The following is a 48,372-nucleotide window of genomic DNA, read 5'->3' on the forward strand; positions in this document are numbered from 1 at the left end:
CAGGTCAACCATTTCACGGATAGTGAAATTCATAATATACCTCCTTTTAAATTTTAACAGTACAATTTTAATATGCTCTGTTGGGCAGTTATTATACAATGTTTGCCCGGACTAATTTAAAAGGAAAATGGAAATTTTTGTGGTATATAGATAAATATATGAGGGGGTGCGTTGGTTGAATTTTCTAAAAATAATCAGAGAAGAACTTAAATATGAGATAATGGGAATTATTCTTTTAGCGCTGGCCCTCTTGGGATTAACCAGTTTTTATAACTCCTCCTTGGGAGCGGTGGGTAATTTTATTGGACGGGTATTAAAGGGTGTATGTGGTGAAGGACGGGTTATTTTTCCAATACTATTGGGAGTGCTGGGCATCAGGCTCATTTTACAGCGCGGCCGTTCCCAAGTAACTTCCAAAGTTTACGGAGGCATTTTATTATTTATAATTATTTTAACGATACTGCACATACAGCTGCCTGTTGAACAGGCCTTTGCCCTTGGCTACAAGGGGGTGGGAGGCGGTTTAATAGGCGCGTTATTAAGCTATTTACTGCTGCTGGCCTTTGGGCGTATCGGTGCGTATATAATTTTAACCGCTTTATCACTGGTAGCACTGCTGCTGTTAACCAATAAATCTTTAGCCGGCATTATTGGCGGGATATTAACCAGTGTTCAGAAAAGCCTGTATAATTTTAAAGAGCTTTTAGTTAACTTTTTATTTACAGAAGCCGGCGAAGATGACAGCGGTAAAAAACAAAAAAGTTTAGAATTTGAACAGGGAACCATTTCCCGGGATGATATTTTTATCAGCGAAGGCAGCCAACCGGAGGAGGATAACGAAAACGAGATATTACGTAATGCTGATATAAATCCACCTGCCGGTTCTCTACCGGTGATTGAAGTGACTCCGGAAAAAGAGGAAGAAATTTATCATGACAGTAATGAAGTTAAGGCAGTTGAAGAGTCCTGGAACGAAAGCAAAAAAACAGTTAATTATACACCGCTTTCTATTGAAGACGTGCCCAGTTTTCAATTACCTCCCCTTACACTGCTGGCCCGCCCCAACCGGGGTAAGGGGAACAAAAACACTAAAGATGTCTCCGGGCAGGTAAAAATTCTGGAAGAAACCCTGGCCAGTTTTGGCATTAAGGCTAAAGTAACCCAGGTATCCCGGGGGCCGGCTATTACACGCTTTGAGGTGCAGCCTCCTATCGGGGTAAAGGTCAGCCGCATTCTTAGTTTGGCCGATGACATTGCCCTTTCCATGGCGGCCCAAGATGTGAGGATAGAGGCACCGGTACCGGGAAAATCAGTTATCGGCATTGAAGTGCCGAACAAAGAAGTATCAATGGTTCACTTCCGGGAACTGCTGGAAAGTAGAGAATTTGTACAATCTCCGTCCCGTTTAACCATTGCCCTGGGCAAAGATATTGCCGGTAATTCAATTGTGGCTGATTTAAGCAAGATGCCGCACCTGTTGATAGCTGGTGCCACCGGGGCGGGAAAAAGTGTGTGTTTAAACACGCTGATAGCCAGCATATTATTTAAGGCCACCCCCGATGAAGTGAAATTATTGATGATTGACCCTAAAATGGTAGAATTGGCTACTTACAATGGTATTCCTCACCTGGTGTCCCCGGTGGTTACCAATGCTAAAAAAGCTGCCACTTCGCTGCGCTGGGCAGTTAAGGAAATGGAAAAACGCTACAATTTATTTGCCGAAGCGGGAGTGCGGGATATCACCAGGTACAATAATATTGTAAAGACTCAATCATCACCCGGTGGTGAGGAAAAGAAACTGCCGTATATAGTAGTAATCATTGACGAGCTGGCAGATTTAATGATGGTGGCTCCCTCCGATGTGGAGGATGCTGTTTGCCGCCTGGCTCAAATGGCCCGGGCGGCAGGTATACATTTGGTGATTGCTACCCAGCGGCCGTCGGTGGATGTTATCACCGGTTTAATCAAGGCCAATATTCCCTCCCGGATATCCTTTGCGGTGTCATCACAGGTGGATTCCCGTACTATTTTGGATATGGCCGGTGCCGAGAAACTGCTGGGTAAAGGTGATATGCTGTTCTACCCGGTGGGGGCATCAAAACCCGTCCGGGTACAGGGAGCGTACCTGTCTGACAAAGAAGTGGACGAACTGGTTAAATTTCTTAAAAAGCAGGCCAAACCGGTTTATAATGAAAAAGTAACCAAAGAAGAGCCCAAAGAAAGTGAACAACCTGTCATGGAAGATGAACTGCTTCCTAAAGCAGCGTTAATTTTAATAGAACAGGGGCAGGCTTCCATTTCCATGCTGCAGCGCAGGCTGCACATTGGATATGCCCGGGCGGCACGATTAATTGATATAATGGAACAAAGGGGTATAGTAGGTGGCTACGAGGGCAGTAAACCCCGGGCTGTGCTGATGACAATGGAACAATATAACGAGGTATTTAAGAAGGAGGCACCCCGGGGTTAACCGGTTTTAACTTGTTGTTTAAGCGTGATTTCAAAAAATTAAAGCAATAATTTTAGGACTGAAGAAGGATAGTTAATTGTAATATAGAATAGCTTTCAGGGAAGGATTAGTATGTATAGAGATATTACCATTGATGAAGCAATGAGTACCAACAACGCCTGTTATATAGACCTGCGGTCAGAAAATGAATACGCCGAAGACAGAATACCGGGGGCGATAAATGTACCGTTATTTAATAACGAAGAACGGGCCCGAATAGGTACGGTATATAAGCAGGTGAGCGTGGAAGAAGCTAAAAAGTTGGGTTTGGAAATAGCAGGCTCTAAATTGAGCAAACTTTATCAACAAATAAAAGAATATTCTAAAGGCAAAATTCTAATTGTTTACTGCTGGCGTGGAGGTATGCGCAGCCAATTTGTGGCCTCTGTTTTATCCAGCATGGGTTTGCCGGTCAGGCGGATTGTGGGAGGGTATAAAGCTTATCGCAAACAGGTTTATTCCTATCTGTACAATGTGGAATTGCCCCACAATGCTGTGGTGCTCCATGGGTTAACTGGCGTGGGTAAGACGCACATACTGGAGCGGCTGGAAGCAATGGGTGCACCGGTGCTGGACTTGGAAAACCTGGCAGCAAACAGGGGCTCTGTTTATGGGAAGATTAATATGCCCCCGTCACCGTCTCAAAAATTGTTTGAAACAAAACTGGCGGAAAAATTGAAGTCTTTTGAAAAAGTGAACTATTTTTTTGTGGAATGTGAGAGCAGGCGCTTGGGAAGACTATATGTTCCACCGGCAGTGTATAAAAAAATAAACACCGGCTGCAGGGTGCTGCTGTATGCAAGCTTAAGTACCAGGGTGAAAAGAATAATAGCGGATTATACCGGTGGTGAAAACAAGAATATAAGGGAACTGCAGGAATCTACCGCCAAATTAGCTAAATACTTGGGAAAAAATAAAGTGGAAGAACTAAATCAAATGCTGGAACAGCAGGAATTTGAAGCGGTATTTACATATCTGCTTACAAAATACTACGATCCTTTGTATAAATATCCGCAGCAGCCAGATAATAATTACGATTGTAATGTGGATTGTGAAAATTTGGATCTGGCGGCGGAAAAGATTTTTCAGCACTTTAAGGCTAAATGGGGGTGTGATGTAAGTGGGAGGTGAACTGGTTGGAAATTGGCAGTACCCTTAGAGAGGCCAGGTTATCCAAGGGTTATTCATTTCAGGATGTAGAAGAGGCTACAAAAATTCGGGCCAGGTATTTAGAGGCGCTGGAGGAAGAAAACTTTGACATACTGCCGGGCCGGGTGTATGCCATAGCTTTTTTAAGAAGCTATGCTAAGTTTCTCGGTCTTAACGATGAAGAACTGGTTGTTCAATATAAAGAACAGTACAGGGAACAGCAGAACGGTAATAAAGCGGAGAAGGAATTGACGGCAGATAATGATGCCGGCGAAAGGGAGGCAGGAAAACCCCGTTACATCACCTATTTAGTACTGGCTCTGTTGATAATAGGGGTGGTTTTTGCGGCAGTAACGGCGTTAAATAATACGAAACCCGATCAAACCGGCGAGCCGGAGATTGTAAATAATGATAACCGGCGGCAGGAAATATCGGCCAGACCGGAAAAACCGCAAAGGGTGGAAACTCCGGCCCCCGGTGTAATTGAAAATAATAATGTGGAGTTAGTGCTTAATGTGGTTGATGATCGGTGCTGGATGAAAATTGACGTGGATGGTAAAACGGAATTTATGGGTATTGTTCAAGCCGGTGAGAGAAAAGAGTTTACCGGTCAGGAGAGCATTTATGTTGTATTGGGAAATGCCGGCGTGGTAGAAGTGCTGTATAATGGTGAGAACTTGGGTGCGCTGGGAAAAAAAGGGCAGACGCTGAGAAGGGAATTTACTACTAAACAAAGCTGATAAAAAATTTGCCTGGCTGATTTTGTGCGGAAATAACGGCCATAATTAAGAGCAACCTCGGATAGGTTACTTTTAATTATTGGCCGTTTTTAGTCAGCTTTTAAACTTGTTCCGCAGTGAGGACAGTGAGAAGGGTTTCCGCTGTAAAAATTACCGCAGTTGGGACAGGCCAGGGATATTTCATCGGTAATATCTATGGGATTATTTTGCTGATACCGCTGCTGTTCGTATCCTTGCCGGAAGCCGCTGTTTGTTTTCATTTTCGGGCGTGTTAACAAGTGCAACGGGAAGAAAATGATGAACAACAGTGTGACGCCCAATCCCCAGAATACGGCGGAAAGAAAGGAACGCCCGCGGCGAAGGGAATCCCACAGGGTGTATAATCCGGCCGATATTACCAGCAGCATGCTTAAATAATGCACTTACTACCACTCCCAAATCTTTTCTTAAGCACTATTATGCCATAAAAGAACAGCAGGCAACAGATGTAAAAATCAGTTTGTTTTGACAGCATACGGACACTGCAGTATACTTTATATGCGATTGTACATGCGGATGGTTTAAGCGGAGGGTTTAAGATGACGACAAAGAAAAAAATTAGTGTAGTTAGTTTAGGCTGCTCTAAAAACCTGGTAGATACGGAAAACATGATGGGTCTGTTAAATGAGCATGGTTTTGAGATAACCGCCGATGAACGGGAAGCGGATGTGCTGCTGGTAAATACCTGCGGTTTTATCGAATCAGCTAAAGAAGAATCGATTCAAACAATACTGCAGCTGGCTAAAAATAAAGAAAACAGGGATTGCAAACTGGTGGTAGCAGGTTGTTTAGCCCAGCGGTACAAGGATGAATTAATGAAAGAGATGCCGGAAATAGATGCTCTTATCGGTACCGGTGAAATTACCAGGATAGTAGAGGTGGTACAGCAGGCGCTGTCCGGTAAGCGGGTTAATTCAGTAGGTCGGCCGGAATGGGAAGTAAAAGAACATCTGCCCCGTATAATTTCTAATCCCGGAGAAAGTGTATATGTTAAAATTGCCGATGGATGCAATAATCGCTGTTCCTACTGTGCAATACCCTATATCAGAGGGTCTTACCGCAGCAAACCAATGGAAATAATTGAGCAGGAGGTTCAAAAATTGGTACGGGAAGGGGCCAAAGAAGTGGTTCTGGTGGCCCAGGATACAACCCGTTATGGCTATGATTTATATGGAGAGTATTTACTGGCAAAACTATTACGGAGGTTAACTAAAATACCGGCTCTGAAGTGGCTGCGTGTTATGTACTGTTATCCTGTTTATTTCACTGATGAATTAATTAACACCATGGCCCGGGAGTCTAAAATATGCAAGTATGTAGATTTGCCGTTACAGCATGCGGCAGATAAAATATTAAAGAAAATGCATCGCCGGGGCAGCGTTTTGGAAATTAAAAATTTGATTGCCAAATTAAGGGCTGCCATTCCCAATATTACTTTGAGGACATCCTTTATAGTGGGGTTTCCCGGTGAAACGGAGGAAGATTTTCAGCAGTTATTGAATTTTATGGAAGAAATTAAATTTGACCGGGTGGGAATTTTTAAATATTCCGCAGAAGAAGGAACACCGGCTGCCGGTATGGAAGATCAAATTGATGAAGCAATAAAAGAGGAGCGCTATCACCGGGCGATGAAATTACAGCAGCGGATATCATTGGAAAAGAATGAACAAAAAATTGGACAAATAATAGAAGTTTTAACTGAGGGAGAGCTGGCTGAAGAGCCGGGAACTTATGTCGGGCGCAGTCAGGCTGATGCGCCTGAAGTTGATGGTTTAATTTATTTTAAAGCAGGAAAATTAGTCCATCCTGGCGAAATAGTGGAAGTGAAAGTAACGAAGGCATCTGAATATGATTTGATGGGAGTCCTGAAGTGATGAATTTACCAAATAGGTTAACTTTGGCCAGAATATTTTTAGTGCCGGTATTTTTACTAATTGCATCAATTAAAATGCCATATGGTGATTTTTTAGCTGCTTTAGTATTTATTTTGGCTGCCAGTACCGACGGTCTTGACGGTTATATTGCCAGAAAGAATAAAATGGTCACCCGTTTTGGTAAAATAATGGATCCCTTGGCCGATAAACTTTTGGTAACGGCAGCATTAATCAGCTTGGTAGAGCTGCAGCGCCTGGCCGCGTGGGTGGCTGTAATTATAATCGGCCGGGAGTTTGCCGTTACGGGGCTGAGGGCTATGGCAGCGTCAGAGGGGAATATAATCGCGGCCAGTAAGCTGGGGAAATATAAGACGATGAGTCAGATCGTGGCCATAGTAATCATGTTTCTACCGCGGCTGCCCTATTATTCTTACCTGGGACAGGCAGCGATGGCAGTGGCAGTAATATTTACCATTTGGTCCGGGGTGGATTATTTTGCTAAGAACTGGCATGCAGTTAAAAAGGGCGGCATTTAAGATTTAAAATAGTATCCAGGGGCGTGTTGGCCGTGTTTTGCGGTTGGCACGCCTTTTTGTTAATTTTATGAACATTTATGCTCCATGGCGGTAAAAAGAATCTTTGGCAGCTGTTTCATAATGATATTTTGAGATTATACTGGTATAATTATTGCGGCTAACTTTTTAATTAACTGCTGATTAAATTAGAAAGGTGGATGCCCATGGAATGGCACGGCCTGCGGGTTAAAATAATTATAGCAGCATTTATCGGCGGCCTGGTTCTCTTTTTTGGCGGGCATTTTTTATATCATAAATATAATGTGGAACAACCCCTTAAAGATGATATAGTGAAAAATAATAGTGCGGTGCAGGATTTAGTAATTGAGAAGGATGCCGGGGTTGTGCACATAACGGTTGATGTAAAGAAGGGTAATTTTGATATTATGGCCCTTTATAAGAATATATCTCAGAAAGCGAAAATGGTTTTGGATGGGCAGCCTTTTGTAATCGAGTTTAAAGATAATCCTGATGCTCACTTGGAAGATATTTGGCGTCAAAGCCAGTATGTTGTGCATCAAGCCATAATGCAGGGTAATTTTCCGGAAATGGTTGCCGTGATAGAAAGGATTGCCGGTCAGCATAAAGTGAAGGCTAAAGTTTACGTGGATCATGATAATGTTTATATTCAACTGGTAAAAGAAGACGGGCATAATCTTTTAAAAGTTGTCTCCCGGCAAAACTTTATGGTAACGGGAAAAATTGCCCGGGCTGGAGGTGATGCCGGTGTTAAAGGAAATTAGTTTAGGTTTAGCGACAGCTTTAATGATTTTTGCTTTTGTGGCCGGTTATGATATTTTACCCCTCGTTGTGCTGGGTTTGGCCGGTGGAGCATTATATTTTATTGCTGATACGAAGGGGTTATTAAAAAATTTTGATATCGGAACAAGTAATTCTTCGGCTGCCAAAATTACTTTTGAGGATATAGGCGGCCAGGATACGGCAGTAAAAGAGCTGCGTGAGTGTTTAGATTTTATCAATTACGAAGACCGGGTAAAAAAACTGGGAATCAGGCCTTTGAAAGGAATTTTGCTTACCGGTCCCCCCGGAACCGGCAAAACGCTGCTGGCTAAAGCGGCGGCTAGTTATACAGATAGTGTGTTTCTGGCCTGTTCCGGATCTGAGTTTGTGCAGATTTATGCCGGTGCCGGGGCCCAGCGGGTTAGAAAACTGTTTAGTTCGGCCAGAGAAAAAGCAAAGAAGAAAAACAAATCCAGTGCGATAATTTTTGTGGACGAGGTGGAAGTGCTGGGGGCAAGGCGCGGGCAAAACAGCAATCACATGGAGTACGACCAGACATTAAATGAGCTTCTGGTGCAGATGGATGGTTTAAAAGTTGATGACTCGGTACGAATTCTGGTTATTGCGGCCACCAACCGTGCGGATATGCTCGACCCGGCATTAATGCGCCCGGGGCGTTTTGACCGCCAGGTTAAAGTAGATCTGCCGGATCGCCAGGGCCGTTATGAAATCCTTAAGATACATGCCAGAAATAAACCGCTGGCCGGTGAAGTGGATTTAAATGTTATTGCCAAAGAGACCTTTGGATTTTCCGGTGCGCACCTGGAGAGTTTAACCAATGAGGCTGCCATTTTGGCGATGCGTGAGAACTGTGACCAAATTTATTATCGTCATTTGCATGAAGCAATAGATAAAGTAATAATGGGAGAAAAAATGGAGAAACGACCGGGCAAAGAAGAGCTGTACCGGGTGGCGGTACACGAAACGGGGCATGCGCTGGCCAGTGAAATGGTGCGCCCCGGATCGGTGTCAGCGTTAACAGTGACTCCCAGGGGCGGGGCGCTGGGATATATGCGCCAGCACCACGAGGAAGACCATTATCTATACACCAGGGAACATCTTGAAAATCAAATTGCCGTTATGCTGGCCGGGGCGGTGGCAGAGGAAATGGTGATGGGTAATCGCAGTACCGGTGCAGCCAACGACTTTGAAAAAGCATTTCAAACGGCAGAAAAAATTATTAGATCCGGTCTTAGTGATTTGGGGATTGTATCTTGGGACAGTTTATCTCAAGAACAAAAATACAATGAAATTAAAAACATTCTTGACAACCAGGAAAAGAAAGCAGCTGAGCATCTTAACAAAATGCGTTTAGTTATTGACGACACAGTAAATAAATTATTGGAACAAGAAAAAGTAACCGGTGAAGAATTTAGAATGATTATTAAAAAAAATATAGCATAAATTTTTATAACATGTTACCATATAAAGGCTGATAATTCTTCTGTATCAGTTTTTTTGTATAAAGCTAATAACAAAGCGGGGATGAGAAATTTTTTATCCGCCGGCAGCAAGTAATATTTTTCACATGCTTGCAGGAATATAACGGCAAACGGAGAAATAATAAACTGGATATAGAAAGTTTTAAACTTTTAAAATAATTTTAAAATAATAGAAAAAATGGTGATTTTTATGAAAGCAGAAATGATTTTTACCGGAACCGAGCTTTTATTGGGTCAAACATTAAATACCCATGCCCAGTATTTGGGACGCAATTTATCAAATTTAGGTATTGATGTTACTCTTCATACCACTGTAGGTGATGATTGGGATAGAATGGCGCTGATTTTCCGCCAGGCGCTGGAGCGCTCCGACATTATTATTACCACCGGCGGCTTAGGTCCCACCTCTGATGACCTGACCAAGGAAACCGTAGCAGAGGTTTTGGGCCTGCCAATGGTTCTGCATGAAGAGTCCCTGGCTTCAATAAAACAGTACTTCTTGGTACGCAATAATAAAATGCCTGACAGTAATATTAAACAGGCTTACTTCCCCCGGGGGGCAGAAGTTTTACCAAATCCCTGCGGAACTGCACCGGGAGCGATTATTAAAACGGAAAACAATAAAATAGTAATCATTTTACCCGGTCCGCCATGGGAATTGGAAGCAATATATGAAAACTCGGTGGCGCCATACCTGGCATCATTACCGGTGCGTGGAGATGTAACCCGCTTTACAATCTTTAAATTGACCGGGATTCGGGAGGATAATGTACAGGATTTACTCAGTGATCTTGACGGGGTAAGCAACCCGGAAATAGCCTATATTGCCCGTCCCGGCGAGGTGCACGTGCGCGTTAGTGCCCATGCCAAAACAAGTGCGGAAGCGGATAAACTGGTCAAACCTTTGGCCGAAGAAATTAAAAAACGTCTAAGTCCCTATATTTTTGCCACCGATGATGAAAAAATAGAACTTGTGGTGGGGGACTTGTTAAAGAAAAAAGGAATGACCATTGCGGTGGCGGAATCCTGCACCGCCGGTTTGGTTGAGTCCCGGCTTTGTGATATAGCTGGGTGTTCAAATTATTTAAAGGGCGGTGTGGTTTGCTACAGCAGGATGGCCAAAGAAAAAATACTGGGCATTGATCACCAGGGGTTGGAAAAATATGGTGCTGTAAGTGAGTGGGCAGCAGTGGCAATGGCGGAAAGCGTTCGCAAACTGCTCGATGCAGACCTCGGTTTAGCGGTTACCGGTGTGGCAGGCCCGGCCAGCAGTGAAAATAAGCCCATAGGGTTGGTATATATAGCTTTAGCCACCCCGGAGGGAACCCAGTGCAGGAAATATAAAATGCCTGGGCGGCGTACTGCTATACGCCAAGGGGGGGTAAATGCTTCATTAAAAATGGTTCGCCATTATTTGCAGGGTAAGTAAAAAGCCAGGACGCGTAACTTCGCACAATGCGATTAGCGCGTCCTTTATAATTAAAATTATATTTTTTAATTGACAAGCAGCGGAAATTAAAGCTATAATTTCAATAAGTCCCGAACATGCGTTTTCTTATGGTGTCCGGATCAATTGCCGGCGTAGTGGTGATTATAAAAGTAATTATTTCTGGAAAGGAGGGGCTTTTTTGTCTGACAAACAAAAAGCCTTAGAAGCCGCTCTAAGTAATATAGAGCGGCAGTTTGGTAAGGGTTCGGTGATGAGGTTAGGTGAAGCTAATGCGAAGATGGAAGTGGCCACCATTCCCACCGGATGTTTGGCCCTGGACATAGCCCTTGGTGTAGGTGGAGTACCCCGGGGTAGAGTGGTGGAAATATTTGGTGCAGAATCCTCCGGGAAAACCACAATTGCCTTACATATAGTGGCTCAAGCACAAAAAGCGGGGGGGATAGCGGCAATCATTGATGCCGAGCATGCCTTGGATCCTAATTACGCCAAGGCCCTGGGGGTAGATATAGATAATTTATTAATTTCACAGCCGGATACAGGGGAGCAGGCCCTGGAAATTTGCGAAGCCCTGGTGAGAAGCGGTGCTGTGGATGTTGTAGTGGTTGACTCGGTTGCCGCGCTGGTGCCCAGGGCGGAAATAGAAGGAGAGATGGGGGATGCGCATGTGGGCCTGCAGGCCCGCCTGATGTCTCAAGCGCTGCGAAAACTTACCGGCGTAATCAGCAAATCCAGGACCACGGCTATCTTTATTAACCAGTTAAGAGAAAAGGTTGGTGTAATGTTTGGCAACCCGGAAACCACCCCCGGCGGGCGGGCCTTGAAATTTTATTCTTCCATACGCATGGAAGTTCGCAAATCCGAGCAGCTAAAGCAGGGTGCGGATGTAATAGGAAACCGGACTAAAGTAAAAATTGTTAAAAACAAAGTTGCCCCACCCTTTAAGCAGGTGGAATTCGATATCATGTATGGTGAAGGTATTTCCCGGGAGGGAAGCGTTTTAGATGTGGCTGTTCAGCACGGCATTATTCAAAAAAGCGGTGCATGGTACTCTTATAATCAAGAACGACTGGGTCAGGGTCGTGAAAATGTTAAAGAATTTTTAAAGCAGCACCCGGATCTGACGGCGGAAATTGAACAAAAGGTATATGAGAAAGTCAACCTGCGGGCTAAAAACAATACTGAAAAGGCAGGTAACGATAACGAACAGCCGGAAGCGGAGTAAACATACAGCCGGGGACCGTACAGCGGCCCCGGTTTTTCAAATGCACCCGGAAAGTAAGTTGTTTACCGCTGGAGGAGACAAGGAGTGATAACATCAACGATAAAAAAGATTATAACCGGGCTAAAAACTACGCCATGCGCCTGCTGACTTTTCGCCGGCGCAGCGAGAAAGAAATTAAAGATAAATTACTTCAAAAGGGCTACCGGGATGATATTATTGATAAAGTGCTGGATTTTCTGAAAGAGTATCAATTAATCGATGACTATGTCTTTGCCCGTCAATGGGTGGAGCACCGGCTGGCCGCACGTCCCATGGGAGTGGTGGGGCTAAAATACGAGTTAAAGAAATATGGCATAGATAAACAAAAGGCTGAAGCAGTGTTGGCAGAAATAGATGCAGAAATGGAATTAGAATTGGCCCAAAAACTGATTCAAAAAAAAATAAACAATAGCAGTAAACCCCTTACAAAGCAAAGGGCAGCAGGGCTTTTACAGCGCCGGGGTTTTTCCTATGATACTATATTTAAAGTTTTATCTGAATGGGATTAGGTTATGACTGGTTTTCTTGACACCTATCAAGAAAAATTGTAAAATGAAGAATGGCAGAATTTAGGATCTGATAATAACGATATAGAGGTTTAAATATATATTTTAATTTATTAAATATGTTTAAATATATACAAGTAAATACTTAAATCTTATCATACAGTATAATTTGCAGTACAGCCGGTTTTATTCATATACTGTATGCATAAGAATAGGTATGTCTATATCGTTAGGATCAAGTTACTATTTTCTGCCGGGAATTGTCTCGGTTTTTTTATTTGGAAACAACCAGATAACACATTAATTTGATAGATAGGAGGTGAAATGAGCAATGGATCCGCAGGTGATTTTATTTGTAATCATATCAGTTATATTGGGCTTAGTAGTGGGCTATTTAATACGCAAGCACCTGGCAGAGGCTAAAATAGCCACTGCTGAAGCTGAAGCAGATAAAATTTTAGAAGAAGCAAGGAAACAGGCTGAATCTAAAAAGAGAGAAGCGATACTGGAAGCGAAAGAAGAAGTTCTTAAGTTTCGCAATGAAGTAGAGAGGGAATATAAAGAAAGGCGCAGCGAGCTGCAGCGCCTGGAGCGGCGCTTGATGCAAAAAGAAGAATCCTTAGATCGTAAAATTGAAGCTAATGAAAAGAAAGAAGAAATCCTGCAGCAGAAAGAAATAGAAATAGAAAATACCAAAGTAAAAATAGAAGAAGTGTTAAAGCGGCAATTGGCTGAGCTGGAGCGTGTTTCCGGCTTAACCTCTGAAGAAGCCAGGCAGATACTGATGGCTGATATAGAAAAAGAAATAGAACATGATGTTGCAGTGATGATAAAGGAAAGGGAACAAAGCGCCAGAGAAGAAGCGGAAAAAAGGGCCAGGGATATTATTTCCCAGGCTATACAGCGCTGTGCCGCTGACCATGTTGCCGAAGCAACGGTATCAGTGGTACCACTGCCTAATGACGAAATGAAAGGCCGCATTATTGGACGCGAAGGACGTAATATTAGAGCCTTCGAAACACTAACCGGTATAGACTTAATAATTGATGATACGCCGGAGGCGGTGATTTTATCCGGTTTTGATCCCATTCGTCGTGAAGTTGCCCGCATTGCTTTAGAACGACTTATTTCCGATGGCCGTATTCACCCGGCCAGAATAGAAGAAATGGTGGAAAAGGCTCAAAAGGAAGTGGAAGTACAAATTCGCGAAGCCGGTGAACAAGCTACCTTTGAAACGGGTGTGCACGGTTTGCATCCGGAACTGGTTAAGCTGTTGGGTAGGTTGAAGTTTCGTACCAGTTACGGGCAGAACGTACTGAAGCACTCCATTGAGGTCTGCCACCTGGCCGGTTTGATGGCTGCGGAGCTGGGTATTGACGTAAAAATAGCTAAGCGTGCGGGTTTGCTGCATGACATTGGTAAAGCGGTAGACCACGAGGTGGAAGGTCCTCACGTGGCCATTGGGGTTAACCTTTGTCAGAAATACAAAGAAAACCCGGAGGTTATTCACGCCGTGGCTGCTCACCATGGTGATGAAGAACCGAAAACCATTGAAGCAGTGCTGGTACAGGCCGCTGATGCGGTTTCTGCTGCCAGACCGGGGGCCCGGAGAGAGACGCTGGAATCTTATATTAAGAGATTGCAAAAGCTGGAGGAAATAGCTAACTCCTTTGATGGTGTAGAAAAGTCTTATGCCATTCAGGCAGGGCGGGAAATCCGCATTATGGTTAAGCCGGAAAAAGTTGATGACCTGGCTGCTGTGAGAATGGCCAGGGAAATCACGAAAAAAATTGAAAACGAACTGGATTACCCGGGACAAATTAAAGCGACAATAATTAGGGAAACCAGAGTGGTTGAATACGCAAAGTAATTGCTTTGGAAAAAGAGCGACCCCGCAATGGGGTCGTTTTCTGCTTTTATTTAAAAATATCTGGAATATTTTTTATATAACAACTAACTCGAAATTAGCAGGAAATTAATGATAAAAACAAGAATACCTTAAAAATTACACTTATTTATGAAATGATTGCAGGTGGTGACATCATTGAGTTCAGTTTACAAAAGCAGCGAAGATGTGACTGAAACGGTAAATTTACTTACCTCTATTTTGGTAAGATACCCGGAGATTTCCACTATCAATTTTAATCCCGAAAAGAAAACTTTAAAATTAAACTTTATATTTGCTGATGTATTAGAAGAATCGGAGTTAAAAAGCTTACAGGAATTTATCCGGGATAGTATTGAAGCATACAACATGCTGGAAAGAAAAAAGGCCAATATACTTAAAATTAGCAGTCAAATTATAGAGAGCCTAACTATAATACAAATAGAGAGGGATATAGATACACTGGTACAAGGAGAAATAGCACTAATAATACAAAGTTTGCATCAAGCAGGGAAAACAAATATAATAACAGAAAATCCCGAGACTTTTTATGAAGATGATTTAAAATTTCAGGAAGAGATGATAGAAGCCATGTTAGAAAATGTAAAGAGCTGTAATAAAGGTAAGCCGTTATTTGCCTTTCGTGCAGATGGACGGGTACTGGTATTCAACAAATAACTAGGGGGATCAATATTGCGGGTTTTAATGATTGGTGACATTGTAGGGAAGGCCGGTCGCCGTGCTGTTAAAGAATGTTTACCCAGTCTTAAAGGTGATTTGGGCCTTGATTTTGTTATCGCTAACGGTGAAAATGCAGCAGGGGGAAAGGGAATAACAAAAGCTATTGCCAAAGAGCTTTTTTCATTTGGTGTAGACATGCTTACCATGGGCAACCACGTGTGGAATCAAAAAGAAATATTTGCTTACCTGCCCAAGGAGCCCCGGATAATTAGACCGGCTAATTATCCACCCGGTACTCCCGGGAACGGTTACAATATATATGGGGTTAATGATCTTAAAATTGCGGTGATAAATCTTGCGGGAAGGGTATATATGCCCGAGGTTGATTGTCCCTTTCGTAAAGTTGATGAGTTAATTAAGGAAATTGAACACCGGGCGGATATAATATTAGTAGATTTTCACGCCGAAGCAACATCAGAAAAGGTGGCCATGGGGTGGCACTTGGACGGGCGGGTTACTGCCGTTGTTGGTACCCATACCCATGTGCAGACCGCTGACGAAAGAATACTGCCGGAGGGTACCGCATATATTACTGACCTGGGCATGAGCGGCCCCCGTAATTCTGTAATTGGTGTGAAAACAGATGTTATTTTACGTAAGTTTAAAACCGGCCTGCCCCAGAAATTTGAAGTTGCCAATACAGATTACCAGTTTAATGCCGTGGTGATAAGTATTGACGAAACCACCGGAAAGGCCGTTGAAATACAGCGTATTTTTAACCTGGAATAAATTACATATAGATGTGTTAATTTTATTCGCATAAGAAGGAATTTTTTAAATATACATAGAATACATATTCTTATTAAATAAGTCGTGGGAGAGGCAAATTATCAGTATCCTTAGAGGAGGTTTACAAGAATGGAAGTATTAAAAGTTTCAGCAAAGTCCAACCCAAACTCTGTAGCGGGAGCCCTGGCCGGTGTGTTGAGAGAAAATGGTTGCGCGGAACTTCAGGCTATTGGTGCCGGGGCACTAAACCAGGCAGTAAAGGCGGTAGCAATTGCTCGAGGGTTTGTTGCTCCCAGTGGGATAGACCTGATTTGCATCCCTGCTTTTACTGATATTTTAATTGATGGTGAAGAAAGAACTGCTATTAAGTTGATTGTTGAACCCCGTTAGTTTGATAACTAGTTTGTGAAAATATTAACCTGTTCATGTACAGATGCACATGGACAGGTTATTTTCTTAGAGGGAGGTATGGTATGCTGCCGCAGGGACTGGTGGTTGATGCCCACTGCGATACTTTAACCAAGTTAAAGGAAGAAAATAGAACTTTGGGTGAAAAATCAGAATCAGGTCACGTTGATCTGCCGCGGTTAAAGGTTGGCGGTGTTAATGTTCAATTTTTTGCCGTATTTATTCACCCCAGTTACGGTGAAGTAAAAGGTATCGAAAGGGCCATGGAAATAATAGATACATTTTATAAACAGTGTGATCAATATAAAGATCAAATGTGCCTGGCTGCCTGTCAAAGGGATATTGTAGAAACAGTTCAATCCGGCAGGGTGGCAGCGGTGCTGGCCATTGAAGGAGGAGAAGCGCTGGGAGGCAGGTTATATATGCTGCCCGTATATCACCGTTTAGGGGTACGTTGTATGACCCTGACCTGGAATGGCCGCAACAGTATTGCTGACGGTGTAGGGGAAGGACGGACAAGGGGTGGTTTGACAAATTTCGGAGTGGAAGTGGTACGAGAGATGAATAAACTGGGCATGCTGATTGATGTTTCTCATCTTTCGGAAGCCGGTTTTTGGGACGTACTTGATATTTCCAGTCAACCGGTGATAGCAACGCATTCCAATTGTGCAGCTCTTTGTCCCCACCCGCGCAATTTAACTGACCGGCAGATTAAAGCCCTTGCCCAGGTGGGAGGGGTAATAGGGTTAACCCTGGTGCCGGATTTTATCTCGGAAAAATATGCCAATCTGGAAAGGTATCTGGATCATGTTGATCATATAGCTGATTTGGTGGGAACCGACCATATTGGCATAGGAACAGATTTTGACGGTGTAGAAAGAACCATTGATGAAGTCAGTGATTGTACCATGCTGCCCCGGGTTGCTGAAGGTTTGATAAAAAGAGGGTATAATAAAAATGAAATTAATAATATCTTGGGAGGTAATTTCCTGCGCATCTTGAGCAAAGTAGTAGGGTAGTGCGGCACCGGCATATAAATACTTTATTTTTAGATAAGATAGGGGTGGTTTAATGCCCGCTGATTTACATATTCACACCACCGTATCAGATGGTACCGATACTCCGGCTCAAGTGGTTGAGCGTGCGCTGTCGCTGGCACTGCAGGCCATTGCCATTACCGATCACGATACCATTGATGGAGTGGCTGCTGCCCGGCAGGCGGCCGAGGGGAAAAGTATTGACGTTTTGGCCGGTGTGGAAATAAGCTGTTATTATAATAATAGCGAAGTTCATATCCTCGGTTATTTTAAAGAACCGAACCACCCGCAGCTGGTATCAGCCTTACAAGAAATGAGAGATTACCGCTTGATTAGAGCCCAAAAAATGGTTGATAAGCTTAATGCCATGGGCTGCGATATAAAATGGAGTAGGGTGCAGGAAATTGCCGGCGAGGGTACTGTGGGACGTCCTCATATTGCTGATGCACTGGTGGAAAGAAATATAGTTCCCAATCGTGAAGCGGCTTTTAAAGAGTATATTGGCCGGGGCTGTCCCGCTTATGTACCGCGGAAAAAAATTGCGCCCACCGAAGCAATAAAGTTAATATCCCAATCAGGAGGCATACCCGTACTGGCCCACCCGGGAACTGTCACCAGTATTGATATGCTGCCCTGGTTAATAAACTGCGGTTTGAAGGGCATTGAAGTGTGGCATCCCCATCATTCCCCCTTACAGTGCCAGTATTATTTAAAGCAGGCAGAAAAATGGAATTTGATACCTACCGGTGGTTCTGATTATCACGGGAAAAAACACGATTTATGCAACCGTTTGGGTGCCGTCACCGCACCAATGGAGTCTTTTAAGCGGATAAGAGATTTACTTAAATGACTGGAGACTGGAGGTAGCTATGCAAAAATCTCAACGGATGAAGGAATTAAGCTCTGCCATTTTTAGTGAAATGAATGTAAGAAAACAACAGGTAGAGGCAAGGAACATTAAAGTAATAAACTTGGGTATTGGCAGTCCCGACCGCAGCCCTGCTCCGCATATCATAGAGGCCATGCACAGAGCCCTTGATAAAGCCGGCAATTATACATATCCTATTACCGGAAAACCTGAACTGCATCAAGCGCTGGCGGATTGGTATTTAAAAAGATTCGGGGTGTACTTAGATCCCCGAAACGAAGTGCTGGTGCTGATGGGTTCCCAAGACGGCCTGGGGCATATCGCGCTGGCATATATTGATCCCGGTGATATTGCCCTGGTTCCTGATCCGGGATATCCCATTTACTCGGCCAGCATCCTGTTGGCCCAGGGTAAAGTATACCCCATGCCGCTGCTGGCGGAAAATAAGTTTCTGCCCGATTTAAGCGCTATTCCTGCTGATGTGGCCCAGAGGGCTAAATTAATGTGGTTAAACTATCCCAACAACCCGGTGGCTGCAGTGGCAGACCGTTCTTTTTTTGAACAGGTGGTTGATTTTGCTAAGAAAAACAATATATTGGTTTGTCATGATGTTGCTTATTCGGAATTGGCGTATGATGGGTACAAGCCCATCAGCTTTTTGGAGGTACCGGGAGCCAAAGAGGTGGGAATCGAGTTTTATTCAGTATCTAAAACATATAGCATGGCCGGGTGTCGCTGTGGTTTTGCCGTTGGTAATGCGGAGGTATTAAGCAGCCTGGCCACAATTAAGTCCAATATTGATTACGGTGTGTTCAGCGTGGTACAGGAGGGCGCTGTGGCCGCACTAACGGGCTCTCAGGATTGTGTAGTGGAAAACGCCCGTATTTATCAGCAGCGCAGGGATGTTTTGGTTGATGGTTTGGCATCCCTTGGTTGGAAGATGCCCAAACCCCGGGCCTCAATGTTCGTGTGGGCTCCCATACCCAAGGGATACACGTCTTCTTATCAATTTGCCATTGAATTATTGGAGAAAACCGGCGTGCTGGTAATTCCCGGCGTAGCCTTTGGTGAACAGGGTGAGGGATATGTTCGCATAGCGTTGGTGCAGCCGGAGGAACAGTTGAAAGAGGCTTTGGAACGCATTAAAAATAATTTTGTTTTTAACTAAATGAATACTAGTCAGCTAATGTCTATTTCGCCCCTTTTCAGCATATACTATGGCTAGATGCTGGTTAAAGGCGGTGATTCATTGAGCGACAAAGAATATGTACGTTATCTTCAAAGCAGGGTGCAGGAATTAGAAGATAAAGTTGAACAGCTGAGATTAAGTCGTCGTGTTTTAATGAATTTAATAGAAAAAATAGAAAGAGAAAAAAATGAGATATTGTCAAAACTGGAAAGGGAAAATAAAAAATTACACAAAAATAATTATAGATATGCCAAGTGGTTGATAAATAAAAACAAAATAATTGTTGAGCTGGAATCTAAACTTACAAATGAATCTTCATTAAAAAATACTTAATATTAACAGTTTTATACACAATAAGTAAAAAACTGTTAATATTAAGAAAATATGACAAAACCTGCGGTGACAATCACCGGAGGTTTTATTTAATTTGCGTTGTCTGACATTTGCAGCAGTTTCAATTCTATGGAATCGTTTTCATATTTATCATGGTGATGGCGGATTAAAGAGATTACCTCCGGGTCTAACCGGGCCCTTTGAGCAAACACGCATCCCCTTTGAGCATGAATTGAATGAATATAAAAGGCCCTGGCCAGCGAGCCGCTTTTTTTATATTTCCCCCGGCGCTGCAGGTACCTAGCGGCGGGGGGAAACAAAAAATAAGTTAAAACAATTGCCACCCGGTGCCAGGTTGCCACCTCACCCGCTTTTTTACCGCAGTCATGTAATAAGGCTGCCTTTATTAATGTGTTTTTATTTGCCCCGGGATAATTTTTTAACAGCTCAAGACAGGTGTAGGCAACATTTAAACAATGCCTTTGGGTGGGAATATCCATCTGCTCAAAAAGTTTTTGCTCCTTACAATTAAGATGTTCCTTTATGAAATGATGATCTTTTACCGATAACCTGCTGGTAACGGCAGAAAAAAGCTGCTTAAATCTTACTAAGGCCATGTCTTCACCCGTCCTTTTGTTAATTATAACTTATTAATCATGAACATAAAAATTTAATTCTTACTTAAAAAGCAGGATTTTGTTATTTAATTATTGAAGTAGCTTTTCCTAGGGAATGTGGGGGGGAGGATTATTTAGGAAGGTGGAGATTATGGACAAAGGGAAGTTAATATTGGTTCTCGGTGGTGCCAAAAGCGGTAAAAGCCGTTTTGCAGAGAAGTTGGCAGTGAATATCAGCAGTGATGTTACCTATGTAGCCACCGCCGCAGTTTTGGATGATGAAATGGCCAGAAAAGTTGCCCTGCATCGTGCGTCCCGTCCCCAGCACTGGCAAACCATAGAAGAAACCACCAATCTGGTTGATGTTATAAAAGAACATGGCAGCAGAACAGATGTTATTTTAATAGATTGTTTAACATTATGGTTGTCAAACCTGCTGCTGGATGCTAACAACACTGCTTCAGGCATTTCCTGGGCGGATAAGGAAAGTTTTATTCTTAGCGAAGTGAAAAAATTAGCTTCTGCAACCGTTGAAACCAGGGCGGCAATAATTGTGGTGGCCAATGAGGTAAGCCTGGGATTAATACCCGACAATCGTTTGGGAAGAGCTTTTCGGGAAGTAGCGGGTCTTGCCAATCAGGTGATTGCCGACTATGCGGATGAAGTTTATCTCATTGTGGCCGGGATTCCTATGGAGATTAAATCACTGGCATTCCAAAATTTAAGCTGAAATACAGGAGGACTGTAGATTGGGTACCAGACTTTATTTTGTCCGGCATGGGGAAACCCAGTGGAATGCTGTAAAAAAGTTTCAAGGGCACAGCGATATAACATTGTCCCCGGTGGGCAGGGAACAGGCGGAACGGTTGGCTCAATACATGCAAAAATTTGATATTAATGCCGCCTATGCCAGTGACCTCAGCAGAGCAAAAGAAACCGCGGAAATTATCGCCGGGAAATTTAATATTCCGGTTATTTGCAAACAGCAGCTAAGAGAGATTAATTTTGGTAACTGGGAAGGGTTAACCATAGAAGAAATAACGGACCGGTATAAAGAAACGGTTGAACAATGGTGGAAGAATCCTTCCGCTACCCCGATACCCGGCGGAGAAGTGCTTTCTGATTTGGTAAAACGAGTAATGGCTGCCATAAGCGATATTATTGCCGAACATCCGGGCCAAAATGTTTTAGTGGTTTCTCACGGGGGGGTAATTCGTTCCATTATTTGCCATATCATGGGTATTGATTTAAACGAATACTGGCGGCTGCAAATGAATAATTGTTCACTGAGCATTCTTTACTTTCCCGATGGAGAAATAAAAAAAGGAATTTTGGAATTATTTAATTTCAGTTATTGAGAAGAAGTGAATATTTATTTTGCCGGTGAATTTAGCTGCTGCTGAAGTGGTAAGAGAGTTAAAAAAATGGTATAATTAAATATATGTGTATATAAGTATTTCCTCTAAAATCGCTGAGTTCTTTTTGACAAGAAGCGGGGGAACCAAATTTTTGGGGTGAATCCCATTTAACATTTAATGGGTAGGGTACTTTCAACCCGAATCCGTCAGCTAACTTCGCAAGCGTTGAAAGAGGGGGGAAAGCAGTATTCTTAACTAGGATACGCGTAGTTGAGTATTCCTGTAAGCCCCATGCTTAAATGGGGTTTTTATTTGTCAAAAACACAAAAAATATAGCACAGAATATGATAAAAACGTAGAAGGAGGGAATATAATGGCCGATAAAAAGTTAACAAGTGAAGAAAAACGCCGAATAGCCCTTGACAGGGCTGCGGAACTGCGCAGCAGAATTGATGATTATTTAAAAGTGAAAGATAAAATATACACAGGTTTTGACCTGCAGGAACAAATCCGGCAGCGTAAAAAGCGCATACTTGAGGTTTTGGGAGGCACCGAAGAAAACTGGAACGATTGGAAATGGCAGATAGCCAACCGCATTAAAGATACAAAAACCCTAAGGAAGATTTTTGACTTCAGCGATGAACAGGCTAAAGTAATTGATCAGGTTGGAGAAAAGTTCCGCTGGGCCATTTCACCTTATTATGCCAGCTTAATGGAGCCCGCTGAAAATGACCCCATTTGGCTGCAGTCCATACCCAGCGGTGCAGAACTGACGGATACATGTGGTGTGGATGACCCCATGGGAGAAGAATTCACCTCTCCGGCCCCAGCTATTACCCGGCGTTACCCGGACAGGTTAATTATTAACGTTACCAATCAATGTGCCATGTACTGCCGTCACTGCCAGCGCCGTCGTAATATTGGGGAAGTAGACACCCATAAACCCAAGCAGGTGCTGGAAGAAGCATTGGATTACATTCGGGCCAATCCGGAAATCAGAGACGTGCTGGTTACCGGCGGTGATGCCCTGATGCTTTCAGATAAACTGCTGGATTGGCTGTTGGGTGAGCTGAATAAAATAGAACATGTAGAAATAAAGCGTTTAGGAACCAGAACTCTGGTGACACTGCCCCAGCGCATTACACCGGAATTATGTGCGGTGATAGAAAAATATCCTCCCATCTATATCAATACTCAATTTAATCATCCGAGGGAGGTTACACCTGAGGTTGCCAAAGCATGTGATATGCTGATTAAAGCCGGTGCGGTATTGGGCAACCAGGCAGTGCTTCTGAAGAATGTCAATAATGATCCCCACGTGATGAAAAAGCTGAATCACGAGCTGTTAAAGGTCAGAATAAGGCCCTATTATATTTTCCATGCCAAACAAGTAACTGGTACAAGTCATTTTATTACATCGGTAGATGAAGGTATGGAGATTATGGAAAAATTACGCGGCTACACCTCCGGGCTGGCAATACCGACTTATATAATCAATGCTCCCAACGGTTACGGCAAAACACCGGTTTTGCCCCAGTATATACTGGAAAACAAAGGTAACGAGGTAAAAATGCGTACCTGGGAAAAGCGGGTAATGGATTATAAAGTTAAGCATTAAAGTCGAGAGAATAATCTCTCGACTTTTTTCTGTGTTTGCCCGGCATGGGTGCTGTTTCTGAAGTTAAAGAAATGGAGCGGTAATTTTAGGCTGCCGGGGGAACAGCAGGGGGGCAAGCGCTTTTATGAATCACGGTACCTGCTGGATTTTCATAATATATACTTCTGTACCACTGCTGCGGGTTTTATTCCATTTTAGCAGATCAGCCCACCAACCGGTAACGATATAACCGCCATCGCCGGCCTGCTGGATAGAAAACTGCCTGTCAAACCGGGTTCCTTTTAAAGTTTTCTCCCATATTTTTTTACCGTTGGGATCTGTTTTTATTAAGTAGAAGTTAAATCCACCACTGTCTTTGGAGACAGTCCACCCTGCTGCCATGCAGCCCCGGTCATCGGTCTGCCGTACCGTTCTGCCAACTGCCCAGCCCTTACCGTTAAATGTTTTCTCCCATAATTTGCTGCCTTTACTGTCAGTTTTTATCAGCCAGGCACTGGAACCACCCGGGCTGCCGGTGGATGTTTCGCCGGTCAAAATATAGCCGCCGTCTTTTGTTTGTGTTACTGAATGTAATGCATCCCATCCCCTGCCGCCGAAGGTTTTTTCCCATTCCTTTTCTCCCCGGGCATTAGTTTTAATCATGTATCCATCGAAGTTTCCCGCACCGAAGGAATAGGTTTGACCAACCACGATATAGCCGCCGTCATTTGTCTGCTCAACATAGTTGGCCAGGTCAGCCTTATGGCCACCAAAGGTTTTTTCCCACTCCAGGCGGCCTGAGGAACTGGTTTTGATAAGGTAGACATCTGTATCACCGGTCTTGGAGGCGGTTGTTTTACCGGCAATAATATACCCCCCGTCGCCGGTTTGCTGTACACATGAACCATAATCATCGCCGCTGTTTCCATAGGTTTTATGCCACTGTTTCCAACCGGAAGTGTTGGTTTTAACCAGGTATACGTCCTTGTTAGTGCTGCCGTAATCGGAATAGGATTCTGTTATTCCGGCAATGATGTACCCGCCGTCTTTTGTCTGCCGGATGTGTACACCGTAATCATCTCGAATGCCGCCGCAGCTTCGCTTCCACTGCAAAAGCCCCGATTTGTCAATTTTAATCAGGTAGACATCACGGCCCCCGGAGCCGTGTTGATAGCCGGAGACAGTTTCTCCCACTATGATATAACCGCCGTCATCAACTGGGCAGGCAGACAGGCCTCGGTCATCATTTTCACTGCCAAAAGTTTTTTCAAACTCCACGTCAATACCCGCTGCCTGGGCCCGGTTAATACCCAGATAACCTGAACATAAGAATACCAGTGCTGCTGCTGTTAGAGTCAGCAGCTTTAACAGACTGCCCGTCAATAACCGGCCGCTGACCGACCCGTGTGCAATTCTAAAAAACACTACCCTTTACACTCCCTTCCAATGGATTATTTATATGCTTAATTATACAAGAAATACTTCCATCAGCATCGGGCTGATTAATATTTTAACATTTTTTTACCGGCACCAATTGTTTAACAGGAAATGAAAACAGGCTGTAGAAAATAATAAATTAAGGATACTTTAGTAAGGTGCCGCTTTCCAGGGTAAAACAGTGGTGCTGCAGATAATAAAAAAATCAGCATATTAGCGGTTTGTTTGACATCGTTTGCCTTCTAATTAGTATATACAAATAATTTTTTAATTTTTTGTGGTAAAAACTTACCAATACACTTGACAATGATAATTATTTTCAATTAGAATAATGACAAAGAATTTTTATGAATGCGGGGGCGTTTCCTATGACAGAAGCGTCTTCGGCCTGGGGGGGATGGATCGTTTTGGGAAAATCTGCCGGCGGGTGCTGGGGAGGGGGCGGGTATGACACAAGACAATGAGAAAGTATTGATGAAAATCCGTCAATTATACGAATCTCTCTTCAGCCATAACGGTTACGGCGAAATGAAAATTGAGATGAGGATTCTAAAAAAGGGCCAGAAGGAGGTCATTATCCACTGCGGTAAGCAGTACCGCTACGTGGTGGACTTCTACCGGCGTCCGGAAAAGGATGCCAAGGGCGTCGGCTAGGCTTGATAGGCGTGGGGCATTTAAGATAGCTGAAATGTCCCGGGAGGTTTCCCCGGGGTGGGGGAATCTGGGAGAAAAGGGGGTGGTGCGGCAAAAGAAGGCAAATGCTGCCCGGGCGGTTTTACCCGGCCGAAGGAAGGCGGGCGCGGGGTCCGTAAGAAGGTATTTTAATTAACTAACTGAAGAAGGTGGTTCTGTGGGTGAACCCTTCTGAGAAAAGATATTTTCTTGGAAAGGGGTTTTTATTTTTATGGGACAAAAATTTAAGAACAAGATTAAAAGTCGGTTGAAAGGCCAGAACGGTTTCACCCTGATCGAGCTGATCATCGTCGTCGCCATTATGGGCTTTCTGGTAGCCATGCTTGCTCCCCGCCTGGCCAATGTGGCCACCGGAGCGTCGGACACCATATGCGATACAAACCAGCAGCGGCTGCGTCAGGTTTTGGGTGCTTATACCGAAAATTACGGACAGCTGCCCAACAAACTGACGAACCTGGTTATCAACACAGGTGCCGACCCTTATACTGCTGCTGATTATGCTGATACAGATGCCGCTGGGTATATCGATGACAATAAAAAAGATTATAAAGAAGTATTATCCAGAGATATGGACGCTATGGTGCACTTGAAGCGGCACGTACTGAATGCGGCAGAGGCGCAGGAGCTTATAGATTTGGGGATTAGCCAAGTGTATAACCTCAACCCTTCTTCAACGGTTGACGAAAAATATAGCAGTACTTATCCTCAAGCAGCTCACCCCTATATGGAACTTGTAGATGTCAAAGAAGGTCTTTCGGTGCTGATGGTGGGTGCCGGCTGCCCGGATGCAGCCACTGACAACTTTAGCGATATTACTGATTCTACAGATCCGGATTGGGGCAATCCTGATCTGATTTACCGCATCATTCTTGGCGTTGGTCCGGACAGCGACTTGGTTACAGAGGGCCAGATCCAGGATGCCGCCCTTTGCCCGAACGGTATGCGGCGGGGTGATCACTTCATTTACAACAACTACAACGTTATTGTTCCTAGGCTGCAGGCCACGGTTGATAGAATTGCCACAGGCGATGCCGAGAAAGTTGATGTAGAGTATCCAAGCGGAGAGGTTAAGACTTTCGATTTGACAGAAGCCCAGGAAGTTTGGCAGTTTACCACATTTTGCCCTGAAGGTTGCCAGTTGATGGGCGTCGGCGAGCCGGAGCTTAAAATTACCGTAACTACCAAGTCGTAATTAACAAGAGCTAACTATTAACAATCTGACCGAATTGTTTGAAACAGGGGTGTGGGCGGCAGCGCCCGCCCTTGTTTCAGCTCGGGAAGCCCTCCGCCGGATGGCGGCGGGCTGAGGATTTTGTATGTAAACGGAGGTGCCGCCTTGGCTGCAGATGTAAGAACCCGGCTTGGCAAGTGGCGACAGGCCGATGCAAAATACCGGCTTCTTTTTTTGATGACGGCCCTATACCCCCTGCTGGTGGTGCCCGGCCAGTGGAAATTATCCTTTTGGGGAAATTACCAGTGGGATTACTTTTACGCCCCGCGTTATCTGGTTCTGGCGGCTGTATCCCTGTGGGCCCTGGCTGTCCTGTTTAAGGAAAGGGCCAGGTTCAGCCATCGCGCCTTCATCCCCCTGGGGGTGTTTCTCTTTTGCGCTCTGGTGGCCGTCTCCCTGGCGGCCTACCCCCTGACCGCCTGGGTGGGCGCGCCCCTGCGCTACACCGGCCTGTGCACTTATCTTTTTTGTATCATCCTGTTCATTCTCGCTTCCTGCACAGCCGATGGCACCAGGCTTCTGCCGTACATGGCCGCCAGTGCCGCCGTGGTTTCCTTTTTGGCGGTGCTCCAGGCCTGCGGATTTAACCCGGTGCCCCATGAGGCCTTCCGCGAAGGTTTGACTGCCTACGGCACTTTGGGCAACCCCGACTATTTGGGCACCTATGCTGCCTTTGTCCTGCCTGCCGCCCTGCAGATTTACCTGGGCCGCCGCCGGCCGGTTTGGCTGGCTGCCGCCGCCGTCATTTACGCTGGGCTGCTGGTGAGCTTTAACTGGGGCGCTTGGCTGGGTGCATTTTGGGGGCTGGCCGTTATCGTCCGCTACAACTTTTCCAGCGGGAGTAAAAAGGCCTGGCTGGCGCCGGCCGGGGCGCTGCTGGCCGTGACCTTGGTTTTTGCGGCCGGAGTGGTATTTTGGGGACTGGCGGGTAAGGTGGGGGTGGTCAGCCTCAGGGAGCAGGCGGCGGTTTGGGAGAACACCCTGCAGCTGCTGTCCGGCTGCTGGGCCTTTGGCCTGGGGCCCGACCACCTGGTGCATGTCGTCCGGATGCTGCCCTTTGCTTTTCTGCTGGATAAAACCCCCAGCCTTTATATTGAAACGGCCGTTGCCATGGGTGCTTTTGCCTTGCTGGCCTATCTGACGTTTTTCGGGTTCGTTTTAAGGGAAATGGGACGCCAGCTGCCGGCCCGCTGCGAATTATTGGCCATGATTGTGGTTTACCTGGTCCAGGGGCTTTTCCACTTTGAGACTATCCTGGTTATGCCTCTGTTCTGGATCGTGTTGGGGTTGGTTATGGCCGGCGCCGACGGGGCGCTGCCGGGAGAAGCGGCGGCAAAAGAAGGTGCTTTAACCACGGAGAACGCGCGAGGGGGGAGTAAAAATGGGCCGGCGGTTTCGGCGGGCGGGCGGCTTTACCCTGCTGGAAGTGATTATCATAGTGGCCGTCCTGGGCTTTTTGGCCGCCATGGTGATGCCTTTCATCGGCCACCTGGACAATAAGCAGCGGATCAAGGCCACCCGGGAGCGGCTGGAAGCCGTCCGCACCGCCCTGGTCGGCCCGCAGAACACTTACGACGAGCGGGGGCTGCGGGTGGTTCGGGGTTATGCCGGGGACATGGATGCTCTGCCTAAACTGTATAGGTTTAACTGGGATGATGTGAATAACCGCTGGAATGCGGTGGCTGAGGAAGTTTATCACGGCGGCGACCCGGAAGCCGCTCCTCCATATATCGGCCAACCCTGCGGCCTGTGGGAAAAACAGCCCGCCGCAGGGGAAGATCTGGGAGCCAACTGGAAGGGACCTTACCTGAACTACCCTGAGGCTGTTTTCGCCAACCAGGATAAAAAAGACGTCGTTCCTCTGCGCAGGACCGAAGGGATCCTGGCCGACGCTTGGGGCCGGGCGCTGTTTTTTATCAAGGAGCAGGGTGATCCCGGCGATCCCAACAGCATCTACCTGCTGGTGGTAAGCGCCGGCCCGGACGGCAGGGTGGAACTGCCGTCGGAAAACGACACGTGGCCGGGAGTGAGCCCGCCGGCGCCGTTGATGAGGAATTCCTATCAAAACGCAGCTGATCCGGACAACAAAAACAATGACAATATTGTCCTGGAAATCACCCCGGAAGAGTGGTTTAAGCCCAACGAGAGCGTCCAGAGAAAACAAACCGTCCGTATCTTGGAGGAAATCCGCGCCGCTCTGCTGGGCCCGGCGGATGCCTTCGACCCTTCGGGCCGGTGCATCGTGGGGGGGTATATCGGAGATATGGGCCAGTGGCCCACGCTGTGGCAGTGGGATGCTGATCATTGGGATCCTGGCTGGTATGAAGGCCAGCCCCGGGGATTGTGGACCTGGGACACCGCTGAGGGTTACAGCGATCATGATCAAGGCGGCGCATCCGACCCCACGGGGTTTTGCTGGCGGGGACCTTATCTGCAAAAGCCCTGGGGGGTCGGAGAAGACGAGGTCTTGAGGGACACCTGGGGTACCCCGTTGCGGTTTAGATTGAGCGAAGACGAAACAACGCTTAGAATTACCAGCGCCGGTGGGGATAAAAATTTTGATACTGCAGATGACATCTGGGAAGGCAACGAGGATAAAATCAAGGATGACCTGCAAGTTGTCATCAGGGATACAGAATGGAAAGCAGTGGGTATGACCGTGGAAGGAAAGATAGTCAACAACACTCAGAAAAAGTATGTCCGAGTCTATGAGTATGATGAGCAGGGTAATATTATCGGGTACCACGATGAGGAAGCGCCGCCGGCCCAGCAGCCGGATCCGGCCGAAGTGGAGATTACCTTTCACCATCAACCTGAAAAATCTCTAACGGAAACATTTACTGTCGATCCCGGCCAAACTATATTGTTTCAGCTGTGCGGGGGCGATGTTTTTGGAGGGGTGCGGCGGCTTGATATAGCCGCAGGCCCGGGACAGTTAAAGAGCCCCGAAAACGTTAAGGTATTCGTGGGTGCCGGTGGGACACAGTCGCCGGTGGTGGAAAAGCTGGTAATTATTGTTGAAAGCCCGTCAGGCCCGTAAGCTGGCGCGCCGGGCGAACAGAAGCTCGTGAACCGTATTTTCCAGGGGAACGCTGGTGGTGGAAAAAATTATTGTGTCTAAATATAACATAGGCGGGTGCTGACATATGCCGGAGATTACAGATTGCAAATGCCCCGTGTGTGACGGCCGGAACCCGGCGGGCCGGGAAACGTGCCTGTATTGCGGGCAGCCGCTGCACGATGATTTGCAGCCCGCGGCACCAGTTTATGCCCGGCGGGCCGGGAGAAAGACCGCCGGGGCCAGATCTCCCCTGTCTGTTCTGGTGCTGGAAACAGACGGGAAGGAGCTGCGGGCGGCGGTAGTGCGGCGGGGGCTGCGGGGTTTTTCACTGGAACACTGCCTGAAGTTGGAACGCCTTGCGGAAGACGGCCCGGTCACCGGGGAGGAGCTGGAAGCGGTGGCATCCCGCATTACCCGGTGCCCCAAAAACGTGGTGCTGGTCACTCCTTTGGTATCTATGGTGGAACTTTCCCTGGAAGCCGGGCTGGTAAAAAAAGTGCGCTCCTACCAGTTGAAGGAGATGCTGCGCTGGGAGGCCGAGCCTTACATGACCATTCCCGCCGGCGAAAGCCTGGTGGGCTACCAGCTGGGCCTCGAGTCCGGGGACGGACAGGTGGAAGTGTGGGTGACCATGCTGCCCGCCGAAGACTTTGCTGCCATAAAAAAAACCTTTGCCGATACCGGCTTCCGGCTGAAAAGGGTATACCCTCCGGATTTGTGCTTCCCGGTGGGCGCTCTGCTGGCGGAAAAGGAGAAGAAGAAGGAAAACGTGGCGGTGGTGGACCTGGGGTTTCAGACGATGAAGGTGGCTCTGGTGGAGGAACGCGAAATAAGCAGTCTCCGAACCATGCCGACGGGTCTGGCGGCGGCGGAGGTTGGGCTGGCCGATCTGCCCGCGTCGGAGTTGGAATCGGACCTGGCAAGGGTTTTTGAAGACCCCACGGTGTTGAGCTGCAGGATGCTGCTGACGGGGCCGGGAGCCCTGGATGAAAAAATACTGGAATTTTTTCAAAGGGAGACGCAGGGGCGGGCTTCGGCTCTGTCCATTCGCTCCGGCGGTTTCTCTCCGGAGTATGCCGCGGTGTTCGGTGCCGGCCTGCGGGAGCTGTTTTTTCGGGGCGGCTGGAAAACCGCCGGCATCGACGACAGCGTGGACCCGGTCAGGCGGTTCCGGGAGCGGGTGCACGTGTTTCCCATCCTGGCGGTGACCGTCATCGCTGTGTTTTTTATGGCCCACTACCTGGTTTTGAATTTCCAGATGAAGCGGGCCGAGGTGCAGCTGGCGGTGCTGACGCAGCAGCGGGACGAGCTGAAGGGGAAAGCGGGGCGGTACGACAGCCTGAAAAAAGAGGCAGAGGAGCTGGAGCAAAAGCGGCTGCTGACTGCTGAGAAAATCAGGTTTCTGGAGGCGGGGGCGGTCAACCAGGAGGTGGAAAAAGTCCTGGCGGCCCTGTTGCGGCACGGGCCGCCGGATCTGCTTTTCGCTCAAATGGTGCCGGCCGGGGCGGATCGCTGGCTGGTGAGGGGCATCAGCCGCAGCGCCGTCTCTCCCAGCACCCTGGCCCTGAAAATGCAGGGCGAGGAGTGGTGCGAATACGCCAGAGTAATGGAGGTCACCTGGAAAGAGAAAGCCATTAAGCAAACAACGCTGTCCGTGGATGGCTTGGAAGAGTCTGAGGTTGTAGAGGAAGCTGACGGGTACGGGTTTACTATGGAAATCGCGAAAAAGATTGAGCAGATTGCCGGGCCGGGAGAAGGGGATGCGGTGTATTGAAGCGCAAGCTGACTAAAATGGAAAAGTTCCTGCTGGCGGCGGTGGTCCTGGCGGGATGTTTTTACCTCTACCTGAACAAGGTGTATGACCCCAAGATGGAGTTGTATAAAAGCACCCTGGATAAAATCCAGGGGGTGCAGCAGGAAATAGCCGGTATCGGCGAGATCGCCGACCTGGGGAAAATGACCGAAAAGGTGGCGGAGGAAAAGAAACAGCTTCGGGAATTGGAAGCCCGGGCGGCGGAACTCGACTCCAGGAAGGTCCGGGCCGCGGCGGAGGGCAGCGCGGTGGTAAAGAAAATCAAGGAATTGGCGCTGCGGAACGGCCTGAAGATCATGAAGCTGAAAATCGTCCTGCCGGGTGAAGAGGAAGAAAAGGCCGAAGCCCGGAAAAAATCCGCCGCCAAGAAAAAAACACCCACTGTCAATGATCAGGCGGGCGGTGGAGAGGATGGTGTAACCAAGGGGAATGTGCCGCTTCCCGAGGCGGTGACCATGATGGAGTGGACGGAGTACACCCTGTCCCTGGAGGGCGACCACCGCGGTCTGGTGGGTTACGTCCATGATTTGGATGAAAAAATGACCAGCTGCGTGGTGATCAAGAGCATCGGTGTGCTGATGGACGAAAATACGGGGCGGCTGAAGATAGCCATGACCCTGCTGATTTAGCGGCGCGCCAAAAAATGAAAGGAGGATTCGCATGAGCGAGTCAGCCGTGCTGTTTAAGAACAGGGCTGCCTCCAGCATGGAGGAACTGCTGGAGGAAACAAAGCGCCACGAGGGATCGGACCTGCACATTACGGCCAACATGCCCCCGGTGCTCCGGGTGTCGGGGGAACTGGTGCCACTGGAAAAATATGATCCCCTGTCGCCTGAGGATATTAAAAGATTGTTGTACAGCATTCTCACCCCCCGGCAGGTGGAGATTCTGGAAAAGCACTTTGCCGTGGACCTGGCCATTGGCCTAGGCGGCATCGGTCGTTTCCGCCTCAACGCTTATTTCCAGCGGGGGTGCATCACCTGTGCTTTCCGCCGGCTGGCGGACGAAATCCCCCAGCTGGAGACCCTGGGACTGCCCCGGTCTGTATACGGCCTACCGGATTTGGTGAACGGGCTGGTGCTGGTGACCGGGCCCACCGGCAGCGGTAAGTCCACCACCCTGGCCGCCATCATCGACCGGATCAACAGCCTCTACCGGCGCAACATCATCACCGTGGAGGACCCGGTGGAATACGTCCACCTGCACCGGAACTGCATCATCAACCAGCGGGAGCTGTACGCCGACGTGGAGTCCTTTGCCGATGCCCTGCGCTCGGCCCTGCGGGCGGACCCCGACGTGATCATGGTGGGGGAGATGCGGGACCTGGAGACAATCCGCACGGCTTTGAGGGCGGCGGAAACTGGGCACCTGGTGTTTTCCACCCTGCACTCCCGGGACGCTGTTTCATCCATCAACCGGGTTATCGGTGTATTCCCCGCCGAGGAGCAGGGCCAGATCCGGCAGCAGCTGTCCACTACTTTGAAAGCGGTGGTCTCCCAGCAGCTCCTGCCCCGGGCAGGCGGCCGGGGGCGGGTGCTGGCCTCGGAGGTGATGATGGTGACGCCGGCCATCGGCAACCTGATCCGCCTGGGCAAACTGGAACATATTTACCTGGCCATCGAGACCGGGATGAAACTGGGTATGCAGACCATGGAACAGTCCCTGGAAGCCCTGGCTAGGGCCGGGCAGATTGACCGGGAAACAGCGGTGAAGAAGGCCCGGGTTCCCAGGCGGATGAGGGAGAAGTTGGGCCTTAAATAAACTAAGAAGACGGAGTGGCAATGGCAAAACAGAGGTTGGGAGAATTTCTTATAAGCAGGGGCATCCTCAGCCAGGAGAAACTGGCCGAGGCGTTAAGGCTCCACCGGGTGCTGAAAAAACGGCTGGGCGAGGTTCTGGTGGATCAGGGGTACCTGCGGGAAGAGCAGTTGACCGCGCTTTTGGGTGAATTTTTCGGCATGGAGGTCTTTTCGGAGAAAGATGTAGAGTTAACCCCGGAACTGGCAGCCCTGGTGCCCGGGCCGGTGGCCCGGCGGAATAACATCGTCCCCGTGGCCCAGCGGGGCAATGAGCTGCTGGTGGCCTGCGCCGAACCGGTGCCCAGAGCCGTCCTGGAAAACCTGGGCCGGATCAGCGGCAGACAGGTGCGCCCCGTCCTCATGGGCTTTTCGGCACTGGCGGCGCTGCTGTACCGGGCCTACGGCCAGGGAAATGAACAGCTCTCCGCAGCGGCGAGGGACGTTGTGCCGGAGTCCCCGGACTACGCTGTCAAGATTTTAGAGAGAATCATTGTAACAGCTGTGGCTCAGCGGGCTTCGGACCTACACCTGGAGCCGGACAGCGGCGGCCTGCGGGTGCGCATGCGGGTGGACGGCAAACTGCGAACGCTGGAAGTATTGCCCGCTGCGGTGATGCCCCTGGTGATATCCCGGATTAAAATCCTGGGCAACATGAACATAGCCGAAAAGCGGGCTCCCCAGGACGGGGGTTTTTTGTTCAAGCAGGAAGACGGCCCCGGCACCAATATCAGGATTTCCACCATGCCCTGTGCTGGTGGGGAGAAGGCGGTGCTGCGGCTCTTTTCCCCCTATGACCGATCCTTGGAGCTGGAGAACCTGGGCATGGAAAAGGACCTGCTGGCACAATTCAAGAAAACCATCCAGCTGCCCCATGGGCTGATCCTGGTTACCGGACCCACCGGCAGCGGCAAAACCTTCACCCTTTATTCGGCATTAAAGAGCCTGCGCAGCGACAGTGTGAATATCATCACCATCGAGGATCCCATCGAATTTCAGATGGACGGCATTACCCAGGTGCAGGTGGACGAAACATCCAAGAAAATGACTTTCAGCAGCGCCCTGCGGTCGGTATTGCGGCAGGATCCCGATGTGATCATGGTGGGGGAGATGCGGGATGGCGAAACGGCTAGGCTGGCCCTGCAGGCCGCCTTGACCGGCCATATCGTCCTTTCCACCCTGCACACCAATGATGCGGTGAGTGCTGTGGATCGTCTCATCGACATGGGTTGCGAGCCCTACTTGGTCAGTTCGGCTTTGAGGGGGGTCCTGGCCCAGCGGTTGGTTCGGGTGATCTGCCCCAGGTGCCGGGTGGAGTACGTTCCTTCTCCGGCAGAGCTGGAGCTTTTGGGGCTCCCCCCCCACCGGAAAGAGGTCTTTTACACCGGCCGGGGATGCAGCTACTGCCGGGATGAAGGGTACCGGGGCCGGACGGGGATATACGAATTTCTGGAGATTAATCGTGATATTCAGAAGCTCATCGCCAAGGGCAGGGACTCCACCGCCATCCGGGAAAGTGTTAGGGGCACCATGCGCACCCTGCGGGAAGACGGGATCATCAAGCTGCGCCGGGGCGTGGCCGGGATCACCGATATTTACAGGGTCACCATGGAAATATAAGCTTTTGAAAGGAGCGTGTGCGGTGAAGCGCGGGGATTGGCATATATTTATAACAGGGTATATAGCGGTTTTTGGGGTCATGGTGGCGTTCTTGACGGTGTTTTTGCTGCCGGCCCCGGCGGGTGCCCACTCGGCACCGGAAAAGCCGGTGGATTTACCGCCGCTGTTCTTTTATGAAGGAGAACGAATGGTACGGGTAAGTTTCAAGGATGTGCAGGAGCACTACCGGCACGAGACGGGACATCCGGAAGAGTTTGATATGGTCTTTTCTTACCGGGGTTTTCTGGAAGCTAAAAAAGAAATCTGGGGCGGCGAAATACCCAGGCGGGAAGATATCCAGGTAATCAGCCGGCTTCCCTCTCCTTCGTCGGTTCTGGCGCTGCGATTCATCACCGGCGGCGAGGAGCCGGCCGGGGACGGTTTCCGGCTGGTACTGCCCAACGGCACGCTGGTGCAGGATTTTTCATACCCCAACCTGCATAAGCTGGCGGGGTCGATCACAACGGAGAACTACGCCTTTACCGTTATCCGCAGGTCCACGGGAGAGTCCGTTACGATGAAGGTGAAGGAGGGAGTTTTAACGGAAGAGTACTTCAACCTGCGGTCAATGGTGCACACCTATAACCCCAGGAAAGCCACTGAGGAGGAAGTGAATAAATATGTGTCTGTATTGGGTTCCCTGAAGCAATTTTTTATTGATTCCCAGCCTTGGCAGCTATTCGAGGGCGTCAAAAGGCCATTTCCCTTCCTGCAGGTGCTCTTTGCCGCTATTGGTATCATTTTACTTATTGGTGTAGTAGACGTCTGGAGGGAGATCACCGGGAAGAAAAACAGGCAGGTGGCCTAAATAAGGAAAGGAAGGTGTGAAGGTTTGTGCCTGAGTATGTATACGAGGGGATCAACACCAGCGGGAAAAGGCTTAGGGGCCGGGTGTCCGGCGTCAGTCTGTCCGAGGTCGGCAGCAGCCTGAGGCGCCAGGGGCTGAGGATTACCAGTTTGCGGGAAGTAGATGAAGACCCCGTTCAGAAGGAGGACGCCCTGGATCTGAACAGTGTTTTAACCAGGGTGAGCCGAGTCAAAAGCTACGATGTGGTGTTGCTGCTCAGGCAGCTGGGGGCTCTGATTAAGGCCGGAGTTTCCATCGTACTCTCCCTATCCATCCTGGAAAACCAGTCCACCAACCGGAAAATAAAGCAAATCCTGGCCGATGTGCGCCGGAAAGTAGAGGCCGGAAACTCTTTGAGCGAGGCCATGCAGCAGTTCCCGCGGGTCTTTTCCCCCACGATCACCTATATCATTAAAACAGGGGAAACCAGCGGTTTGCTGGACACGGCTATCCTGCAGGTCACCGACTACTGGGAGGAAAAGCTGGCCTTAAGGCAGCAGATCGTCACCAGTATGATCTATCCGGTGATCGTCCTGCTGATCTCCATTGGGGTGGTGGGTTTTATCATCGGTTACGTTATTCCCAGAATGATGGTTTTTCTTGAGATGATGGGCGGTGATCTTCCCTGGACCACCCAGTTGCTGGTTGACATCGGGGGAAACATATCTACCAAGCTGCCCCAAATCGGCATGGGCCTAGGGGCTGCGGTGTTGGCCGGAGTGCTGTTTTACCTCTGGCCGCCGGGCAAATTTTTTGTTGACCGTCATATCTTCAAAGTACCTATCATCGGCGTGATTTTTCAATACTCCAGTATTATTTTCTTTGCCCGGACCCTGGCCATGCTGATCGGCAGCGGCATTTCCATTGTGGATGGGCTGAGGGCCACTCGGGATTCCATAAGCAACAGGGCGGTAAAAAAAGTCGTCCACGGGATGGAAGAAAAAGTTCTGGCCGGAGGGAACCTTTCCGACCCGCTGTTAAAAGGGGTGAAGATATTTCCTCCCATGGTGGGCAACATGGTCAAGGTGGGGGAAGAAACCGGAGGGATGGACACGTCCCTGGCTCTGGTGGCGGAAATTTATACCCAGCTCCTGGAATTCAGGATCAGGAAGATGATCAGCCTTATCGAGCCCGTCATGCTCGTAGTGCTGGGAGGTATTGTTGGCTTCATCGCCGTCGCGCTGGTCGGTGCCATTCTGGCCGGTTACGGCAATGTTACCGGGTAAAAAAACATATATCTTCAAAAAGGAAAACACGCTGTTACTTTTAAATTCTTATGTACTTGTATTTTTTTGTTTGTAACTATTGCCGGATATTGGTTGCGGTAAACGTGCAGCGGATTAGTCTGCCCTTTTTAGGGGTGCTGAATAGTTACACATTTTTTTACCGGCACTAATTGTTTGACAGGAAATGAAAACAGACTGTAGAAAATAATAAATTAGTAAAGTACCATTTTCCAAGATAGAACAGATGTGCTGCAGATATGATGAAAAGCAGCTGAGCCGGGAGGTAATAATGTTTGATGAGTTAATTGCTGCCATACTGGGTGCCTGTATCGGTAGTTTTCTCAATGTTTGTATTTGCCGTATACCAAAGAAGCAATCGGTAATATACACCCCATCCCACTGTCCATGCTGCGGCCGTAAGCTGGGGGCGGCAGATTTGGTGCCTGTTTTTAGTTATCTGCTGCTGAAGGGCCGCTGTCGGTACTGTAAAGCTAAAATATCTCCCCGGTACCCGCTGGTGGAACTGCTTACGGCAGTACTTTTTCTTGCTGCCTACTCCTTTTGGGGGTGGCACTGGCAGACCGTTTCCATGGTGGTGTTTTTTTCTCTGCTTGTATCGGTGTCTGTAATTGATATTTATTATCAGATTATTCCCGACAGAATACTGCTGGCCGGTTCAATTATTGGATTGCCCTTTATCATGCTTTCTTCTTTTGATAAGTTGATAAACGGTGCAGTTGGTTTTTTTGCCGCCGGGCTGCTGATGCTGGCCATTGCCCTGGCATCCAAGGGAGGCATGGGTGGCGGTGATATCAAGTTAAGTGCGGTAATGGGCCTGTTTTTGGGCTGGCAGAATGTTTTGGTAGCCCTGTTCATTGCTTTTTTAACCGGTGGTTTGAGCGGTGCTTTTCTGCTGGCTGCCGGGCTAAAGGAAAGAAGGGATGCTGTACCTTTTGGCCCTTACCTGGCTCTGGGCGGTTTAATTGCCGCTTTTGGAGGCAGTGAAATAATTAACTGGTATGTAAGTGTTTGCGGCTTGTAATGAAGGGGTTAAGGTAAATGTTTAATACCGGTTATATAAAGAAGCTGGGTCAGCTGCTGGTGGAAAATAAGTTTATTACTGCCGCACAATTAAACCGGGCTCTGCAGGAACAAAAACGAACCGGGGAAAGGCTGGACATTGTACTGGAAAAGTGGGGGTTGGTGTCGGAACAGGATATTGTTAATCTGCTGGAAAAGCAGCTGAATATACCCCGGGTGGTCATTCCCAACAAGGTGTCTGCTGCGGTGCTGCGGCTGATACCAGAAATGGTCATACGCCGTTATAAAGTGTTTCCTGTTAAAAAGGACGATGTTTTTCTAACGGTGGCCATGGCAGACCCACTGAACGCGCTGGTGATTGATGAGCTGCAGCAGATAACCAAATTTAAAATTACACCTGCTTTGGCTGCCCGGCAGCAGATTGACGCCGCCATTGCCCGTCACTTTGAATTGGTGCAGTTGGAACAGGAGTTAAAATTTCATGAAGATGAAATTGATTACAGCCGCTTGGCTGCGTACGGCAGTGAAGGGAACGAGTCTGCCGTTGTACGACTGGTCAACTCAATAATAGATCAGGGCATAGCGGATGGGGCCAGTGATATTCATGTAGAACCACAGGAAGACTGTGTGCTGGTGCGGGAAAGGGTAGACGGTATATTAAGAGAAATGATGACCCTGCCCTACAGTGCCCGGCATTCCGTTGTTTCCCGCATTAAAATTCTGGCCCAACTGGATATTGCGGAAAAAAGATTACCCCAGGATGGCCGGTTAATATATAAGAGCAGCATAGATCTTAGGATATCCACCATGCCCACTGTGTTCGGCGAAAAGGTGGTTATACGCATACTGCCGAGAAACCGTGAGCTGATGGACATTAATAAATTAGGCTTTAGTGATGGTAACCTGAAGACTTTTCGCAAATTAATTATCAGCAGCCATGGGATGATATTAATCACCGGGCCCACAGGCAGTGGGAAAACAACTACTTTGTACGCGGTGCTGAATGAGTTGAACTCACCGGAAAAAAATATAATTACTATCGAAGATCCGGTTGAATACACCATAAAAGGGGTTAATCAAATCCCGGTTAATACCAAAACCGGGTTGAACTTTGCCACCGGTCTAAGGTCAATTCTTAGGCAGGACCCGGATGTGATTATGGTGGGTGAAATCCGGGATCCGGAAACGGCAGAAATTGCAGTACGGGCTGCCACTACCGGTCATTTGGTTTTGTGTACCATGCATACCGGTGATGCCGCGGATGCCATTACCAGATTAACAGACATGGGCGTGCCTTCTTATTTGGTTGCCTCCACTGTAATTGGGGTGGTGGCCCAGAGACTGGTGCGAAAAATCTGCCCCAACTGCCGGGAAGTTTATTACCCTGAGCCCAATGATCCGGAACTGGTTTATGCCGGCATAGATAACCACCGTGCCCTGTACCGGGCCAAAGGGTGTGTGCACTGTGCCTATACGGGCTATTCCGGGCGTCTGGGTATTCATGAGATACTGGTGGCCAATAAGAGGGTTAAGGAATTGATAAATCAAAAAGCACCGGCGGGGGAGATAAAAAAGGTAAGTCTGGAAAGCGGCATGATTTCTATAAAACAGGATGGTGTTCAAAAGGCGCTGAATGCTTTAACCACACTGCAAGAAGTAATGAGAGTAACCTATTCGGTGGTGGATTAACCCGTCGTTATTCTGTTTGAGGAATAACGGCGGGTTTGTTTATTTACCGCTTAGATTAAGATACCATTTTTCGGAGCAGTGCTAAAATTTTGTACATTTTTTACCAGAAATAGAAGGATTTTAGTTATATTTATAGAATATTAGCAAAATTACTAATTATCTGCAAAGCGGTGTTGACTGTGCTCCAGGAATTTTTATATCGGGCCAGGGATGTCAATGGTCAAGAAGTGACGGGAATAATTAGGGCGGAAGAAATAATGGCCGCTGCCAATCGGCTGCGAAAGCAAAATTTATATATAACAAAATTGGAACCGGCATGGGGTGATACAAAAAACAAATACAACAACAGCGGCTTCTTTGACCGGTTTAATGCTAAAGTGAGGGTTAAAGAACTGGCAGTATTCTGCCGCCAGCTGTCCACACTGCTTGCTGCTGGTGTGCCGGTATTAAGTGCATTAAATGTTTTAGCTGGGCAAACCGGCAACAAGTATTTCCAAAAAGCGTTGGCCGAAGTAATCAATAAGTTGCAGTCGGGACATGACATGGCTGAAGCATTAAAATCCTTTCCCAGTGTATTTCCGGCCATCTTTATCAGCATGGTAGAAGTGGGGGAAATGAACGGTGAGATGGACAGAACTTTTGCCCTGCTGGCCGGTTATTTTGAAAAAGAGGATGCAGTAAAGGAAAGCATAAAAACGGCACTAATTTACCCCGTAATAATTTTGTTTTTTTCCGTAGTTATGATAGTTACTTTAATGCTTTTTATACTACCCATATTTGTGGAGATATTAAAAGAATTTAACATGGAATTACCGGCTGTAACGAAAATGGTGATATCTTTCAGCAGGTACATCGTTCACTATTGGTACCTGTTTCTGCTGGTACCGGTGGGTATAATTTGGGGCTGGTCGGTATTAATAAAAAATTATCATTTTAAAAAGATGGTAGACGGGTTAGTACTGCGCCTGCCGATACTGGGCCCGCTGTTAATCAGAATAATTATTGCCCGCTTCAGTCGTTCTCTGGCAGATTTAATCCGTACCGGGGTGCCGCTGCTGCAGGCCCTTGATGTATCCCGGAAGATAATTAGCAATACTGTTATTAGCAGAGTGATAGAAAATGTCCGAAACAATGTCCGGCAGGGCGGTACTATGGCAGAGGAGCTGAAAAAAAGTACAGTTTTTCCACTTATGGTGACGCAGATGATAGTAATAGGAGAAAAAAGTGGGGCGGTTTACCAAATGCTTGATAAAATTGCAGATTTTTATGAACGGGAATTGGATGTAAGTTTAGCCCGGTTACCTGCCATATTAGAACCGGTTCTAATAACTGTAACCGGGGGTATAGTCAGTTTAATTGTTTTGGCAATGGTGCTGCCTATGTTTAATATGCTGGGATCAGTTAACTATTAACTAATTTTTGGGGAAGGTGTACCTTCTATGTTAAGTAGTATCTTTAAACCGCTGTCATCCCGTAGAGGTTTTACCATGTTAGAGCTGATGGTGGTGGTGCTGATCATTTGCTTATTGGCGGGCATGGCTATCCCCAGTTTTTCTCAACAGTATCAAAAGGCTAAAATAAGCAGGGCAACGGCAGAGTTAAAAACCATCAAAAATCTGGTGGAGCTTTACAAAATAGAAAATGAAAAATACCCTTCAACCGATAAGTTTGAAGAAATAGTTAAAGAAAACGGTTTTACTCACTGGGGAAACGATATGACAGATCCCTGGGACGGGTGCTATTGTTATCAAGTAAATAACCAAAAAAATAAATTTGTATTATGGTCTGCCGGTCCCAGCGGGGAAAGCGGCGATGACATCATTTTTACCGAGGAAGATGATAAACCGGTCAAAAAGGATTTAACCCAGTGGGATAATATGGATAAGTCCGTGTCTAAAAAGGTGAATGACGGTGAAAATTCATAAATTATTAAAAAACAGCCGTGGTTTTACATTGATTGAATTAATAATGGTCACTGTTATTTTAGGTATTGTTATTTCCGTAACAGTGCCCAATTTTTATGGCTATCTTAACGAACGCCGTTTGGAAACTGCTGCGCTGCAAATGGCCAGTGACATTCGTTATCTGCAGCAGCGGGCCTTGGCCGAAGAATCCGCTTCTTACGGCATTGCCTTTTATCCCCGGCAGGGAAAATATAACCTATATAAAAGTATCAAGATACTTAAATCAGTAAAACTGCCCCCCGGGGTTGATGTGGATAGAACCAGTTTTCGTGAAAACAGGCTGCAGATTAACGTAAAGGGGCTGCCCAGGGGCTGTGTTGGAGGCAGTGTATGTCTGGTCAGTAAAAACATACCTAAGGTTAAGTATGTGGTGGTGGCCAGCATCACCGGGAGAGTGCGTACCAGTGATATAAAACCGGAGCGCACAGGGGGATGCGTGCAATGAAAATATTAATTAACCCAAAGGGTTTTACTTTGCTGGAAGTGATGACTGCACTGGCAATTATTACACTGGTTGTGGTGCCTTTAAGCGAAATGTTTTTGCACAGCAAACGGGGTGCTGTTTCCAACTGGCGGACCATCCAAGCCATAAACATGGCTCAAGGTATATTAGAAACTGTCAAAGCTAAAGATTACAGCCGGGTAAATTCCACCGTTTGGCAGGATATTGCCAACGCTCCTTCCGCTGAAAATTGGAGTTATCGTTTAGAAGTGACAAACGAAAGCTATAATTTAAAAAAGGTCACAGTGATACTGCGCTACCCTGAAAATGGAAAGCAAAAAGAGCTTTCCTTGACGATGCTTAAAGGGCTGAGGTGATTATTAGTGGGGATAAAAACCGGCGGGGATTTACTTTAATAGAACTGATGCTGGCTTTGATGCTCACCGGATTGATTGTAACTGCGGCGTTATTCTTTATGCTGCATAGTCATAATATTTGGCGGCAGGGGCAAAAAGAAATTGAACTGCAGGAAAACGTGCAAATTGCTATGGACAAAATGTGCCGGGATGTTAGAACCTGCAGTCAATTGATGTTTGAAAGTCAGAACGGTTTTCAACTTCATAGTGACAGCAAAGTGCTGAACTTTAAGAATGGTCACAAGCGTGTACGGTATTATGTGGATGATGAAAACGAGTTAACCAGAGAATTTAGCGGCATGGGACTGCCTGTATCCAGTCACATTAAAAAATTACGGTTGGAGTATTACCGGCCCGATGGCAGCACCATTGCCGCCGGGGAGCCTGCCGGTGAGGTGGCAGTGGTGAAGATAATTCTAACCGGAGGCATGCCGGGGCTTAAAGACATCACATTAATCACTTCCGTGGCCATTCGCACGTTTCAGGGCAGTTCCGTGCTGCAAACGACACTACCAAATGAGAAAAAGCCCCGGCAGCCATCTGCAGCAGCGAACATTTTCAGTGAGCAGCTGCCGGGCTTAGAAAGATACCATTTTGCAAATTAGAACCGGGGTGGGTGAATTAATGCAGTTAAATAACCGGCATGGCCATGTGATGCTGCTGGTAATGGTTGTATTAGCTGTGGTGCTGATGCTGGGCAGCAATTTTCTTTTGTTAACTAACCGCACAAAGGCCAGAACTATTTTAAATCACCACCAGGTTCAGGTTTACTACATTGCTGATGCCGGTGTGGAAATGGTTCTGGCCAGGTTGAAAGAAAATTTTGACTGGCAGGCATGGGCTCAGGAATTTAACACCCCGGTAGATTTTAACGGCGGCAGGATAAAAATTAAAGTACAAACGGTATCAAAAACCAAAGACCAAGTAAATGTAAAAATTACTTCGGAGGGGTATTACAAACAGGGCAAAAAAACACTGGTGGTTAAAGCACAGCTGCAAAAATTACCGCCAAGTGATAGTGTAACTATTACCATTCTCAGTTGGAAGGAAAAATACGGAGTATTCTAAACTAAGGTTGTGACTGTTTTGAAGTTACCCAGGATATTAAAAAAGGACGCATTTGTCGGGGTGGATGTGGGGTATAAAACAGTAAAAATAGCCCAGGTAAAAATACAAAATAATAAACCGGTCATTACCGGGCTGGGCTGCAGCGCCTTAGAGAATAATATAAACAATTTGGGAACGGAAGAATTTGCTGGTGTCTTAAAGCACCTGCTTAACCAGATAAACTACCGGGAAGAAGCTGTTTTCACCGTCATGCCCTGCGACCAAATGCTGCTTAAAACAACCGTTGTGCCCAATATGAAAGCGGAAGAAATGGAAACAGCAATGTATTTCGAGATCCGAAGCTTACTGCCGCCGGAGGCCCAGGATTGGGTGACCAGGCATGTGCCCCTGAAACCGGGTGATGGTGAATTGGGTGAAGTGCCGGTTTTACTAGCTGCTGCCCCACGCCAGCGGGCGGTTCTGTTTTACGAGGCGTTCAAACTGGCCGGTGCCCGTTTAAATGCCATTGATATACAGCCCTTTGCCCTGTGGCGCTTATCAAATCACTGGTGTGCTGATAGTAAAACCAGCTGTGCGATAATGAATGTGGATGCCAATAATACACAAATGATAATAGTAAGAAACGGGTATATTCAGTACACACGGGTACTGGCAGCCGGCAGTGACCATACGGCAGAGAACCATAACCCATTGATTGATGAAACCGCCAGGTCGCTGGAACTGTACAGCTTTCAATTTCCGCACCCGGTACAGCAAATAATTGTTACGGGTGAGGTGTCAAAAATGAAAGATTTTCCCCTCTGCCTTGCTGAAAAGCTGGATCTGCCGGTTGAAGTGGGAACTGCCCAGTTGGAAGTAACCAACCGGTTAAAACAGCAAAATACCGCTTGTTATACAGTGGCAGTGGGATTGGCACTGGGAGGAGTATGGGGTTGAGATATAAAATTAACCTGCTGCCCAAAGAGCTGCAGCCCAAACCGTTAATCGATTTTGCTAAGCTGGCCCCTTTGATTTGTACGGCCCTGCTTATTTGTGCAATTACCGGCGGTTATTTAACCTTCATATTTAAGCTGCAGGCCAAGAAAGAAACATTAAATGCACTGCAGGCGGAACTGGCATCAGCGGCTCCGGTGGTTAACATGCTCAATGATACAAGAAGCCAAAAAGCAAAAAATAAACAAAAGATCGATCAGCTGCAGGATCTGCTGCAGGAAAATATTAATTGGTATACCCTGCTGGAGGATATTAACTATAATATTCCCCAAGACACCTGGTTAAATCAAATTAAATATACTGAAATAGAGATAGAAACTAAGAAAAAAAACAAAGTACCTCTGCAGGAACAGCAGGACCTAAACATAGAAGAACTAATAGAATACCAATCAGACCCGGAAAAGAACAGGCCGGGCGAGCACGATAAAACAGTTATGTGTAAAAAAGCACTGATTATAAAGGGCAGCAGTGCTTCACTGTCTTCCACCGGGATGTTCATTTATAAACTGCAGCAGCTGCCCTATTTTGAAGATGTGATTTTGAAAAATGCTTGGAAAGTAAAAAAAGAGCAGCCTGTAATTTCTTTTACCATCAATGCCATTTTTCCTGAAGGTGAAGGTAATGAGTAAACTTACCATTAGGGAACGGGTACTGCTGCTGATACTGCTCGGCTTAGTTATAAGCTGCCTAATATATATCTGCCTGCTGGGGCCGCAAATAAGAGAATATTTAGCCTTGAGCCAAGAGATAAAAGATACTGCTCAAAAGCTGGAGCAGGCCAAAACCGCATCGGGAAAACTGGTATTGGAAAAGAAGGCGGTGGGTATTACAAAAATAAGTTTAGAAGAAATGAAAAAAATGTTTACCCGGGAAATAAGAGACGGTAAGTTATTTATCAAATTAGATACCGAAGCAAAAAACAGAAATGTGGTGATAACAGAAATAATTACCGGTGAAATGACAGAACGGCAGTATTACCTGGAACAGCCGCTGGATATTACTGTTCTGGGGGATTACCGGAATGTGCTGTCATATATTCAATGGCTGGAGAACACCGCCCAGTGGGCCAATTACAGTGAGATAAAGCAGTTTATCATAGAACCGGATCAGGATGATACCGGTGAAAAAAACGTAATTGTAAAAAGTAATCTAACCCTGGTATTTTATTCTGATCCATCGCCCCGGGGAAAACTTCAGGTGCAGCACGCACCTGAAGATTCCATAGGCAGAAGAAATGTTTTTTTAGTTCCTGCACAGTACCATTTTTTGCATAATAATGATTAAAACGATGGACAATAAACTAGCGCCGGTCTAATATATTAAATATACAGGATTTGGAATAGGTAGGGGTGTTAATATATGGATAAAAAATTACTGCAAGAGGTATTGGAAACAGCTTTGGCACAGGGCGGTGATTTCGCCGATATATTTGTGGAGCGCAAAAAGGTCACCGGTATCGGTATGGAAGCCGGCCGTATTGAAAGGGTACAGTCCGGTTATGAGGCCGGAGCCGGTATCCGGGTGCTGTGCGGTGAGAGCACCGCATATGGTTATACCAATGATTTAAGCAAAAAGGGATTAATGGAAGCGGCCAAACTGGTAAGTCATGCCGCCCGGGGTGGCAGAAAAGAATATAGCTTAGACTTAACAAAGCTGACCCCGGTGGTGGATTTTGAGTTTAAAAAACGCCCGGAAGATGTGGCCACCGGTGATAAGGTAGAAGTGGTAAAAAAAGCCGAAAAAGCGGCCCGCTCGGTGGATAATCAAAAGATAAAACAGGTTATAACCGGGTATGGAGACAGTGTCCAGCAGGTAATCATAGCTAACAGTAACGGGGATTACGTAGAAGATGAGCGGGTGAGAACCAGATTGATGGTAAATGCGGTGGCGGCTGACGGCGGCACCATTCAAACCGGTTATGATGCGGTGGGCGGCATGTGCGGTTTTGAGTTGTTCGACCGGGTGGATCCTGAAGAGTTTGCTAAAAATGCCGCCGGGCGGGCGGTAAAGATGCTGGATGCCAAGCCGGCTCCCACAGGAAATATGCCCTGTGTAATGGCCGGGGAAGCAGGTGGAACCATGGTGCACGAAGCATGCGGCCATGGTTTAGAGGCTGACCTGGTGCAGCGGGAGCTGTCCGTTTATGCCGGCAAAAAGGGAGAACAGGTAGCTTCAGAACTGGTGACGGTGATAGATGATGCCACCATGCCGGACAAGTATGGTTCCTACCGTTTTGATGACGAGGGAGTAAGTTCCCGTCCAGTGGAACTGATTAAGAATGGGGTACTAAATGACTTTTTATACGATCGGCTCACTGCCGCCAAGGAAGGCCGGAAACCAAATGGTCACGGCCGCAGGCAGTCTTACCAAGAAAAGCCCATCCCCAGAATGGCTAACACGTATATAGCCCCCGGCAAAACCGACCCGGAGAAAATTATAAAAGAAACAAAGAAAGGGCTGCTGGTAAAAAAAATGGGCGGCGGCCAGGTAAATACCACCACCGGCGACTTTGTATTTGACGTGGCGGAAGGATATTTGATCCAGGATGGAGAAATTGGTCCGCTGGTGCGGGGAGCAACCTTAACCGGCAACGGGCCGGAAGTATTAAAGATAGTAGACATGGTGGGCAGCGACCTGGGTTTTGCCATTGGAACCTGCGGAAAAGACGGCCAAGGAGTACCGGTATCTGATGCCCAGCCAACCATGTCAATAAGACAACTCCTTGTTGGTGGTACATCTGAACCTATTGCACCGAATGGGAAAATTAAAAGATACACATCAGATAAGCCAATCAGTAAAAATAAAATTAGGAGATTGTGAACTACCTCGGGCACAAGGCCCGAGGCTTCCGGTGGTAACTCCAAGCCTTCTGCATACAGCAGTGGCTTCTCATCGTTCCCCGGTTAACCGCCGGCGAGTTTACGCCTGACGGCAGCCTTTTACGGCTGGGCTGGATTCACTGCAGCCCGCATGTTAGCCGGCTGCAGCAATATTCATACTGGCATTGAAATCTGCGTTTGCCTGGTAGCCGCAGGCTTTGCATTGAAAGATGGCCGGTTGCCTTTTTCAGTATGGCCGCATATATGGCAGCGCTGCGATGTATACTTCGGGCTCACCTGTACCACTTTCAGTCCTTCGGCAAGGGCTTTGTATTCTATGAAGGAACGCAGCTGGCGGAAATTCCAGTTATGCAGCTTACGGTTCATTTGACGTGAAAGCTTAACCCGTTCTCTTATGTAAGACAAATCTTCCAGCTGAATAACTGCATTATACCGCTTAGCAATATTAACAATCTGCCTGCTGATTTTGTGGTTTACGTCCCTCATGTACCGCTGTTCTTGATTACCGATGGCTTTAATCTTTTTCAGCAGTTTTTTCCTGCCCAGTTTACGCCGCAGTTCTGTATAGTGGCGGCGTTTTTGGCTGCAGCGTTTGCCGCTAAAAAATTTGATTACCTGTCTAGGCACGGCGAGGACAGCGAGATTATTAATGCCCAGGTCAATACCCATGACGGCCGATGCAGCCCGTTCCGGCACTTCATATTTGTAACTGATATTTAAGATATGGCAGTTTAAGCGATAATTAAAACCGCAGCGAACGATTTATTAAACTGTTTGTTATTGGTCGTAAAAACTGGGTGTTCACAAACACTCCACGTGGTGCCCAAGCCAGTGCCATTATTTATAGCATAGTTGAAACGGCCAAGGAAAATGGGCTAAATCCCTTTGCTTATCTAAATCACCTCTTTGAAATGCTTCCCAACATAAATATTAAGGATCAGGGCGCTGTAGATTGTATTTGGCAAGTAGAAATTGCATGAAATGGCAGTAAAAAATGTAGTTATTTGCCAACATCCCTCATTTTTTAAATTTTCATTAATGATTCTTT

The 48,372-nt window shown here is 47.1% G+C and carries 48 protein-coding genes, 2 pseudogenes and 1 riboswitch (1 of these 51 cut by a window edge); of the genes and pseudogenes, 44 read left to right on the plus strand and 6 right to left on the minus strand.

The features are described from left to right. Nucleotides 1-33, minus strand: partial view of a hypothetical protein gene (locus JOC37_RS04115; protein ID WP_204616377.1) — the start only. It extends 165 nt beyond the left edge of the window; the window shows 33 of its 198 coding nt (coding positions 1-33); it begins with the start codon at nucleotides 31-33; its stop codon lies beyond the left edge, outside the window. Between the two features lie 142 nt (nucleotides 34-175). Between JOC37_RS04115 and JOC37_RS04120 the strand changes: the two genes are divergently transcribed. From JOC37_RS04120 to JOC37_RS04130, 3 genes are all read left to right on the plus strand, one after another. Next, a complete protein-coding gene (locus JOC37_RS04120; protein WP_238480742.1) occupies nucleotides 176-2,470 on the plus strand; it encodes a DNA translocase FtsK in 2,295 nt (764 codons plus the stop codon). A 111-nt stretch (nucleotides 2,471-2,581) separates the two neighbouring features. Next, nucleotides 2,582-3,640, plus strand: a complete 1,059-nt coding sequence (gene mnmH, locus JOC37_RS04125; protein ID WP_204616379.1) for a tRNA 2-selenouridine(34) synthase MnmH — start codon at nucleotides 2,582-2,584, stop codon at nucleotides 3,638-3,640. A gap of 5 nt (nucleotides 3,641-3,645) precedes the next feature. Continuing rightward, nucleotides 3,646-4,398 (plus strand): helix-turn-helix domain-containing protein, encoded by a 753-nt coding sequence (locus JOC37_RS04130; protein ID WP_204616381.1) that lies wholly within the window; start codon nucleotides 3,646-3,648, stop codon nucleotides 4,396-4,398. A gap of 89 nt (nucleotides 4,399-4,487) precedes the next feature. Here JOC37_RS04130 and JOC37_RS04135 read toward each other — a convergent pair whose 3' ends face one another. Then, nucleotides 4,488-4,820, minus strand: coding sequence for a zinc ribbon domain-containing protein (locus JOC37_RS04135; RefSeq protein WP_204616383.1), 333 nt, complete (start codon nucleotides 4,818-4,820; stop codon nucleotides 4,488-4,490). A 156-nt stretch (nucleotides 4,821-4,976) separates the two neighbouring features. On the opposite strand from JOC37_RS04135, the gene rimO reads away from it, so the two are divergent. The 15 genes from rimO (at nucleotide 4,977) to JOC37_RS04210 (ending at nucleotide 19,536) form a co-directional block, all read left to right on the plus strand. After that, complete coding sequence (rimO, locus tag JOC37_RS04140) at nucleotides 4,977-6,311, plus strand: 30S ribosomal protein S12 methylthiotransferase RimO (RefSeq protein ID WP_204616385.1); 1,335 nt, start codon at nucleotides 4,977-4,979, stop codon at nucleotides 6,309-6,311. After that, nucleotides 6,311-6,847: a CDP-diacylglycerol--glycerol-3-phosphate 3-phosphatidyltransferase gene (pgsA, locus tag JOC37_RS04145; protein WP_204616387.1), complete on the plus strand. Its 537-nt coding sequence runs from the start codon at nucleotides 6,311-6,313 to the stop codon at nucleotides 6,845-6,847. The genes rimO and pgsA overlap by 1 nt, the downstream gene beginning before the upstream one ends. A gap of 203 nt (nucleotides 6,848-7,050) precedes the next feature. Then, a complete protein-coding gene (locus tag JOC37_RS04150; protein ID WP_204616389.1) occupies nucleotides 7,051-7,629 on the plus strand; it encodes a hypothetical protein in 579 nt (192 codons plus the stop codon). Further along, nucleotides 7,613-9,091: an AAA family ATPase gene (locus tag JOC37_RS04155; protein WP_204616398.1), complete on the plus strand. Its 1,479-nt coding sequence runs from the start codon at nucleotides 7,613-7,615 to the stop codon at nucleotides 9,089-9,091. Before JOC37_RS04150 ends, JOC37_RS04155 begins: the two co-directional genes overlap by 17 nt. A gap of 228 nt (nucleotides 9,092-9,319) precedes the next feature. Next, entirely contained in the window at nucleotides 9,320-10,558 is a 1,239-nt protein-coding gene (locus JOC37_RS04160; protein ID WP_204616400.1) for a competence/damage-inducible protein A, read from the plus strand. Nucleotides 10,559-10,757: 199 nt separating this feature from the next. Further along, nucleotides 10,758-11,801 carry a recombinase RecA gene (gene recA / locus JOC37_RS04165; protein ID WP_204616407.1) on the plus strand — a complete coding sequence of 348 codons (1,044 nt, stop codon included), beginning with the start codon at nucleotides 10,758-10,760 and terminating at the stop codon, nucleotides 11,799-11,801. A 92-nt stretch (nucleotides 11,802-11,893) separates the two neighbouring features. Beyond that, nucleotides 11,894-12,349 carry a regulatory protein RecX gene (locus JOC37_RS04170; RefSeq protein ID WP_420797273.1) on the plus strand — a complete coding sequence of 152 codons (456 nt, stop codon included), beginning with the start codon at nucleotides 11,894-11,896 and terminating at the stop codon, nucleotides 12,347-12,349. A gap of 328 nt (nucleotides 12,350-12,677) precedes the next feature. After that, nucleotides 12,678-14,216 carry a ribonuclease Y gene (gene rny, locus JOC37_RS04175; RefSeq protein WP_204616411.1) on the plus strand — a complete coding sequence of 513 codons (1,539 nt, stop codon included), beginning with the start codon at nucleotides 12,678-12,680 and terminating at the stop codon, nucleotides 14,214-14,216. Between the two features lie 174 nt (nucleotides 14,217-14,390). Next, nucleotides 14,391-14,909, plus strand: coding sequence for a hypothetical protein (locus JOC37_RS04180; protein WP_204616413.1), 519 nt, complete (start codon nucleotides 14,391-14,393; stop codon nucleotides 14,907-14,909). 15 nt (nucleotides 14,910-14,924) lie between these two features. Continuing rightward, nucleotides 14,925-15,701: a TIGR00282 family metallophosphoesterase gene (locus JOC37_RS04185; RefSeq protein WP_204616415.1), complete on the plus strand. Its 777-nt coding sequence runs from the start codon at nucleotides 14,925-14,927 to the stop codon at nucleotides 15,699-15,701. Between the two features lie 129 nt (nucleotides 15,702-15,830). Continuing rightward, the gene (locus JOC37_RS04190) at nucleotides 15,831-16,091 is read left to right on the plus strand and encodes a stage V sporulation protein S (RefSeq protein WP_204616417.1); all 261 of its coding nucleotides are present in this window, start codon (nucleotides 15,831-15,833) and stop codon (nucleotides 16,089-16,091) included. Between the two features lie 83 nt (nucleotides 16,092-16,174). Continuing rightward, nucleotides 16,175-17,128, plus strand: a complete 954-nt coding sequence (locus tag JOC37_RS04195; protein WP_204616418.1) for a dipeptidase — start codon at nucleotides 16,175-16,177, stop codon at nucleotides 17,126-17,128. A 52-nt stretch (nucleotides 17,129-17,180) separates the two neighbouring features. Beyond that, nucleotides 17,181-17,996, plus strand: a complete 816-nt coding sequence (locus JOC37_RS04200) for a PHP domain-containing protein (protein WP_204616420.1) — start codon at nucleotides 17,181-17,183, stop codon at nucleotides 17,994-17,996. A 19-nt stretch (nucleotides 17,997-18,015) separates the two neighbouring features. Then, entirely contained in the window at nucleotides 18,016-19,182 is a 1,167-nt protein-coding gene (locus JOC37_RS04205; protein ID WP_204616422.1) for an LL-diaminopimelate aminotransferase, read from the plus strand. 81 nt (nucleotides 19,183-19,263) lie between these two features. After that, entirely contained in the window at nucleotides 19,264-19,536 is a 273-nt protein-coding gene (locus tag JOC37_RS04210) for a translation initiation factor 2 (RefSeq protein ID WP_238480743.1), read from the plus strand. Between the two features lie 89 nt (nucleotides 19,537-19,625). On the opposite strand, the gene JOC37_RS04215 is transcribed toward JOC37_RS04210, so the two are convergent. Further along, entirely contained in the window at nucleotides 19,626-20,153 is a 528-nt protein-coding gene (locus JOC37_RS04215) for an HD domain-containing protein (RefSeq protein ID WP_204616426.1), read from the minus strand. A gap of 151 nt (nucleotides 20,154-20,304) precedes the next feature. Between JOC37_RS04215 and cobU the strand changes: the two genes are divergently transcribed. The 3 genes from cobU (at nucleotide 20,305) to eam (ending at nucleotide 23,129) form a co-directional block, all read left to right on the plus strand. Then, nucleotides 20,305-20,883, plus strand: coding sequence for a bifunctional adenosylcobinamide kinase/adenosylcobinamide-phosphate guanylyltransferase (cobU, locus tag JOC37_RS04220; RefSeq protein WP_204616428.1), 579 nt, complete (start codon nucleotides 20,305-20,307; stop codon nucleotides 20,881-20,883). A gap of 19 nt (nucleotides 20,884-20,902) precedes the next feature. Next, nucleotides 20,903-21,511 (plus strand): alpha-ribazole phosphatase, encoded by a 609-nt coding sequence (gene cobC, locus JOC37_RS04225; RefSeq protein WP_204616430.1) that lies wholly within the window; start codon nucleotides 20,903-20,905, stop codon nucleotides 21,509-21,511. 101 nt (nucleotides 21,512-21,612) lie between these two features. Then, a riboswitch (cyclic di-AMP (ydaO/yuaA leader) is annotated at nucleotides 21,613-21,752 on the plus strand. 132 nt (nucleotides 21,753-21,884) lie between these two features. Further along, entirely contained in the window at nucleotides 21,885-23,129 is a 1,245-nt protein-coding gene (eam, locus tag JOC37_RS04230; protein WP_204616437.1) for a glutamate 2,3-aminomutase, read from the plus strand. Between the two features lie 129 nt (nucleotides 23,130-23,258). Here the strand turns inward: eam and JOC37_RS04235 are convergent, their stop codons facing one another. After that, nucleotides 23,259-24,533 carry a hypothetical protein gene (locus JOC37_RS04235; protein WP_204616439.1) on the minus strand — a complete coding sequence of 425 codons (1,275 nt, stop codon included), beginning with the start codon at nucleotides 24,531-24,533 and terminating at the stop codon, nucleotides 23,259-23,261. A 459-nt stretch (nucleotides 24,534-24,992) separates the two neighbouring features. Between JOC37_RS04235 and JOC37_RS04240 the strand changes: the two genes are divergently transcribed. The 22 genes from JOC37_RS04240 (at nucleotide 24,993) to JOC37_RS04345 (ending at nucleotide 47,304) form a co-directional block, all read left to right on the plus strand. After that, a complete protein-coding gene (locus tag JOC37_RS04240) occupies nucleotides 24,993-25,199 on the plus strand; it encodes a hypothetical protein (RefSeq protein WP_204616441.1) in 207 nt (68 codons plus the stop codon). A 250-nt stretch (nucleotides 25,200-25,449) separates the two neighbouring features. Continuing rightward, nucleotides 25,450-26,430 (plus strand): type II secretion system protein, encoded by a 981-nt coding sequence (locus JOC37_RS04245; RefSeq protein ID WP_204616443.1) that lies wholly within the window; start codon nucleotides 25,450-25,452, stop codon nucleotides 26,428-26,430. A 144-nt stretch (nucleotides 26,431-26,574) separates the two neighbouring features. Next, nucleotides 26,575-27,969 carry a hypothetical protein gene (locus tag JOC37_RS04250; protein WP_204616445.1) on the plus strand — a complete coding sequence of 465 codons (1,395 nt, stop codon included), beginning with the start codon at nucleotides 26,575-26,577 and terminating at the stop codon, nucleotides 27,967-27,969. Beyond that, nucleotides 27,851-29,509 carry a type II secretion system protein gene (locus JOC37_RS04255; RefSeq protein WP_204616447.1) on the plus strand — a complete coding sequence of 553 codons (1,659 nt, stop codon included), beginning with the start codon at nucleotides 27,851-27,853 and terminating at the stop codon, nucleotides 29,507-29,509. Before JOC37_RS04250 ends, JOC37_RS04255 begins: the two co-directional genes overlap by 119 nt. 106 nt (nucleotides 29,510-29,615) lie before the next feature. Further along, nucleotides 29,616-31,304 carry a type IV pilus biogenesis protein PilM gene (locus JOC37_RS04260; protein WP_204616448.1) on the plus strand — a complete coding sequence of 563 codons (1,689 nt, stop codon included), beginning with the start codon at nucleotides 29,616-29,618 and terminating at the stop codon, nucleotides 31,302-31,304. Further along, nucleotides 31,301-31,972, plus strand: a complete 672-nt coding sequence (locus JOC37_RS04265; RefSeq protein ID WP_204616450.1) for a hypothetical protein — start codon at nucleotides 31,301-31,303, stop codon at nucleotides 31,970-31,972. The genes JOC37_RS04260 and JOC37_RS04265 overlap by 4 nt, the downstream gene beginning before the upstream one ends. Nucleotides 31,973-32,003: 31 nt before the next feature. After that, on the plus strand, nucleotides 32,004-33,104 hold the full coding sequence (locus JOC37_RS04270; protein WP_204616452.1) for a type IV pilus twitching motility protein PilT: 1,101 nt from the start codon (nucleotides 32,004-32,006) through the stop codon (nucleotides 33,102-33,104). Nucleotides 33,105-33,124: 20 nt separating this feature from the next. Beyond that, nucleotides 33,125-34,759, plus strand: coding sequence for a GspE/PulE family protein (locus JOC37_RS04275; RefSeq protein WP_204616454.1), 1,635 nt, complete (start codon nucleotides 33,125-33,127; stop codon nucleotides 34,757-34,759). A 22-nt stretch (nucleotides 34,760-34,781) separates the two neighbouring features. Continuing rightward, nucleotides 34,782-35,606 (plus strand): hypothetical protein, encoded by an 825-nt coding sequence (locus JOC37_RS04280; protein WP_204616456.1) that lies wholly within the window; start codon nucleotides 34,782-34,784, stop codon nucleotides 35,604-35,606. 26 nt (nucleotides 35,607-35,632) lie between these two features. Beyond that, on the plus strand, nucleotides 35,633-36,871 hold the full coding sequence (locus JOC37_RS04285; protein WP_204616458.1) for a type II secretion system F family protein: 1,239 nt from the start codon (nucleotides 35,633-35,635) through the stop codon (nucleotides 36,869-36,871). A 289-nt stretch (nucleotides 36,872-37,160) separates the two neighbouring features. Next, nucleotides 37,161-37,913, plus strand: coding sequence for a prepilin peptidase (locus JOC37_RS04290; protein ID WP_204616459.1), 753 nt, complete (start codon nucleotides 37,161-37,163; stop codon nucleotides 37,911-37,913). Nucleotides 37,914-37,930: 17 nt separating this feature from the next. Continuing rightward, complete coding sequence (locus JOC37_RS04295; protein WP_204616461.1) at nucleotides 37,931-39,601, plus strand: GspE/PulE family protein; 1,671 nt, start codon at nucleotides 37,931-37,933, stop codon at nucleotides 39,599-39,601. Between the two features lie 179 nt (nucleotides 39,602-39,780). Next, complete coding sequence (locus JOC37_RS04300; protein ID WP_204616463.1) at nucleotides 39,781-41,013, plus strand: type II secretion system F family protein; 1,233 nt, start codon at nucleotides 39,781-39,783, stop codon at nucleotides 41,011-41,013. Between the two features lie 27 nt (nucleotides 41,014-41,040). Then, nucleotides 41,041-41,526, plus strand: a complete 486-nt coding sequence (locus JOC37_RS04305; RefSeq protein ID WP_204616471.1) for a type II secretion system protein GspG — start codon at nucleotides 41,041-41,043, stop codon at nucleotides 41,524-41,526. After that, on the plus strand, nucleotides 41,513-42,010 hold the full coding sequence (locus JOC37_RS04310; RefSeq protein WP_204616472.1) for a prepilin-type N-terminal cleavage/methylation domain-containing protein: 498 nt from the start codon (nucleotides 41,513-41,515) through the stop codon (nucleotides 42,008-42,010). The genes JOC37_RS04305 and JOC37_RS04310 overlap by 14 nt, the downstream gene beginning before the upstream one ends. Continuing rightward, nucleotides 42,007-42,384, plus strand: coding sequence for a type IV pilus modification PilV family protein (locus JOC37_RS04315; protein ID WP_204616474.1), 378 nt, complete (start codon nucleotides 42,007-42,009; stop codon nucleotides 42,382-42,384). The genes JOC37_RS04310 and JOC37_RS04315 overlap by 4 nt, the downstream gene beginning before the upstream one ends. Then, nucleotides 42,381-43,028, plus strand: a complete 648-nt coding sequence (locus JOC37_RS04320; protein WP_204616476.1) for a prepilin-type N-terminal cleavage/methylation domain-containing protein — start codon at nucleotides 42,381-42,383, stop codon at nucleotides 43,026-43,028. Before JOC37_RS04315 ends, JOC37_RS04320 begins: the two co-directional genes overlap by 4 nt. A gap of 19 nt (nucleotides 43,029-43,047) precedes the next feature. Next, a complete protein-coding gene (locus tag JOC37_RS04325) occupies nucleotides 43,048-43,491 on the plus strand; it encodes a hypothetical protein (protein WP_204616478.1) in 444 nt (147 codons plus the stop codon). A gap of 18 nt (nucleotides 43,492-43,509) precedes the next feature. Next, the gene (gene pilM, locus JOC37_RS04330) at nucleotides 43,510-44,427 is read left to right on the plus strand and encodes a type IV pilus biogenesis protein PilM (RefSeq protein WP_204616479.1); all 918 of its coding nucleotides are present in this window, start codon (nucleotides 43,510-43,512) and stop codon (nucleotides 44,425-44,427) included. Continuing rightward, nucleotides 44,424-45,113, plus strand: a complete 690-nt coding sequence (locus JOC37_RS04335) for a PilN domain-containing protein (protein WP_204616481.1) — start codon at nucleotides 44,424-44,426, stop codon at nucleotides 45,111-45,113. The genes pilM and JOC37_RS04335 overlap by 4 nt, the downstream gene beginning before the upstream one ends. Beyond that, nucleotides 45,106-45,768 carry a type 4a pilus biogenesis protein PilO gene (gene pilO / locus JOC37_RS04340; RefSeq protein ID WP_204616483.1) on the plus strand — a complete coding sequence of 221 codons (663 nt, stop codon included), beginning with the start codon at nucleotides 45,106-45,108 and terminating at the stop codon, nucleotides 45,766-45,768. The genes JOC37_RS04335 and pilO overlap by 8 nt, the downstream gene beginning before the upstream one ends. Before the next feature lie 75 nt (nucleotides 45,769-45,843). Beyond that, the gene (locus JOC37_RS04345) at nucleotides 45,844-47,304 is read left to right on the plus strand and encodes a TldD/PmbA family protein (RefSeq protein ID WP_204616490.1); all 1,461 of its coding nucleotides are present in this window, start codon (nucleotides 45,844-45,846) and stop codon (nucleotides 47,302-47,304) included. Nucleotides 47,305-47,457: 153 nt separating this feature from the next. Here JOC37_RS04345 and JOC37_RS13670 read toward each other — a convergent pair whose 3' ends face one another. Beyond that, nucleotides 47,458-47,535: a zinc ribbon domain-containing protein gene (locus JOC37_RS13670; RefSeq protein WP_420797274.1), complete on the minus strand. Its 78-nt coding sequence runs from the start codon at nucleotides 47,533-47,535 to the stop codon at nucleotides 47,458-47,460. Between the two features lie 14 nt (nucleotides 47,536-47,549). Further along, nucleotides 47,550-48,086, minus strand: a pseudogene (locus JOC37_RS04350) (RNA-guided endonuclease TnpB family protein); the annotation flags it as partial. Here JOC37_RS04350 and JOC37_RS04355 point away from each other — a divergent pair. Beyond that, nucleotides 48,071-48,304: pseudogene (locus JOC37_RS04355) on the plus strand (transposase domain-containing protein); the annotation flags it as partial. The pseudogenes JOC37_RS04350 and JOC37_RS04355 sit on opposite strands and share 16 nt — an antisense overlap. Nucleotides 48,305-48,372 lie beyond the last annotated feature (68 nt).

The organism is Desulforadius tongensis (genome assembly GCF_016907915.1).
GTDB lineage: Bacteria > Bacillota > Desulfotomaculia > Desulfotomaculales > Desulfohalotomaculaceae > Desulforadius > Desulforadius tongensis.

What these genes read in the sequence shown, in the direction of transcription:
- mnmH (WP_204616379.1), top strand. Translation starts at nt 2,582, where the DNA reads ATGTATAGAGATATTACCATTGATGAAGCAATGAGTACCAACAACGCC.
- rimO (WP_204616385.1), top strand. Translation starts at nt 4,977, where the DNA reads ATGACGACAAAGAAAAAAATTAGTGTAGTTAGTTTAGGCTGCTCTAAA.
- pgsA (WP_204616387.1), top strand. Translation starts at nt 6,311, where the DNA reads ATGAATTTACCAAATAGGTTAACTTTGGCCAGAATATTTTTAGTGCCG.
- JOC37_RS04150 (WP_204616389.1), top strand. Translation starts at nt 7,051, where the DNA reads ATGGAATGGCACGGCCTGCGGGTTAAAATAATTATAGCAGCATTTATC.
- JOC37_RS04160 (WP_204616400.1), top strand. Translation starts at nt 9,320, where the DNA reads ATGAAAGCAGAAATGATTTTTACCGGAACCGAGCTTTTATTGGGTCAA.
- rny (WP_204616411.1), top strand. Translation starts at nt 12,678, where the DNA reads ATGGATCCGCAGGTGATTTTATTTGTAATCATATCAGTTATATTGGGC.
- JOC37_RS04190 (WP_204616417.1), top strand. Translation starts at nt 15,831, where the DNA reads ATGGAAGTATTAAAAGTTTCAGCAAAGTCCAACCCAAACTCTGTAGCG.
- JOC37_RS04195 (WP_204616418.1), top strand. Translation starts at nt 16,175, where the DNA reads ATGCTGCCGCAGGGACTGGTGGTTGATGCCCACTGCGATACTTTAACC.
- JOC37_RS04200 (WP_204616420.1), top strand. Translation starts at nt 17,181, where the DNA reads ATGCCCGCTGATTTACATATTCACACCACCGTATCAGATGGTACCGAT.
- JOC37_RS04205 (WP_204616422.1), top strand. Translation starts at nt 18,016, where the DNA reads ATGCAAAAATCTCAACGGATGAAGGAATTAAGCTCTGCCATTTTTAGT.
- JOC37_RS04215 (WP_204616426.1), bottom strand. Translation starts at nt 20,153, where the DNA reads ATGGCCTTAGTAAGATTTAAGCAGCTTTTTTCTGCCGTTACCAGCAGG.
- cobU (WP_204616428.1), top strand. Translation starts at nt 20,305, where the DNA reads ATGGACAAAGGGAAGTTAATATTGGTTCTCGGTGGTGCCAAAAGCGGT.
- eam (WP_204616437.1), top strand. Translation starts at nt 21,885, where the DNA reads ATGGCCGATAAAAAGTTAACAAGTGAAGAAAAACGCCGAATAGCCCTT.
- JOC37_RS04240 (WP_204616441.1), top strand. Translation starts at nt 24,993, where the DNA reads ATGACACAAGACAATGAGAAAGTATTGATGAAAATCCGTCAATTATAC.
- JOC37_RS04245 (WP_204616443.1), top strand. Translation starts at nt 25,450, where the DNA reads ATGGGACAAAAATTTAAGAACAAGATTAAAAGTCGGTTGAAAGGCCAG.
- JOC37_RS04255 (WP_204616447.1), top strand. Translation starts at nt 27,851, where the DNA reads ATGGGCCGGCGGTTTCGGCGGGCGGGCGGCTTTACCCTGCTGGAAGTG.
- JOC37_RS04260 (WP_204616448.1), top strand. Translation starts at nt 29,616, where the DNA reads ATGCCGGAGATTACAGATTGCAAATGCCCCGTGTGTGACGGCCGGAAC.
- JOC37_RS04270 (WP_204616452.1), top strand. Translation starts at nt 32,004, where the DNA reads ATGAGCGAGTCAGCCGTGCTGTTTAAGAACAGGGCTGCCTCCAGCATG.
- JOC37_RS04275 (WP_204616454.1), top strand. Translation starts at nt 33,125, where the DNA reads ATGGCAAAACAGAGGTTGGGAGAATTTCTTATAAGCAGGGGCATCCTC.
- JOC37_RS04290 (WP_204616459.1), top strand. Translation starts at nt 37,161, where the DNA reads ATGTTTGATGAGTTAATTGCTGCCATACTGGGTGCCTGTATCGGTAGT.
- JOC37_RS04295 (WP_204616461.1), top strand. Translation starts at nt 37,931, where the DNA reads ATGTTTAATACCGGTTATATAAAGAAGCTGGGTCAGCTGCTGGTGGAA.
- JOC37_RS04305 (WP_204616471.1), top strand. Translation starts at nt 41,041, where the DNA reads ATGTTAAGTAGTATCTTTAAACCGCTGTCATCCCGTAGAGGTTTTACC.
- JOC37_RS04315 (WP_204616474.1), top strand. Translation starts at nt 42,007, where the DNA reads ATGAAAATATTAATTAACCCAAAGGGTTTTACTTTGCTGGAAGTGATG.
- JOC37_RS04325 (WP_204616478.1), top strand. Translation starts at nt 43,048, where the DNA reads ATGCAGTTAAATAACCGGCATGGCCATGTGATGCTGCTGGTAATGGTT.
- pilO (WP_204616483.1), top strand. Translation starts at nt 45,106, where the DNA reads ATGAGTAAACTTACCATTAGGGAACGGGTACTGCTGCTGATACTGCTC.
- JOC37_RS04345 (WP_204616490.1), top strand. Translation starts at nt 45,844, where the DNA reads ATGGATAAAAAATTACTGCAAGAGGTATTGGAAACAGCTTTGGCACAG.